This is a genomic window from Bacillus sp. z50 (assembly GCF_058313585.1).
This window is the reverse complement of the sequence record NZ_JBZFQL010000004.1, coordinates 229,887-287,557: the sequence shown is the minus strand read 5'-3', so window position 1 is coordinate 287,557 and position 57,671 is coordinate 229,887. Positions and strand designations below refer to the sequence as shown.

General features: G+C 35.9%; 60 protein-coding genes, 2 pseudogenes and 1 riboswitch (2 of these 63 cut by a window edge). Of the genes and pseudogenes, 45 read left to right on the top strand and 17 right to left on the bottom strand.

All coding sequences use genetic code 11. From position 1 onward, the window contains the following. Positions 1-200 carry the start of a transcriptional regulator YeiL gene (gene yeiL, locus AC4G3N_RS14090; RefSeq protein WP_066102134.1) on the bottom strand. Its footprint begins 463 nt before the window's first position, so 200 of the gene's 663 nt are visible here — the first part of the coding sequence; it begins with the start codon at positions 198-200; its stop codon lies off the left edge, out of view. A gap of 94 nt (positions 201-294) precedes the next feature. Here yeiL and AC4G3N_RS14085 point away from each other — a divergent pair, with 94 nt between their 5' ends. Together AC4G3N_RS14085 and AC4G3N_RS14080 are read left to right on the top strand one after the other, a co-directional pair. After that, complete coding sequence (locus AC4G3N_RS14085; protein ID WP_066102133.1) at positions 295-1,446, top strand: MFS transporter; 1,152 nt, start codon at positions 295-297, stop codon at positions 1,444-1,446. 59 nt (positions 1,447-1,505) lie between these two features. Next, positions 1,506-1,907, top strand: a complete 402-nt coding sequence (locus AC4G3N_RS14080) for a cytidine deaminase (RefSeq protein WP_066102130.1) — start codon at positions 1,506-1,508, stop codon at positions 1,905-1,907. A gap of 41 nt (positions 1,908-1,948) precedes the next feature. Here the strand turns inward: AC4G3N_RS14080 and AC4G3N_RS14075 are convergent, their stop codons facing one another. After that, the gene (locus AC4G3N_RS14075) at positions 1,949-2,170 is read right to left on the bottom strand and encodes a hypothetical protein (protein ID WP_066102127.1); all 222 of its coding nucleotides are present in this window, start codon (positions 2,168-2,170) and stop codon (positions 1,949-1,951) included. Positions 2,171-2,530: 360 nt separating this feature from the next. On the opposite strand from AC4G3N_RS14075, the gene AC4G3N_RS14070 reads away from it, so the two are divergent. Then, entirely contained in the window at positions 2,531-2,713 is a 183-nt protein-coding gene (locus tag AC4G3N_RS14070) for a hypothetical protein (RefSeq protein WP_066102125.1), read from the top strand. Positions 2,714-2,829: 116 nt separating this feature from the next. On the opposite strand, the gene AC4G3N_RS14065 is transcribed toward AC4G3N_RS14070, so the two are convergent. After that, positions 2,830-3,060, bottom strand: a complete 231-nt coding sequence (locus tag AC4G3N_RS14065; protein ID WP_066102123.1) for a hypothetical protein — start codon at positions 3,058-3,060, stop codon at positions 2,830-2,832. A 468-nt stretch (positions 3,061-3,528) separates the two neighbouring features. Between AC4G3N_RS14065 and AC4G3N_RS14060 the strand changes: the two genes are divergently transcribed. The 15 genes and pseudogenes from AC4G3N_RS14060 (at position 3,529) to AC4G3N_RS13990 (ending at position 18,460) form a co-directional block, all read left to right on the top strand. Then, a complete protein-coding gene (locus AC4G3N_RS14060; RefSeq protein WP_066102120.1) occupies positions 3,529-3,729 on the top strand; it encodes a cold-shock protein in 201 nt (66 codons plus the stop codon). A gap of 612 nt (positions 3,730-4,341) precedes the next feature. After that, the gene (locus AC4G3N_RS14055) at positions 4,342-4,938 is read left to right on the top strand and encodes a protein kinase domain-containing protein (protein WP_066102428.1); all 597 of its coding nucleotides are present in this window, start codon (positions 4,342-4,344) and stop codon (positions 4,936-4,938) included. 225 nt (positions 4,939-5,163) lie between these two features. Next, complete coding sequence (locus AC4G3N_RS14050; RefSeq protein WP_066102117.1) at positions 5,164-5,496, top strand: zinc ribbon domain-containing protein YjdM; 333 nt, start codon at positions 5,164-5,166, stop codon at positions 5,494-5,496. A gap of 272 nt (positions 5,497-5,768) precedes the next feature. Next, positions 5,769-7,142: pseudogene (locus tag AC4G3N_RS14045) on the top strand (alkaline phosphatase); the annotation flags it as partial. Next, entirely contained in the window at positions 7,119-7,385 is a 267-nt protein-coding gene (locus AC4G3N_RS14040; protein WP_257468990.1) for an Ig-like domain-containing protein, read from the top strand. The pseudogene AC4G3N_RS14045 and the gene AC4G3N_RS14040, both read left to right, overlap by 24 nt. A gap of 759 nt (positions 7,386-8,144) precedes the next feature. Then, positions 8,145-9,044, top strand: coding sequence for an EamA family transporter (locus AC4G3N_RS14035; protein ID WP_066102108.1), 900 nt, complete (start codon positions 8,145-8,147; stop codon positions 9,042-9,044). A 643-nt stretch (positions 9,045-9,687) separates the two neighbouring features. Then, positions 9,688-10,047, top strand: a complete 360-nt coding sequence (locus tag AC4G3N_RS14030; RefSeq protein ID WP_066102105.1) for an ArsR/SmtB family transcription factor — start codon at positions 9,688-9,690, stop codon at positions 10,045-10,047. A 1-nt stretch (position 10,048) separates the two neighbouring features. Further along, complete coding sequence (locus tag AC4G3N_RS14025; protein ID WP_491090363.1) at positions 10,049-12,175, top strand: heavy metal translocating P-type ATPase; 2,127 nt, start codon at positions 10,049-10,051, stop codon at positions 12,173-12,175. A gap of 104 nt (positions 12,176-12,279) precedes the next feature. Next, complete coding sequence (locus AC4G3N_RS14020) at positions 12,280-12,864, top strand: HAD-IIIA family hydrolase (protein WP_490559016.1); 585 nt, start codon at positions 12,280-12,282, stop codon at positions 12,862-12,864. Beyond that, positions 12,830-13,273, top strand: coding sequence for a GNAT family N-acetyltransferase (locus AC4G3N_RS14015; RefSeq protein WP_066102099.1), 444 nt, complete (start codon positions 12,830-12,832; stop codon positions 13,271-13,273). The genes AC4G3N_RS14020 and AC4G3N_RS14015 overlap by 35 nt, the downstream gene beginning before the upstream one ends. 39 nt (positions 13,274-13,312) lie before the next feature. Beyond that, entirely contained in the window at positions 13,313-13,786 is a 474-nt protein-coding gene (locus AC4G3N_RS14010) for a methylated-DNA--[protein]-cysteine S-methyltransferase (protein ID WP_066102096.1), read from the top strand. A gap of 123 nt (positions 13,787-13,909) precedes the next feature. Further along, a complete protein-coding gene (locus AC4G3N_RS14005) occupies positions 13,910-14,749 on the top strand; it encodes a MerR family transcriptional regulator (RefSeq protein WP_066102093.1) in 840 nt (279 codons plus the stop codon). A 73-nt stretch (positions 14,750-14,822) separates the two neighbouring features. Beyond that, on the top strand, positions 14,823-16,004 hold the full coding sequence (locus AC4G3N_RS14000) for an MFS transporter (RefSeq protein WP_491090360.1): 1,182 nt from the start codon (positions 14,823-14,825) through the stop codon (positions 16,002-16,004). Positions 16,005-16,348: 344 nt separating this feature from the next. Then, positions 16,349-16,684, top strand: a complete 336-nt coding sequence (locus AC4G3N_RS13995) for a GNAT family N-acetyltransferase (RefSeq protein ID WP_491090359.1) — start codon at positions 16,349-16,351, stop codon at positions 16,682-16,684. Positions 16,685-17,848: 1,164 nt separating this feature from the next. Next, complete coding sequence (locus tag AC4G3N_RS13990; RefSeq protein WP_066102076.1) at positions 17,849-18,460, top strand: DedA family protein; 612 nt, start codon at positions 17,849-17,851, stop codon at positions 18,458-18,460. A 49-nt stretch (positions 18,461-18,509) separates the two neighbouring features. On the opposite strand, the gene AC4G3N_RS13985 is transcribed toward AC4G3N_RS13990, so the two are convergent. Continuing rightward, positions 18,510-19,448 (bottom strand): alpha/beta hydrolase, encoded by a 939-nt coding sequence (locus AC4G3N_RS13985; RefSeq protein ID WP_491090358.1) that lies wholly within the window; start codon positions 19,446-19,448, stop codon positions 18,510-18,512. Between the two features lie 284 nt (positions 19,449-19,732). On the opposite strand from AC4G3N_RS13985, the gene AC4G3N_RS13980 reads away from it, so the two are divergent. Then, entirely contained in the window at positions 19,733-20,947 is a 1,215-nt protein-coding gene (locus AC4G3N_RS13980) for a BRCT domain-containing protein (RefSeq protein ID WP_491090357.1), read from the top strand. 34 nt (positions 20,948-20,981) lie between these two features. Here the strand turns inward: AC4G3N_RS13980 and AC4G3N_RS13975 are convergent, their stop codons facing one another. The 3 genes from AC4G3N_RS13975 to AC4G3N_RS13965 form a co-directional block, all read right to left on the bottom strand. Beyond that, positions 20,982-21,392, bottom strand: a complete 411-nt coding sequence (locus tag AC4G3N_RS13975) for a putative ABC transporter permease (RefSeq protein WP_066102067.1) — start codon at positions 21,390-21,392, stop codon at positions 20,982-20,984. A 40-nt stretch (positions 21,393-21,432) separates the two neighbouring features. Next, the gene (locus tag AC4G3N_RS13970; protein ID WP_066102064.1) at positions 21,433-21,561 is read right to left on the bottom strand and encodes a YpzI family protein; all 129 of its coding nucleotides are present in this window, start codon (positions 21,559-21,561) and stop codon (positions 21,433-21,435) included. 182 nt (positions 21,562-21,743) lie between these two features. Continuing rightward, on the bottom strand, positions 21,744-22,928 hold the full coding sequence (locus AC4G3N_RS13965; protein WP_066102060.1) for a NupC/NupG family nucleoside CNT transporter: 1,185 nt from the start codon (positions 22,926-22,928) through the stop codon (positions 21,744-21,746). A gap of 257 nt (positions 22,929-23,185) precedes the next feature. Here AC4G3N_RS13965 and AC4G3N_RS13960 point away from each other — a divergent pair, with 257 nt between their 5' ends. The 8 genes from AC4G3N_RS13960 to AC4G3N_RS13925 all read left to right on the top strand — a co-directional run bounded on the left by AC4G3N_RS13960 (position 23,186) and on the right by AC4G3N_RS13925 (position 28,550). Next, positions 23,186-23,974, top strand: a complete 789-nt coding sequence (locus tag AC4G3N_RS13960; protein ID WP_066102422.1) for an HAD family hydrolase — start codon at positions 23,186-23,188, stop codon at positions 23,972-23,974. Between the two features lie 178 nt (positions 23,975-24,152). Beyond that, positions 24,153-24,851, top strand: coding sequence for a Crp/Fnr family transcriptional regulator (locus AC4G3N_RS13955; RefSeq protein ID WP_066102056.1), 699 nt, complete (start codon positions 24,153-24,155; stop codon positions 24,849-24,851). Positions 24,852-25,175: 324 nt separating this feature from the next. Beyond that, entirely contained in the window at positions 25,176-25,361 is a 186-nt protein-coding gene (locus AC4G3N_RS13950) for a DUF1657 domain-containing protein (protein ID WP_225983653.1), read from the top strand. 32 nt (positions 25,362-25,393) lie between these two features. Then, on the top strand, positions 25,394-26,254 hold the full coding sequence (locus AC4G3N_RS13945) for a DUF421 domain-containing protein (RefSeq protein ID WP_139891580.1): 861 nt from the start codon (positions 25,394-25,396) through the stop codon (positions 26,252-26,254). An 80-nt stretch (positions 26,255-26,334) separates the two neighbouring features. Next, a complete protein-coding gene (locus AC4G3N_RS13940; RefSeq protein WP_491090356.1) occupies positions 26,335-26,712 on the top strand; it encodes a hypothetical protein in 378 nt (125 codons plus the stop codon). A gap of 92 nt (positions 26,713-26,804) precedes the next feature. Further along, positions 26,805-27,149 carry a GNAT family N-acetyltransferase gene (locus tag AC4G3N_RS13935; RefSeq protein ID WP_491090355.1) on the top strand — a complete coding sequence of 115 codons (345 nt, stop codon included), beginning with the start codon at positions 26,805-26,807 and terminating at the stop codon, positions 27,147-27,149. A 191-nt stretch (positions 27,150-27,340) separates the two neighbouring features. After that, complete coding sequence (locus tag AC4G3N_RS13930; RefSeq protein ID WP_491090354.1) at positions 27,341-27,820, top strand: TVP38/TMEM64 family protein; 480 nt, start codon at positions 27,341-27,343, stop codon at positions 27,818-27,820. Between the two features lie 517 nt (positions 27,821-28,337). Beyond that, positions 28,338-28,550, top strand: coding sequence for a DUF3006 domain-containing protein (locus AC4G3N_RS13925; RefSeq protein WP_066102047.1), 213 nt, complete (start codon positions 28,338-28,340; stop codon positions 28,548-28,550). A gap of 174 nt (positions 28,551-28,724) precedes the next feature. Here AC4G3N_RS13925 and AC4G3N_RS13920 read toward each other — a convergent pair whose 3' ends face one another. Beyond that, positions 28,725-30,002, bottom strand: a complete 1,278-nt coding sequence (locus AC4G3N_RS13920; protein WP_066102042.1) for an MDR family MFS transporter — start codon at positions 30,000-30,002, stop codon at positions 28,725-28,727. 240 nt (positions 30,003-30,242) lie between these two features. Further along, a complete protein-coding gene (locus AC4G3N_RS13915) occupies positions 30,243-31,502 on the bottom strand; it encodes an esterase/lipase family protein (RefSeq protein ID WP_491090353.1) in 1,260 nt (419 codons plus the stop codon). 247 nt (positions 31,503-31,749) lie between these two features. On the opposite strand from AC4G3N_RS13915, the gene AC4G3N_RS13910 reads away from it, so the two are divergent. From AC4G3N_RS13910 to AC4G3N_RS13880, 7 genes are all read left to right on the top strand, one after another. Beyond that, entirely contained in the window at positions 31,750-32,601 is an 852-nt protein-coding gene (locus AC4G3N_RS13910; protein WP_066102037.1) for a GRP family sugar transporter, read from the top strand. A gap of 23 nt (positions 32,602-32,624) precedes the next feature. Beyond that, positions 32,625-33,410, top strand: a complete 786-nt coding sequence (locus tag AC4G3N_RS13905) for a glucose 1-dehydrogenase (protein ID WP_139891519.1) — start codon at positions 32,625-32,627, stop codon at positions 33,408-33,410. A gap of 112 nt (positions 33,411-33,522) precedes the next feature. After that, complete coding sequence (gene hpaB, locus AC4G3N_RS13900; protein ID WP_491090352.1) at positions 33,523-34,965, top strand: 4-hydroxyphenylacetate 3-monooxygenase, oxygenase component; 1,443 nt, start codon at positions 33,523-33,525, stop codon at positions 34,963-34,965. Between the two features lie 219 nt (positions 34,966-35,184). Further along, positions 35,185-35,454 carry a hypothetical protein gene (locus tag AC4G3N_RS13895; protein ID WP_491090351.1) on the top strand — a complete coding sequence of 90 codons (270 nt, stop codon included), beginning with the start codon at positions 35,185-35,187 and terminating at the stop codon, positions 35,452-35,454. Between the two features lie 122 nt (positions 35,455-35,576). Then, the gene (locus tag AC4G3N_RS13890) at positions 35,577-36,107 is read left to right on the top strand and encodes a cysteine hydrolase family protein (protein WP_491090350.1); all 531 of its coding nucleotides are present in this window, start codon (positions 35,577-35,579) and stop codon (positions 36,105-36,107) included. Positions 36,108-36,330: 223 nt separating this feature from the next. Then, positions 36,331-36,651 carry a hypothetical protein gene (locus tag AC4G3N_RS13885; protein WP_066102026.1) on the top strand — a complete coding sequence of 107 codons (321 nt, stop codon included), beginning with the start codon at positions 36,331-36,333 and terminating at the stop codon, positions 36,649-36,651. A gap of 818 nt (positions 36,652-37,469) precedes the next feature. After that, positions 37,470-37,901, top strand: coding sequence for a WapI family immunity protein (locus AC4G3N_RS13880; RefSeq protein WP_490558993.1), 432 nt, complete (start codon positions 37,470-37,472; stop codon positions 37,899-37,901). A 347-nt stretch (positions 37,902-38,248) separates the two neighbouring features. Here AC4G3N_RS13880 and AC4G3N_RS13875 read toward each other — a convergent pair whose 3' ends face one another. Further along, complete coding sequence (locus AC4G3N_RS13875; RefSeq protein ID WP_491090349.1) at positions 38,249-39,415, bottom strand: pyridoxal phosphate-dependent aminotransferase; 1,167 nt, start codon at positions 39,413-39,415, stop codon at positions 38,249-38,251. A 495-nt stretch (positions 39,416-39,910) separates the two neighbouring features. After that, positions 39,911-40,017: riboswitch (SAM riboswitch) on the top strand. Between the two features lie 81 nt (positions 40,018-40,098). Here AC4G3N_RS13875 and AC4G3N_RS13870 point away from each other — a divergent pair. The 5 genes from AC4G3N_RS13870 (at position 40,099) to glpX (ending at position 45,195) form a co-directional block, all read left to right on the top strand. Further along, a complete protein-coding gene (locus tag AC4G3N_RS13870; RefSeq protein ID WP_139891514.1) occupies positions 40,099-41,112 on the top strand; it encodes a methionine ABC transporter ATP-binding protein in 1,014 nt (337 codons plus the stop codon). Next, a complete protein-coding gene (locus AC4G3N_RS13865; protein WP_066102014.1) occupies positions 41,102-41,773 on the top strand; it encodes a methionine ABC transporter permease in 672 nt (223 codons plus the stop codon). The genes AC4G3N_RS13870 and AC4G3N_RS13865 overlap by 11 nt, the downstream gene beginning before the upstream one ends. A 20-nt stretch (positions 41,774-41,793) precedes the next feature. Next, a complete protein-coding gene (locus AC4G3N_RS13860; RefSeq protein ID WP_077247973.1) occupies positions 41,794-42,618 on the top strand; it encodes a MetQ/NlpA family ABC transporter substrate-binding protein in 825 nt (274 codons plus the stop codon). Positions 42,619-42,821: 203 nt separating this feature from the next. Then, on the top strand, positions 42,822-43,925 hold the full coding sequence (locus AC4G3N_RS13855) for an iron-containing alcohol dehydrogenase family protein (RefSeq protein WP_140461124.1): 1,104 nt from the start codon (positions 42,822-42,824) through the stop codon (positions 43,923-43,925). Positions 43,926-44,220: 295 nt separating this feature from the next. Next, positions 44,221-45,195, top strand: coding sequence for a class II fructose-bisphosphatase (gene glpX / locus AC4G3N_RS13850; RefSeq protein WP_066102008.1), 975 nt, complete (start codon positions 44,221-44,223; stop codon positions 45,193-45,195). A 105-nt stretch (positions 45,196-45,300) separates the two neighbouring features. Here the strand turns inward: glpX and AC4G3N_RS13845 are convergent, their stop codons facing one another. From AC4G3N_RS13845 to AC4G3N_RS13830, 4 genes are all read right to left on the bottom strand, one after another. Next, positions 45,301-45,678: a GtrA family protein gene (locus AC4G3N_RS13845; protein ID WP_066102005.1), complete on the bottom strand. Its 378-nt coding sequence runs from the start codon at positions 45,676-45,678 to the stop codon at positions 45,301-45,303. 185 nt (positions 45,679-45,863) lie between these two features. After that, positions 45,864-46,466 (bottom strand): tetratricopeptide repeat protein, encoded by a 603-nt coding sequence (locus AC4G3N_RS13840; protein ID WP_491090348.1) that lies wholly within the window; start codon positions 46,464-46,466, stop codon positions 45,864-45,866. A 548-nt stretch (positions 46,467-47,014) separates the two neighbouring features. After that, positions 47,015-47,803: a TIGR00266 family protein gene (locus AC4G3N_RS13835; RefSeq protein ID WP_066101999.1), complete on the bottom strand. Its 789-nt coding sequence runs from the start codon at positions 47,801-47,803 to the stop codon at positions 47,015-47,017. A gap of 80 nt (positions 47,804-47,883) precedes the next feature. Continuing rightward, on the bottom strand, positions 47,884-50,031 hold the full coding sequence (locus AC4G3N_RS13830; RefSeq protein ID WP_491090347.1) for an MMPL family transporter: 2,148 nt from the start codon (positions 50,029-50,031) through the stop codon (positions 47,884-47,886). 232 nt (positions 50,032-50,263) lie between these two features. On the opposite strand from AC4G3N_RS13830, the gene AC4G3N_RS13825 reads away from it, so the two are divergent. The 4 genes from AC4G3N_RS13825 to AC4G3N_RS13810 all read left to right on the top strand — a co-directional run bounded on the left by AC4G3N_RS13825 (position 50,264) and on the right by AC4G3N_RS13810 (position 53,251). Beyond that, entirely contained in the window at positions 50,264-50,773 is a 510-nt protein-coding gene (locus AC4G3N_RS13825; protein ID WP_491090346.1) for a YusW family protein, read from the top strand. Between the two features lie 304 nt (positions 50,774-51,077). Next, positions 51,078-51,200 (top strand): hypothetical protein, encoded by a 123-nt coding sequence (locus AC4G3N_RS13820; RefSeq protein ID WP_258187980.1) that lies wholly within the window; start codon positions 51,078-51,080, stop codon positions 51,198-51,200. A gap of 18 nt (positions 51,201-51,218) precedes the next feature. Then, positions 51,219-52,157, top strand: coding sequence for a magnesium transporter CorA family protein (locus AC4G3N_RS13815; protein WP_066101990.1), 939 nt, complete (start codon positions 51,219-51,221; stop codon positions 52,155-52,157). Positions 52,158-52,357: 200 nt separating this feature from the next. Continuing rightward, positions 52,358-53,251, top strand: a complete 894-nt coding sequence (locus AC4G3N_RS13810) for a cation diffusion facilitator family transporter (RefSeq protein WP_262366020.1) — start codon at positions 52,358-52,360, stop codon at positions 53,249-53,251. Positions 53,252-53,389: 138 nt separating this feature from the next. Here the strand turns inward: AC4G3N_RS13810 and AC4G3N_RS13805 are convergent, their stop codons facing one another. Continuing rightward, positions 53,390-54,679, bottom strand: a complete 1,290-nt coding sequence (locus AC4G3N_RS13805) for an NCS2 family permease (RefSeq protein ID WP_491090345.1) — start codon at positions 54,677-54,679, stop codon at positions 53,390-53,392. 122 nt (positions 54,680-54,801) lie between these two features. Between AC4G3N_RS13805 and AC4G3N_RS13800 the strand changes: the two genes are divergently transcribed. After that, positions 54,802-55,719 carry a LysR family transcriptional regulator gene (locus tag AC4G3N_RS13800; RefSeq protein ID WP_066101984.1) on the top strand — a complete coding sequence of 306 codons (918 nt, stop codon included), beginning with the start codon at positions 54,802-54,804 and terminating at the stop codon, positions 55,717-55,719. A 117-nt stretch (positions 55,720-55,836) separates the two neighbouring features. Continuing rightward, a complete protein-coding gene (locus AC4G3N_RS13795) occupies positions 55,837-57,060 on the top strand; it encodes an aminopeptidase (protein WP_066101980.1) in 1,224 nt (407 codons plus the stop codon). Between the two features lie 161 nt (positions 57,061-57,221). On the opposite strand, the gene AC4G3N_RS13790 is transcribed toward AC4G3N_RS13795, so the two are convergent. Beyond that, positions 57,222-57,461 (bottom strand): hypothetical protein, encoded by a 240-nt coding sequence (locus tag AC4G3N_RS13790; protein WP_066101977.1) that lies wholly within the window; start codon positions 57,459-57,461, stop codon positions 57,222-57,224. Between the two features lie 80 nt (positions 57,462-57,541). After that, positions 57,542-57,671: pseudogene (locus AC4G3N_RS13785) on the bottom strand (hypothetical protein) (its annotated part continues 86 nt past the right edge of the window); the annotation flags it as partial.

Genomic DNA, 57,671 nt, shown 5'->3' with positions numbered 1-57,671 from the left:
TTTTCAAGCGTGATATATAGTTTCGCTTTCCCTTCAACAATAAGGTATAGATACTCTGGTATAGAACCTTCTTTGTAAATGAATTCACCACGCTCAAATTCATGGACTTGAATAAATGGTTTTATCGAGACACTGGAAAAGGGTTGGATACTGTTTAAATCAATATATTGGCTGCGCAATGGTTCAGATAAAATCTGCACTTTTTTCCTCCAAATTATTAAAAAAATATGAGATATCTCACATTATTGTAAGCGTGAAACATGCTATGATGCAATAAGTATGGAGGGAGAAAGAATGAACAATCCGCGTTGGTTTTCACAGAACTTTTTTTTATTTTTTATGACATGGGGTATATTTTTACCTTATTGGACAGGTTATCTTGTACAAGGAAAAGGATTGACAGTATCAGAAGCAAGCTTAATTATGGGATTTGGATTGGTGGTACGAGGGCTATCAGCGCTCTTTGTTTATCCAATCGCCTCCAGATACTGGAGTGCTCATAAAGTCGCTTTCCTTTTAATTATCTGCTCATTAGCAGTGACAATCCTATATATACCATCGACATCATTTACTTCCCTATTTGTTGTCACTCTTATTTTTAGTGCCTTTTATCCAACTTTACTTCCCGCAGTGGAAGGTACTGCTAGTATTTTAATGAGACAGGGGGATGGGGCATATGGAAAAGCTCGCTCATATGGCTCTCTTGGATTCATTGTCTCTGTGCTAGTAATTAGTATGGTTACTGGGTATTTTGGGGATAGTGGGATTTTATGGGCAATGATGTTCATGCTTGTTTTAATGCTTATCAAGTATATTTTACCTAGCCCGGATATACTAACTGAAAAACCGATCAAAAATGAAAGTAAAAATACAATGAAAATGAGCAGCTTATGGAAGATTAAAAGCTTCTCAATTGTTTTGCTAATCGTATTTTTACTTCAGGGTGCTCACGCATCTTATTATAATTATGGCTATATTTATTTACAGGATTTAGGTGTAAACACATACTATATCGGTATGATCATTAATATTGCTGTTATTTTTGAGATCATCTGTTTTGCGAAGGCTGATCATCTGTTTAGAAAATGGCAGCCATCTTCTTTACTATTGGTAGCTGCTGCTGGATCAACTCTGCGCTGGTTATTGGTAGCTGTATTCCCGAATGTTTGGGTTTTCATGTTATCGCAGAGTTTGCATGCACTATCCTTTGCTTTGGCACATTATGCATTTATCCTTTATATAACAAACTCGCTGCCAAAAGAGCAAAACTCCAATGCACAAGGTGTATACTCGGCTTTTGCTATGAGTTTTAGCACAGCGATATTGACACTGGCAGGAGGATTTTTATATGATATTTCTCCAGGACTCTCTTTTGCCGGAATGGCTATTTTTACATTGCCAGCAATTATAATCATTTTAGTGACAAGAAGAAAATATCGTTATTAATTTGGTACAATCGTATAAATGAGTGTCTTTTCAATTTATTGTAATTGGAGATGATCTAGATGGTAAATAAAGAAACATTATTGGAAAGTGCCCGTGCTGTAAAATCAAATGCTTATATGCCGTATTCTCAATTTCCTGTTGGGGCTGCCCTTTTACTTAAAGATGGAAGTATTATCAATGGTGTAAATGTTGAAAACGTATCTTTTGGTGCAACAAACTGTGCAGAAAGAACAGCCATTTTTACGGCAATTACAAAAGGTTATCAAAAAGGTGATTTTCAGGCGATAGCTATTTCAGGGGCCACAGAGGATTATTTACCGCCTTGCAGTATTTGCAGACAGGTTTTAGTTGAATTTTGTTCTCCTGACATGCCAGTTTATTTAACGAATGCAAAGAAAGAATGTAAAGAATTGACTTTAAAAGAATTAGTGCCATATGCTTTTACAGAATTAGATATGTAATGAATGCAATGACAAGAGAGAGCCACCTGGCTCTCTCTTATTTATTCAATGGAATCTGCAATTACTAGTGGGAGTGTAATATCCCATCCTGCTTGAGATGTATAAGTAAAGGAACCGTTTACTTCACCATAAATAGTGACAACGTCTTCATCAACAAAATCTGTATAACCGAGGTAAGCTACATAAATAATATCAGATACAGACCAGCCGTAAGAGGTTGGAGTAATAGAAAGACGAATTGCAGTCATTCCATCACTTTCCATTATTTGAACAATTTCACCTCTATATTTTACATATTCACCTTTGTAGATATTATTATATTGTTATAATTAATTAACCCGTTCTAGTAGACTATAAATACGGAAAAATATTCAGGGTGTCCTAAATGCAAAATAGAGGAAGAATGTATTAGAATCAAGGGGGAAATTAGTCCATTGTTCACCAATACCTTTGTAACCAACATTTTTTTTAAATATGGTACTTTGTATTTGACTTAAGAAGCATGAATTCGAAGTTTACAGCAGCTCTTAGTAAAGTATAATAAATTGTTGCAATAATTTTATGAAACAGAAGATGGACAGGAATTATTTATCGAATTTTAATTGATCGCCAGGAGTTATTTAATGAAGTTATTTAGATTAAACAGACCGTTTAAGGGATTTAAAAAAGAAACAGAGTTTTATTTGATTGCAGAATCTGAATTTATTGGTGTTAAGGAGTTTGTATTAAGAACGACGGATTTAAAAAAAGTGATATCTGTAAATGAAAGCGAATATCTAAAGAATTTTACTCAAGTAAAGAACTAAATCTTTGGTTGTTAATTTTACGAGATTTAGATCTACAGTGGAAAGGTCCTTTTTACTGGTCTTTATAGGATACCAATTTATAAAAAAAAGATAAAAGTCAGCCTGTCTGCTGACTTTTATATAGAAGCTGATTTTCTGTTGGATAGTTCATTTAATCTTTGTAAGACATAATCATTACCTTTATTTAATTCGGATATTAGTTCTTTTAATTTTCTCGCTCTTTTATATTCCTTGATTTTATAATAGTATTCAGAGGAATCTGTAGCCGAGTCAACCGCCTTTGCAGCCTTTAAGATTTCTATATTAATCATGCTTTTTAAGCTTGTATTTACGATAGTTTCCTTCATAATAGTCACCTCATAGTTTTCTTGATTTTATACTAGCATAATATTTTTTTGATTCTGTATATCTAACATACCTGTTAGATACTTATGGTCTTCTTGTTAACTTCCAATCAATTTGTTATTTTCTGAAAATACAGAAAGGATAATAAAGAAAATGGGGAATATATCAGCCTTGATTTATGGATATAATCTAGAACAGGAGCAGATGAAACTGTGAATAAATAAAGATAATTACCCATTCTCTAGTATGAGGAGTATTAAAGCAGGATTTTTTATATTTGTCTTGAAATAATTTTAAGTAGTTTCTATCATTTAGATTCTAAAATTTGCTAATTTTTATAAAGCATGTTATTCTTAAGAAGAATTATTTTTGTTCTAAGCAGATTGAGAAAAGATTTTGTTTTTCGTCTAAGGTAATTTGAGCAAGGATATTAATACATTGTGTGATATACACACTGGGAGGCAACAAACATGGAACAAGGTAAAGTTAAATGGTTTAATGCAGAAAAAGGTTTTGGATTTATCGAACGCGAAGGCGGAGAAGATGTATTTGTACATTTCTCAGCAATCCAAGGCGAAGGTTTCAAATCTTTAGACGAAGGTCAAAGTGTAACATTTGAAGTAGAACAAGGTCAACGTGGACCCCAAGCTACTAATGTTCAAAAAGCATAATAGCCAAAGCTATTAAGAAAGACTCTCCCTTGAGAGTCTTTCTTTGATTTAATAACGAAATAGGCATTCTGAAAGGCTCTATTCCATATGGAATAGGGCCTTTATTCAGCCATATGCTCAACAAGTAAAATGTACAAATGGAACTTAGTGTAGGATAGGATATACTAATCCCCTTTAGGTATTTTAGGAGTTCGTATATCTCTTTAATAGAAATATACGAATAATTGGATATGCTGTAAGGCTTTAAAACTTCTTGTTGTTAAAACAAAATGACATTATCAAAAAGTAATCTGGAATATTCTAATATACAGATTTTCAAATCTTTTCACCTATCTTATCAACTGTTTACCAGTGCTGAAGAAAAAATGGATATTGTTAATTTGGACATCTCTAAATGAATAGTTTTTTTTACCCAATAAATAATATAAAGCAGAAATTTTAATTACTTCAAAGGTATATAGTATAATGATACTAATTCTTAATATTAATAAAGGAAGTCCCCATTTCAAATAAGCCTAGATAGTTTTGGACTTATATGATATGGGGTTTTTATTTTAAAATGAGGTGTTTACTATATCCTATAAAGCTTTAGCAGATAGTGTAGAGATTGAAATGAATGGATCTAAACCAAGATTAATTAAATATAGCCAGAATCTAATACTAATAGGTACAGGCAGGAGTGCTTTTGTATTTAAAATTAAAGATAAGGATTTGGCTTTAAAAATATATTTTCCTCATAAAAAGAGAATAGCCCTTGAGGAAGCGACCATTTACCATAAATTGCAGCATATAGATTATTATCCGTCGTTATATGATGATGGTAATAATTATATTATCATTGATTTTATTGAGGGCTATACATTGTTTCAATGTCTACAAAAAGGTATTTTTGTACCTGAAGAGAAAGTTAAAGAGATAAGCAAAGCTTTAAAAATGGCGGAGGAAGTTGGATTAAATCCCGCTGATATACATCTTAAAAATATTATCATTACTTCTGATGGAGGAGTAAAAGTGATTGATGTTGCTCGTTTCATGCAACAGGAAAAAGATAACCAGTGGAAAGATTTGAAGAGAGCGTATTTTCAGATGTACTCAAAAAAATATTTCCCTAAAAAAGTTCCAACCTTCATCCTCAATTTGACGTCATTCATTTATAAAAGAAGATTTCTCCCAAAGCCAATACGGGTTTTATTTGATTCTACCGAGTAGATATTTTGTGCGTACAGTTGAAAGGGAGAGTCATGAAGCAAAAATGTTAAATAGAAACCTTATTTTAACTCAACCTAAATATATTGTGGCTATTTACCAATAAAACACTACTTTTAAAAGGCTCGTTGTCATGGTTATAATCTACTTTATGGATAAACATGAAAATATGTAAAATGCGAATACTATTAGTGTATAGATAGTATTAATTGCTCGGAGGTTAATAATATGACAACATTGCCAAATTGCCCTAAATGTAATTCTGAATACACATATGAAGATGGTCCGCTTTTAGTTTGTCCGGAATGCGGGCATGAGTGGACGTTAGAATCTGAAAGTGAAGATGTGAAAGTGTATAAAGATGCTAACGGGAATATTTTAAATGATGGTGACACTGTTACTGTTATCAAAGATTTAAAAGTAAAAGGAAGCTCCTCGGTTTTGAAACAAGGTACTAAGGTGAAGAATATTCGTCTCGTGGATGCTGATCATGACATTGATTGTAAAATCGATGGCTTCGGACCAATGAAATTAAAATCAGAATTTGTTAAGAAAATCTAAATAATCTTTTTAAAAAGGCGTTCAACAAAATATTTGTTGAACGCCTTTTTGCTGTGATTAATGTTGAAAAGTGAGAAAATAGTAGGTCTTTTAACACGTTATGTCATGTAAATGTAATATTTATAAAGATACTTATGAATTTAGTAGCAAAAAATGTAAATAAAAATATACAGATAACAAATTTTAACATAATCTTATATATTCTGTAACTTTATTCCAATAATTAACATGTATACTTTATGATAGTTAAACTATTTTAGGGAGTGGATGAATTGAAAGCGGTTAACAAAAAGGTTTTATCTGTATTTATAGCGCTATGTTTGCTTATTGGTTTAAGTACCGGTTTTCTATCTCTTGAAAAAAAAGAACATGCCGAAGCGGCAGGAAAGAAAAAAACAGAAGTTAAAAATATCATTTTTATGGTGGGGGATGGAATGGGAGTCCCATTTTTAGCTGCTCACAGATATATGAAAGATAATCCAAACACAAAAATAATCGAAAACACAACATTTGATTCATATTTGGTAGGCATGCAAACTACGTATGCTGATGATGAGGAACAAAACATTACTGACTCTGCTTCAGCAGCAACAGCTATGTCTTCAGGTGTTAAAACATACAATGCAGCAATCGCTGTAGATGTTCATCAAAATGAAGTTAAAACGGTCCTGGAAGAAGCTAAAGCGCTTGGGAAATCAACCGGACTTGTAGCTACATCCGAATTAACACATGCAACACCAGCATCTTTTGGAGCCCATGATATTTCCAGGCATAATATGAATCAGATTGCCGATGATTATTTTGATGAAATGATTAATGGAAAACATAAAGTGGATGTTATGTTAGGTGGCGGACTAAAGAATTTTGTACGCACTGATCGTGATCTAACAGAAGAATTCCAAAATAAAGGATATAGTTACGTTACAAATAAAAACGAAATGAGTTCGGATAAAAATAAACAGATTCTAGGGTTGTTTGCGGATGGTGGCCTTCCAAAAATGATCGATCGTACTAAAGAAATCCCATCATTAAAAGAAATGACAAATGTTGCAATAAATAAATTAAATAAAAATAAAGATGGATTTTTCTTATTGGTAGAAGGGTCGCAAATTGACTGGGCTGCGCATGATAACGATATTGTAGGTACAATGAGCGAAATGGAGGATTTTGAACAAGCATTTAAAGCTGTAATAGAATTTGCTAAAAAAGATAAGGAAACTTTGGTTGTCCTTACTTCAGACCATTCAACTGGTGGATATACTATGGGAGCAAACGGAGAATATAATTGGTTTCCTGAACCGGTCCAAAGCGCAAAAAGAACCCCAGACTTCATGGCAGCAGAAATAGCAGCCGGTAAATCTGTTGAAGAAACACTAAATAAGCATAGTGGCTTAGAACTAACGAGTGAAGAGCTAGATACGGTAGTGATAGCTGCTGAACCGATTGACGGTGTAAAAGACGTTACAAAAATTGATAATGCGATTGAGAACATTTATAATGCACGTTCAAATTCAGGTTGGACAACAAGCGGACACACTGGGGACGATGTGGCAGTCTTTGCATATGGACCTAAAAAAGATAGATTTAGTGGTTTAATAGATAACACAGACCAAGCAAAATTTATTTTTGATATTCTAGAAGAAAACAGTCCATACCTACCGCTGACAATCGAAGATGTATCCAGTAAGTCTACCAAAATAAAAGGAATGACTGCACCTGGAGCTACCATTTCTGTTAAAGTAGGAAAAGAGACAATTGGTTCTGGAAAAGCTAATGAAAATGGAGAATTTATAATTAATATCAAGAATCAAAAGGCTGGTAAAGAATTAACAGTATTAGCGAAGAATAAAGATAAAAGCAGCAAGGTTGTTAAATTACTCGTAAAATAATTACAAAAAAGACATTGCGATTTTGTGCAATGTCTTTCTTGTTTTTAGGAATGTTTTTATATTAGCGTTTAATTAGTTGGTTAAAAGAAAAATTATTAAAAGGAGAATTCTCAAAAGAAGATTAGAGTTTATATTTTACATTCAAAGAAATAGTCATTATAATCTAAATGGAATGCTAAAAGCTGCAGAGCAAGTGTGTGGCAGGTGGATTTTTGAATGTTTTGTTTTCGCCACCCATCCCTTTATAAGGGGTGGGTGTTTTTTATTTTGGCCAGCTTCAGCTCCTAGGTCCTCGAGACATAAGTGTAGCTGCTGCAGGAGAGAGAAAAACGCTCTCCTTACGCACCTCCTCTTATGCTTGTCGGAGGGCTACAGGATGTAGGTCACGAAGACGTTGCCACAGGACGTGGCGTATTTAGTCTTTGTTCCTTGAGTTTCAGCTTTTTTATGCAATCCAGCTTCAGGGCCTAGGAGCTCGGGACATAGCAAAGCCACTACGGGGATGAAACTCCCTCTGTGCCTTTGTCTTATACTCCTCGCGGGCCTACAGGATGTAGGTCATGAAGACGTTGCCACAGGACGTGGCGTTCTTAGTCTTCGTTCCTTGAGTTTTAGCTTTATATGCAATCTAGCTTCAACGGCTAGAAACTCAGGACATAAGCATAGCCTCTACGGGGGATGAACCTCCCCTTCGAGTCTCTTTCTTATGCTCCTCGTTTCTGAGCGAGCCGTTTCAGCTTTTTATTTTAGGAGGTTTTTATGGGGATTTGGAGATATGCTTTACTTGTTTTTTTAGGCGGTTGTTCGTATGGGGTGGTTTCTACTTTTGTGAAACTTGCCTATGGGGAAGGGTTCACTCAGGGTGAAATTACAGGTAGTCAGTATTTGTTGGGTGCTGTTATGCTGTGGATTGTAGCATTATTTGTACCTAAGGTTAAGTTGTCAGGTAAGCAAATAATAATTTTATTAATCAGCGGCTTCCCAATGGGACTGACGGGAATCTTTTATAATAAATCGCTGACCTATGTAGATGCATCGTTTGCCATCATTTTGCTTTTGCAATTTACATGGATTAGTTTTGTATTACAATATATTTTCGATAAAAAGGCTCCTGGTAAGAAAAATATTATTGCCACTGTGATCATTTTATTAGGATCCATTCTTGCATCAGGTATCTTGGCAAGTAATGGCGAAGTTTCATTAGTGGGTATAGTTTGGGGACTCCTATCTGCGACATCATTTGCCTCTTTCATTGTAGTAAGTGGACGCAGCAATATCGAAATTCATCCTATTTATAAGAGTGCATTTATGACAACGGGGGCAGCGTTACTCATTTTAATCGTATTCCCGCCAGTATTCCTTCTAAATGGTACATTGATGGATGGCTTATTTATATATAGTATAGTTGCAGGTTTATGTGCTTCCTTAATTCCTCCTATATTCTTTAATATAGGTATGCCTAAGATAGGAAGTGGGCTCGGGACTATCTTAAGTGCTTCAGAATTGCCTATGGCTGTATTAATGTCTGCTCTTGTGCTTAATGAAGTAGTAACTGGAGCACAATGGATAGGCGTAATTATTATTTTATGCGGAATTGCTTATCCGAATATGAGGATGCGGTGGAACCGTGAAATTCAAAATGAACCGATTGAATTGTAATATTAATTTTTTGTACAATAAAGATTTACTTAGTTCAATTTAGAGGCTGCCGACAATGTCGACAGTCTTTTTTTTTGTAGATATTGCTTAGCACGAAAACTTCCGGGACTTTAAAGCAGGAGAACTTCCTCGGTGTCGTCAATTAAAATATGGTTTCATCCTGATTGCTTAATTTAATAAAAAAAGGGAAAAAAATAATAATTAGTATAGCAATTGTTCCGCTTAAATAACCCAACCCCAATATAAAACCTCTATCTTTAAAAGATACATATTGCTTGTTTTTGCAGCTTGGACAATCCTTTCCTTCCTTAGTAAAGCCGAGTGACCAAATGTCTTTAACTTTCCACTTGAAATTACAGTGTGTACACCTTGCCAACAATCCATCAACCCCATCTCTATTCTTTGTTGGATTACAGGGAATTTCTGTATTTCATTTTACCATCAAATCAAAATTATTGGGAAAGTAGGAAGGTTAGAAAATAACCGTATAAGATTATACCTGCGAGAAAGTAAAGGAAATAGACTTTTGCTTAAATAATAAAATAACCCAAACCTTTTTCAATATTCAAACATATATTTGAATGATAAGTAGAAGGGATATATAATATAATCAAACGAAGGTTTGAATGAAGAGGGTGAAATAATGAGTAAAAAGGATACATGTGATGTATACGGGTTTGATCAAACTAAGGTTGATCGCATAAGGACAGATATACAAAGAGAAAATTTGTCCAGCGTTGCTCAATTATTCAAAGCGCTAGCTGATGAGAATAGAGCGAAAATAACGTATGCTTTATGCCAGGATGAAGAGCTATGTGTTTGTGATATAGCGAATATTATTGGTTCATCAGTTGCGACTGCTTCTCACCATCTAAGGACTCTTTATAAACAAGACATTGTTAAATATCGAAAAGAGGGCAAATTAGCTCTATATTCATTGGATGATGAACATATTAAACAAATCATCATGATTGCCTTAACGCACAAGAAAGAGGTGAAATGAAATGAATGAACATGTAAAAACAGATCAAAAAACATACCGTATTGAAGGGTTGAGTTGTGCTAATTGTGCCAATATATTTGAGAACAATGTAAAAAATCTAGATGGAGTCAAAGAAGCTAAGGTGAATTTCGGAGCATCCAAGATTTATGTGCAAGGCTCAGCTACAATTGAAGATATAGAAAAAGCGGGTGCTTTTGAGCATTTAAAAATACGAGATGAAAAAGAGAAAAAAATCGAAAAGACTCCGTTTTGGAAACAGAAAGAAACCTACAAAGTTTATATCTCAGCTATATTAATAGTGATTAGCTGGTTTTTAGGCCAGATATATGGTGAAGATCAGATAATTCCTACAATTGGATATGGAGCAGCGATTTTAATAGGTGGTTATACCCTTTTTATAAACGGCCTGAAAAATTTAGGGAAATTAACCTTTGACATGAATACCTTGATGACCATTGCCATTATTGGTGCAGCGTTGATTGGGGAGTGGAGTGAAGGAGCTACTGTAGTTGTCCTTTTTGCCATTAGTGAAGCATTGGAGCGTTATTCAATGGATAAAGCGCGACAATCGATTGAATCTTTAATGGATATTGCTCCGAAAGAAGCCTTGATTAGGCGTGGGCATCATGAAATTATGGTGGATGTCGAAAATATTGTGATCGGTGACGTCATGATTGTAAAGCCGGGACAAAAAATAGCAATGGACGGTAAAGTGATAAAAGGAACGTCAACTTTAAATCAGGCAGCCATTACGGGTGAAAGTGTTCCGGTTTTTAAAGCCATCGATGATGATGTGTATGCGGGTACATTAAATGAAGAGGGATTGCTCGAAGTAGAGGTTACAAAACGAGTAGAAGATACAACATTATCTAAAATCATTCATTTAGTAGAAGAGGCTCAAGCGGAAAAAGCTCCTTCACAAGCTTTTGTAGATAAATTTGCTAAGTATTACACCCCTGCAATCATCGTGATTGCGTTCTTAATTGCCATTGTACCTCCATTATTTTTCGGTGCGGAGTGGAGTGCTTGGATTTATCAAGGGTTGGCTGCTTTAGTGGTAGGCTGTCCATGTGCTTTGGTTGTATCTACACCGGTTGCTATTGTAACAGCCATAGGGAATGCTGCTAAAAATGGTGTTTTGATTAAAGGTGGTATTCATCTTGAAGAAGCTGGACATTTAAATGCAATAGCCTTCGATAAAACAGGTACCCTTACAAAAGGTATCCCTACTGTAACAGATTATATCGCCTTTGCTGAAAATAAAAATGAGTTATTCATGATTGCTGCTGCAATAGAAAATGGTTCACAGCATCCATTGGCCTCAGCGGTAACAAAAAAAGCTGAAGAAATGGGTCTGAGTTATAAAGATATAATCGTGGATGAATTTCAATCCATTACAGGTAAGGGAATAAAGGCTAGCGTTAATAAAGAAACGTATTATGTAGGAAGCTTGCACTTATTTGAAGATTTGTTAATGGATCAGATTAAAACAGAGCAAAGGAATCAGATTCAGTCACTTCAAACCCAAGGTAAAACGATGATGATTCTTGGTACGGAAAAAGAAATATTAGCTATCATTGCAGTGGCTGATGAAGTGAGGGAATCCTCTAAAGAGGTTATTAAGAAGCTTCATCAAATTGGAATACAAAAAACGATTATGCTCACAGGAGATAATGAAGGAACAGCAGCAGCAATTGGTCATGAAGTTGGTGTTTCAGATATAAAGGCTGACTTACTACCAGAGGATAAATTAAACTATATTAAAAATCTCCGTAAAAGTAATTTGCGTGTAGCTATGATTGGAGATGGAATTAATGATGCTCCTGCTCTGGCTGCAGCTAATATTGGAGTTGCTATGGGCGGTGCTGGAACAGACACAGCCTTGGAAACAGCTGATATAGCTTTAATGTCTGATGATTTAAGTAAATTGCCATATACAATTAAGTTAAGTCGTAAGGCGCTGACCATCATCAAACAAAACATCACCTTCTCATTGGCAATTAAAGCGATCGCCCTATTGTTAGTCATTCCAGGCTGGTTAACATTATGGATTGCTATCTTTGCTGATATGGGTGCGACGTTAATCGTAACATTAAATAGTTTAAGATTGTTGAGGGTGAAAGAATAGAGATGATGCAGGAAGCAATTTGCTTCCTGTTTTTTTATATAAAAGGATTTTGTAATTGATATAGAGAAATTGTAAGAAGAAGGGGATTATATATTATGAATCAGATAAATAAAATTGAAGCAGTTTTTATTGATCGAGACGGAACAATAGGTGGAGATGATACGATTCATTATCCGGGTAAATTTGAGTGTTTTCCCTTTACGCATTCTTGTATCGAGCAGTTAAAAAGAAATAATATAAAAGTTTTCTCATTTACAAATCAGCCAGGGGTTTCTAGAGGAATGGCAACCGAGCAAGATTTTATCGATGAGTTAAAAGGCTTTGGTTTCGATAATGTTTTAATATGTCCTCATTCTCCGGAAGATGGATGTAAGTGCAGAAAGCCAGGGATAGGAATGTTATTGAAGGCTGCTTCTAAACATCTATTAAACTTAGAAAATTGCATTGTGATTGGGGATAGATGGAGTGATATGGCAGCAGCTAAACAGGCAAATTGTTTAAAAATACTTGTAAAAACGGGATCAGGACATGCAACATTATTGAAACATCAGAAAAAAATTAAGAGAATGACAATAGAGTATATTGCTGAAGATTTAAAGGATGCTGTGCAATGGATTTTCCAATCACTAATTAATCAAGAGGAGGATAAAATAGTTGGAAATTTATCAGGCCACTCTAAAGAATCGTGAAGGGGTTAGCCAATTATTTAATTCGTATCGAGAATTTTATCATCAACCAAGTGATTTTGATGGTGCAATGACTTTTATTAGTGAGCGCTTAGAAAAGAGGGATTCAATTATTTTTGTGGCTGTGAATCATAAAAGGTATGTGGGATTTATACAGCTTTACCCGTCGTTCTCCTCTATTGCCATGAAACGAACTTGGATACTTAATGATTTGTATGTTATACAAGAAGCAAGACGAGAGGGAATTGGACAGCTGTTAATGGATGCAGCTATTAACTTATGCACGGAAACGGGGGCAAAATCATTATCCCTTCAAACAGCACCTGACAATGAACAAGCGCGAAGACTGTATAAAAATAATGGTTTTACTTTAGATAATGAGTATGACTCATTTATTAGGTATTTTAGATAATAATGAACAGAATGATTAATGTAAAGGAGGATATTTTAGGTGGGGAATAAATATGCCTATTATTATACGACGCTAATAGGTAAAGTAGGAATCGCAGAAGATGGGATCGGGATTACAGATGTGTTTTTAGGTGAAAAGCCAATAAAAGCTGAGATTAAGGAAACACAGTTAATTAAAGAAACTGTTATGCAACTGGAGGAATATTTTAAAGGGGAACGGCAACAATTTTCTGTAAAACTGAATCCTCATGGTACTCCATTTCAACAGAGTGTATGGAAGGAATTATTGCAGATTCCTTATGGAGAGACAAGAAGCTATAAACAGGTGGCAGAGAGGATAGGGAATCCTAGTGCCTCTCGAGCAGTAGGAATGGCGAATAATAAGAATCCGATTTTTATTATCGTTCCCTGCCACCGTGTAATCGGTGCTACTGGAAAATTGGTCGGTTATGGGGGTGGACTTGATATAAAAGAGAAGCTTTTGGGACTGGAGTTTGAACGGATTACAAATTAAAGGTGATTCGAGCAGATCGCATTGATTCGTTTAGAATCAGTTTTATTTTGGCTTATAAACGGTCTTTGATAGTCTATAATGAAGTATATCTAATTGCATGAAAGAGACAATAAGGAGTCAGAAATGGAGAAACAATATTTTTTGATTGGTGAAGTGTCAAAGCTTACAAATACATCCGTTCAAACACTACGGTTTTACGATAAGATTGGCTTATTTAAACCTTCCTATACCGATCCTGATAACCAATACCGATATTATAGCAATACGCAGCTGTTTTATTTGGATATCATTAAATCACTGAAGCATGTCGGAGTCCCGTTGAGTGAGATAAAATCTGTATTACAGTTATCAGCGGGGGAGATGGCTGAATTTTTAGATGCGCAGGAAAGTAAAATTGAGCAGCAGCTGCGTCGGCTGGAGGATGTTAAGGCCATTCTGCGTTATAAGAAGAAGCAAATACTAAATCAACCCTCTCCTGAACAATTAGAAAAAGTGTATATAAAAAAATATGATAAACAGCGTATTCTTACTTATAATCAGGCACCTTCATCTGCCACTATTATTCCAGTAAAAGAATACGGCCATTTAATGAAAGTATTAGAAGACCATGGGACGGTATTTGATAGTGTCTATTGTGCGACGTATCCATTGAAAAAATATGATTCTATGCTAGATTGGCAATATACATCTATCTTTACACCAGTTCTCACGGACGAGGAAATCACGGTCTCAAATAAATATATGGAGATTGGTGAATTACCTGCCGGTGAATACGTATGTATTGCCTTCCATTCAGCAGAAGGAGTATATGAATCCTCTTATGAGACGCTTTATTCTTATATTATAAACAGAAAAATACCAACTGAAAAAATCGTCTATGAGTTGTATATGCCTTTTACCGATACGGCAGTCAATGAAGATGATTTTATCGTTGAATTGAAAGTACGAATAAAATCTACTTGACCCTATAGTAACTATAGGGTTTATTTTTATTAGTAGGAATTATAAACTAGTATACAAGAAAAGGAGTAAAACGATGTCAGGCAGCAAGAATCAGAATAAAGTACTTATCCTTTTATTAAGTAATATGTTTATTGCATTTTTAGGGATTGGCCTTGTAATACCAGTTATGCCTACACTTATGCGAGAACTTAACCTCGATGGCATGATTATGGGCTACCTCGTTTCAGCGTTTGCGGTCGCACAGCTCATTTTCTCACCATTTGCAGGGAAATGGGTGGATTTATACGGACGTAAGCGTATGATTATAATCGGTATGTTTTTATTTGGCATATCAGAGTTGATATTCGGTTTGGGAGAACAGGTATGGGTACTGTTCCTGTCCAGAATTTTAGGTGGAGTTAGTGCGGCATTTATTATGCCTGCAGTAACAGCATTTATCGCAGATATTACCACAATGAAGGAACGTCCAAGAGCATTGGGGTATTTATCAGCAGCAATTAATACAGGCTTTATCATTGGACCGGGAATTGGTGGTTTCTTAGCGGATATAGGTACGCGAGTGCCTTTTTATTTCGCCGCTGGACTAGGGATTTTCGCGGGAATCTTCTCCATTTTAATGTTGAAGGAACCTGAGCGCACAGTAGAAACGAATTCTTCAAAAGAAGTACCTGGCAAGAAAGGATATCATAAGCTATTTACGATTATTTACCTTATTCCGTTCCTAATTATCTTATCATCTTCACTTGGTCTATCTACCTTTGAATCTATGTATAGCTTATTCGTTGATCAAAAATATGGCTTCACTGCTAAAGATATAGCGATGCTCATTACGGTTAGTGCCATATTAGGAGTCATCGCACAAGTATTTTTATTCGAGAGAATTACAAGAGTAATCGGGGAAATATGGCTGGTTAAGCTATGTTTACTGGTAGGAGCTGTTTTTGCGTTCCTTTTAACAAGAGCATCCGCTTATTGGAGCGTGTTGGCGGTAACGTTTTTGGTATTCCTTGCTTTTGACTTAATCAGACCGGCAATAACGACTTATCTATCTCGTATAGCCGGAAAAGATCAGGGATTTGTCAGTGGTATGAACTCAGCATTCACGAGTGTTGGGAATAGTATCGGACCGGCAATTGGCGGGATTTTATTTGTTATTGATCTGATCTACCCATATATTTTTGCGGCTATATTATTGGGAATTAGCTTGCTGATTTCCTTTGTATGGCGTGAAAGGACAACGGAAGTCCAGTCATAGATTGATTGTATTAGAGGCAAACCAGCTGTGTTTTTTTGCGCGGCTGGTTTTATTTTTAAAGTACTTATGGGCAATATCACTGTATTGATTTTCTTAAAACTCATTTTTCTATCTCCTTCAGCATATAATCGTGTAGTGAAGGAGGTCCGTCCAATAATCGGACAAGCATTTTTGAGGTATTATAAAGAGACATAGATAGTAATCGACGTTTCAGTTCAATCGTAAGATTAAGATATAAACTTTTTCAAACGTGATTCACAGAGAGTTTGTCCCTGAATAAAAGCTATACCCTGTCTATTAACCTGTAACCAGATTTATTAAATTCGCAAAGGAGTAAGCGATAGATGAAACTAAAAATTCGATTAGCCAAGGATTCAGAAACCATGGAGATTATCGAACTATTAAAAGGGGCTGCGTCATGGCTCAAATCTGAGGAAATTGATCAATGGTCTTATTTATTGTCCGGAGGAGAGGATCTCGATATAGAGCGTGCTATTCTCAACAATGAGACCTATGTAGCAAAGTATGAAAATAATCTGATAGGGACCTTTACTTTATCATCTGTTCAAAGTGAATGGGATCTCGATTTATGGGGGAATCAAGAGGATAGTTCCATATATTTACATCGCCTTGCTGTAAATAATGAATATAGAGGGCAGGGACTGGGGTGTGATAAATAATTCGGTGGATTGAAGAGATATTTTCCGGTCGATATATGTATTTAAGACTAGATTGTGTGTCCAATAACCCCAGACTTAACCAGTTTTATCAGGATTGTAGATTCAAATTGGCTGGATCCACCGAAGAATTTAATAAATATGAAAAATGTATTTAAAAAGGTAAATCAAGAGGAAGCAGTAAAAAGGATTGATAATAAAAGATATTTAGATTTAAAAAAGTTTAAGTATCAAATGTTTGAAGAAATGGTTACGGAATATAGAAATGTTAAGTAATGAGTGAACGTATTAATAAGACATTTTTCTGGAAACTAGCCAACTAAAAAAGGACACCCAAATAGGTATCCTTTGAAAAGTTATTACTACCACGGAAATATGAGATAACACAAACATGCAATTATAGCTAAAACTAAGTTATAGAATATGTATTTATATTTTTTTTGTAGTACAGATATAATTGTTGAAATAATAGCAACTACCACTGCCATAGGAATAGTGAATAAAAATACGCCAAGAAAAAAAGTATCGATATAAACTAGAACAGTAAGTATGGCAGTGATGCTTGTCCATAGGATTGGATTTTTAAGCATAATTTAATCCTCCTCGTATAACTTGGTAATTATTATTTCAATATAATATAATATCGAAAACATTACTTCAATAGATTTTTGAAACCAATTTAAAGCTATTTCGTTATATACTACATACAATAATCTATACATAAACAGATATAGAAAAAGAAGGGCACCAATAAATAATAGGATTGAAAACATAATTATTATGCCCCCTTAACAGCAGAATCACTTCTCTTCGATATTCCATAGATGATACCGACAAGTCAGGAAAGAAAGGGAGTCAAATACGTATCGTGATTTACTCATAGGTTGCATAAATTTCCTTGGATTTATATCTGCTGAGTTGACATCCTATAATGATAATAATGATAGACACCAGCAGTAATTTGGAAATATACATCTATATGTTTTTCTTCCTAGCCTATATTATAGGAGAGGCTAAGGGCATTTATTTTACTTTCTCCTAGCTTTATGTTGATATTGTATAATGAAGATTACTATGATTGTCCAAAGAAGGAATATTATGATAGTGCTTTAAAGGTATTTCTGATTGGTCATAACACATAACTGATACATAGAAAGGATGGTCCAATTGGAGTCTTGGATAATGGACTTGATGAATCAATTTGGTTATTGGGGAGTGTTTCTCCTAATTGCTTTAGAAAATGTATTTCCTCCTATTCCGTCTGAAGTGATTTTAACGTTTGGAGGATATATGACACATGAAACTCAGTTAACGGTAGTTGGTGTCATATTGGTATCTACAATAGGTTCGGTTTCCGGTGCAATCATTTTATATTTCATTGGCCGATTGCTTGATGTCAGTCGTTTGGAAAAAATAATTGATCGGTATGGGAAGATCCTTCGTCTTACAAAAGAAGACATTTATAAGGCTGATGCCTGGTTTGATAAGTATGGTATTTGGACAGTCTTATTCTGCCGTCTAATTCCCTTAATTCGGAGCCTAATTTCTATTCCTGCAGGGATGTCCAATATGAATTTTCCATTATTCATTTTGTTTACAACAATAGGGACAGTTGTCTGGAATACCATCCTGGTCAACCTGGGAGCAAGTGTGGGAGAAAATTGGCATGAGATTGTAAACTATATGGACACTTTCTCAAATGTAATCTATGTCATACTCATTGTGCTATTTATCCTGTGTATTGTTTGGTATATTCGAAAAAGAAAAGAACGGAAGTAAACTTGAAAAGCCCTTATTCTCCAGATGAAATGGAGGACAAGGGCTTTTATTATTTGTTTGGCATATAGTTTGTTAAAAATGAACTAACTTTTTCTTCATACAATGCTGGATTTATATCATAGGCATTGCCATGCTCTGCTTTCGGTACTGAATAGAGGTCTTTTTCTGATGGAGTAGCCTCATAAAGCTCATGTACCATTTCAACTGGAACAAAGGTATCAGCTTCACCATGGATATAGAGGATGGGTAAATTTGTCTTCTTGACCTGCTCGATAGCTGAAGCTTCTCCAAAAGAGTACCCTGCCCGGATTTTTGTTAACAAACTAGTAGTTTGGATAATTGGGAAGCTTGGAAGATGATACATTCTTTTCAATTGATAGGATAGAACATCTTTGGCAGACGTATATCCGCAATCGGCAATAATTGCTTTTACTTGATTTGTCAGCTCTTCGCCGCTTGTCATTAAGACAGTAGATGCCCCCATCGAAACACCATGCAGGGCGATGTTTGAATCTTCTCCTTTACGATCGATTATATAATCAATCCATTGAAGATAATCCTTGCGCTCTGGCCAACCAAAACCAATATAATCCCCTTCGCTAGCACCATGTCCACGCGCATCCGGCATAAGCACATTATAATTTAAAGTTTCATGATAATATTTTGCGTATGCAGCCATATTCTTAGCCTTGCCTGCGTATCCATGCGCAATAATAACGGTTTGAATGGTTGGTTCATTAGCTTCCAAATAATAGCCTTTTAATTTCAGACCATCCATAGAAGTGATTGATACAGTCTCAAAGTTTGATTTGCTCATCCATGAAAGTGCCTGTTCCAGTAGAGAGTTGTCGGTTGAGACATCTAAATCTGGATTATCATCTAGAAAATCCTTATCAGAACGATAAACGGCTACTTTATAAAAGTAGAAGCTGGCTGCAGTCAGAATGGCTAGTATGAGTATGGTGATAATCGCAATCCACTTTTTCATAGTCCACATCCTTCTTCTAAGTTGTCATAACAACTATCATACATCGAAAGATGACTTTTTGGTATAAGGTTTCTTTATCTATAATTACCTCAATTATCTATAATGCAGTAAGGATTATGTACCAGTGCGCGACTGAATAAGTGGAAGACCTGTTTGAAGGAAAAAATTGAACGTTATCACAGATAGTAGATGTTAAATTTTCCATAAATAAAATGTTCAAACAACCTGTTAAAATATAGATATACAATTTACAAGTCAAATAGGATTTTATAAAGGAACTGACAATGACTCATACAGATAAATACCAACTACGACTTAAAGAATACTTAAAGCAAGCTGGCAATCCTTTGCTTATCAAATTACTCATCAATGGTTTAACAGTAGAAATGACATATCAAAATGGACTTCTTAATAAGGTAATCATGGTTGAAAACCATTTTGAAGTGGATGTAACTCAAGTGGTTCGAATCAGTGTAGATGTCCCTGACAAGATTTTGTTTAAGGGATTATTAAAGGTGAGGGCACATGTCATTCACACCTTCTCGGATTTTGAAAAGTTGAATCGAAATGGCCTGTATTTACATCATAAAGATTTAACGAAAAAAATACTCCAGCAGCAGATGGATTATGAGCAAAGAAAGCTAAGGGTCATTGTTTCAAATATTGTTGATATATTCGGCTTGGATAATGACAGTGGTTATAATGAGATTGAACAGGTAGAGTTTCTAAAGAATCAAGGATTTCACGTGGTCTATTATGAGCAAATTGAAAATAGTATTGAAGGAATTCATTTATTTTACGAGACTTTTATGGAGTATCACCGTCAAGAGATAGGCTATTCCGTATCAGGTCTGCAAATACTTTCTGCTGATTCACATGACTGCAACGAAGGGTTCATATTACCTTTTTCATCTGATGAAGCAATTTTAACAGTTGATGATATTTGTCCTGAGGTAATTCCATCTGGAAGGATTGAGCCTATTGTCAGAATAAAAGCGATTGATCTAGCAGGAGAACGTTATTATTCCCTTCGGATGCATGGATTCTCTTTAATCAAGTTAATGGATATTCGAATTGGCGACCAGGTTTTGATGTCGGATGTACAAACTATTATAGGGGTGGAAATAGAAAAACGGACAGGTACAGAAACTTGCTTTGTCCTACCTGAATTTTGCCCTAATTGTGGGGATAAAGTAAAGAATGATGGTGAGCAACTATATTGTACAAATAGCGATTGCAGGAATAAACCGGTATTCAATCGAGAGCAGCATGGAATAAAAGGTAAGACTGTGGTTATAACTGGTACACTTTCAATAAGAAGATATGATTTCAGGAAATTAATTGAACAAGCTGGTGGAGTACTGGCGGGAGCGGTTACGAACCAAACAGATTACTTATTAATGGGGTCAAAAGGGGTAGGGACAGTCAAATATAGAAAGGCAAAATCTCTTAAAGTGCCTATTATAACGGAAGAACAATTTAGATTGATGATTGAATAGGTGAGGGACCAATGAAGCTCATTGGTCTCCTTTATTAATTTATGCGAAGGTTTGAGTGATTTTTCTGGAATAACCAAGAGTGTAAACGCGGATATAGGATAATTCCAGCTATTGATAAAGGCAACCATAATAGAGCATAGGGTACACAAATTTGTCCATAAAGATTAAAAGGAAGGGCACTATAATCCCATATAGATAGCTTTAGCCATATATTTAAAATAAGACCGGCGCATAGCTCTAGGAAGGTCACTAAAAGAGTACCTGCCAAAGCTTTCAGATACAGCGGGATCTTAATTAGAGTCAGGAACCCAAACAGAGTAAAGCAAATACCACCAAGCACCCCCATTGTCCAATGAGTATGTCCCCTCCATATTAGCTCTACTAACAAATAAAGAGCGCCGCCAATAATCCCGAGGTGTAAGGTTTTCATGAGAGTAAAAAACATTTGGACGCCTCCTGAGAAGAAGTTTATATAAGCTACAAGATTATTGGTCTTTTCGTGCTTCATCAGCTGTGTCCAAACGCGTAGAACCATTATTATGTAGTGCTTGATCACGGTCAGATTCAACGCGCTTGCTGTTTCTCAGCTTCTTTTCTTGTCGGTCTTTACCCATATTACTCACTCCTTTTCGTGGATTAAGCTTAGGGTAACCTTTCTTTGGTTTTTCATTACTATTTTTAAAGGGAAAATATACAAGTACAAGTTAGGAGAAATCGTAGGAATAGGGATCGCTAATTTTTATAAAAAAAGATAGGATTCTTGGGTTATCTCCAAGAATCCTATCCGAGGTAATTATTAAATAAATAATCCTACAATTGTAGCAGACAAGATAGATGCCATTGTAGCTACGATGAATAGTTTGAAACCAAATGCGCTTACTTCTTTTGCTTTTGCACCATTGATCGCTTGGATAGATCCGCTAATGATACCAATAGAAGAGAAGTTAGCAAATGAAATTAAGAATGTGGAAATAACAGCAACTGCTTTCTCAGACATGTCAGCCATTAAAGGTTGGAATTGTAAAATCGCAGCAAATTCGTTTGCTAACAATTTTGTACCCATTACAGATCCAGCTGTGATCATTTCGCTTGCTGGAATACCCATAATGAAAGCGATTGGAGATAAGAGATATCCTACAATTGTAGTTAAATCAACTCCAACAATTCCGCCAACAATACCATTTAAAAGTCCTAGGATTGCTAAATATGCAACTAGCATTACAGCAACAATTACGACTACTTTTCCACCGTCTAATGCTCCGGCACCAATGGCTTCAAATACATTTTTTGTTTGAACCATATCGTTAATATCGATTTCAGTATCTTCCTTCGTTGCTTTAACTGGTGTCATGATGGAAGTAATGATTAATGCACTGAACATATTAAGGAAAATAGCGATTAATACAAATTTCGCAGGCAGCATTGTCATATAGGATGCAATCAACGCTGCAGATACGCTTGCCATTGCTGATGTTGAAACAATAAATAGTCTGTTTGAATTTAGCTTACCAATTTGACTTTTAATTGCAAGAATTGCTTCTGATTGACCGAAAAATATAGAGTTAACAGCATTGAAGCTTTCTACTTGAGGTAAACCAGTGATTTTTGAAATAAGTCCGCCAATATATTTGATAATATAAGGAAGAATTTTGTAATGTGTAAGTACAGATAATAATGCAGATGTAAAAATAACAGGCATTAAGACATTTACAAAGAATGGAGAACCTCCTTCAGGAATCCATCCACCAATTACGAATTCGATACCTTCCTGGGAGTAACTTAATAATTTATTGAACGCTCCAGCCACTGCATCAACTACCTTTAAACCGACAGTTGTACCTAGTAATAAGAAAGTTAGAACTAACTGGAAGCCAATCATGATGGCAACAGCTTTAAAATTGATATTCTTTTTATCATTGGAAAATAAATAGGAAATTCCTATTAGCAATGCGATTCCGAGAATACCGAGAATAATGCTCATTAAAAAAACCTCTCAATCTTTTTATTTATATACAATCATTTTGCTCAATGGCAATAAAAATAACCATCAGCCTTGAAGAATTATACTTATATAACAAACTGACTTACAAGGACATATGTCCCAATAATGACTTTAAAATAAATATAAAAATTTTCTAAAAAGTGAGACCGATGATGGAAAATGCTTTGAATCATGTAAAAGAGGTAGAAGTCATTTATAATAAATTTATAAATAGCATCGAGGAGAGAGGGCATTACATGATTAAATTAATAGCAACAGATATGGACGGCACATTTTTAGATGATCATAACCAATTCCCTGAGGATTTTTATGAAGTTTTTTATAAATTAAAAAAGAAAGGGATTATTTTTGGAGCAGCCAGTGGGCGTCAATATTATAATCTTGTAGAGAGATTTCATGATATAAAAGAACAAATGCTATTTATTGCTGAGAATGGAACATATGTTGTATATAAAGGGGAAGAGTTATATTCTCATACACTAAACCTTGAAGAGGCAAGAAAATTTATAAAAATAGCAAGAACCATTGAGGGAGTACATATCGTCCTTTGTGGGAAAAAAGCAGCCTATATTGAAAGGTCGGAACCAGAGGCACTTGCAGAAGTAAATAAATATTATGCCCGATGTGATTTGGTTGAAGATTTAATGCTTGTAGAAGATGAGATTTTAAAGGTAAGCCTTCTTGATTTCAAGGGGGCTGAGCAAAACAGTGCAACCTTCTTTACTTCATTTAAAAAGGATTATCAAGTGACGATCGGTGGCTATTTTTGGATGGATATTATGAATGCGGGTGCCAATAAAGGCATCGCCATAAAGCGAGTACAAGAGCTTTTAAATATACACCATAATGAAACAATGGTATTCGGTGATTATTTAAATGACCTTGAAATGATGCAAAGTGCTTATTATAGCTTTGCGATGGGAAATGCCCATGATCAAATAAAGGACATAGCCAGATTTGAAACAAAAACAAATAATCAGTCAGGCGTGATCGAAACGATTAAAGAACATATACTGATTGCATAATAATTTGATAGATTTAAAGTAGAGTGACTTTGGTAGAAAAGGTCACTCTTATTTTGGTTGGAAATGATTATATATTTACCATCTCAAATATAAAAGCTATACTTCTACTCGTAATTCGTGATGGAATAGGGAAGATTACTGACAAACGAAGGTTAAATAATTGAAGGTGAAACATCTGATGCAAAAAGCTGAAAGAGAGAAGTTCATTTTAAAGTATCTAAAAAAATATGATATGTGCGAGATTTTTTCTGGCATTGATTTAAATGATATTGATGTTGTGCAAATAAAAAAAGGACAGTTGATTTGTTCTAAAGGCGATGAAATCAATGATATGTATTTTCTCGTTGAAGGAAAAGTTAAAATATATACCATAACCCCTGATGATAAACGCTTAATATTGCGGTTCCAAAAATCATTAGGAATTATTGGCGATATTGAATATATACAAGGTACGCTTGTACTTCATACGATTGAAGCTAGTACTGATTGTCTAGTGTTAAAAATACCGTTTCATACCATTAGACATACTGTAGGTAATGACGCAAGGTTTCTGTCATTTTTACTAGACGTGGTTACACGTAGATTTCGTGCTAAAACTGATGCAGCAACATTAAATCTTTTATATCCTGTTGAAGTGAGATTAGCTAGTTTTTTATTATCAACAACTACAGATGGTGAGCGTCCGGTTTATCATGAAGAAGCTGTAGGTTCAAGTTTAAAGGATATTGCGGATATGGTTGGAACAAGCTACCGACATTTAAACCGTATAATAAAAACCCTTTGCAATGAGGATATAATCAGTAGATCGAATGGTAAATTATTTGTTAAGGATCTCAATAGGCTAAAGGAAATAGCAAAAAATAATATTTATGAATAATAAGTGAAGAGTATATTCAAATGAAATATACTCTTTTTTATTTTTGAAAAGCATACATAAACATAAACAGGGAAACCTTGAAGCTTTAGCGTTAAGTAAAGATCGTGTGTATAATACCGAACATTTTTCCAGGAAGCAATAGCAAAAAACGCCGTAATACTAACCGATTTAATGGAAGAGGAAGATTTAATAGGCCACAAATGAATACTCATATATTCGAACGGCTAATAAAGCCGGCCCTTCTGCATCAAGGACAGTATAGAAGAAATATTAGAGCACATACTAAAATAAAATGGGTAATTACCTTATGTAGTGGAGGTAGGAATGATGACTGTTAAAGCAACAGTAAGGATATGCCTGGCAAATCTTGAAGGAATTGAAGCTAGTCTATCAATTTTAGCGTTAAATACAGAACAAAAAGAGACTGCTGCGGATTTGCATCAGGCAATGTTGCTTGTTGGAGAGATTGTTACAGATATTAAAAAAAGAGTCGAAATATTAACAAGCTAAACTCTTTATCATTCGGAGGATGTGTATTGGAAATGCCAGAATGGTTAGATGTCATAGTAAGATCCGTTCTTTTTTTACTAATTTTATTCTTCATCACCAAAATACTCGGGAAAAAGCAAATAGCCCAGTTATCCATGTTTGAATATGTCACAGGAATAACAATAGGAAATATTGGAGCTGAAGTTGTGACAGGCCTGGATCAAAAAATCCATCTGGGAATCATTGCGATTGTTGCAACAGCAGCTGTTCCTTATGTATCAGGCCGGATCACTCTAAAAAGCAAGAAGTTGCGTGACTTTGTTGATGGCAATGGTACTGTTTTAATGCAGGATGGTAAGGTTTTGGAAGGTAATTTAAAGAAAGAGAAAGTTACTACTGATGAATTACTAGAGATGTGTCGTAAGAATGGTGTTTTTGATATTTCAGAAGTAGATTATGCTGTATTAGAGGCAAACGGAGTATTGAATGTCCTATTGAAAAAAGAAAATAGACCATTAACAGCAAAAGACTTGAATATGAAGGTTCCAAAGGAAAGAGAGCCACAAACGGTTATAATGGATGGAGTAATCTTATCTGAACCACTTATACGGATTGGCAAAAATCAGTCATGGCTGAACAATGAATTAGCTAAAATGAATGTGACATTGGATAATGTATTCATCGGACAAGTAAATACATATGGTGAACTAACAGTCGATTTGTTCGACGATAAGATTCGTGTTCCATCTCCTCAGGAAAGACCCCTATTATATGCCACGATGAAAAAATGCCAGGCAGATTTAGAATTATTAGCACTATCATCAGATGACAATGAAGCAAAACAGATGTATCTAAAAAATAGTAAAAAAATGCAGAAAGCAATTAAAAAGGTCGCCTATATATTAAAGCATTAAGGACAAGGGACATCCAAAACGGAAGTCCCTTGTTTTATTTTTGATATATTTTACAATAAATGTGAAGGGGGAGGGTATTGATGCAAGTAGTAACTAACGAATTAGCAAAGTGGGTTGAAGAAGTTGAAACTGACGCATTCTATTCGAGATTATCAAGAATAGAAAAAATTCCGGATAATCCTATGGGTATAGAAATACGGAAGTTCGGTAATGCGATAGCTTTTGTGGCTCAAAATATCCCAGGTCCAGCATTTAACAAAATAAAAGGAATAATGGATAAAGATATTCCTTTATTGAATGAATTGATCCAATTATACAACGATAAAGGGGTTCCAGCGAGATTTGAAATTACCCCTGCACATGCAACATCCATTCTTTATTCGGCCCTTGCAAACCTTGGCTATTTACACACCGATTTTTTAACCAATCTGTATGCTGATCCACAAAAAAGCTATTAATAGATGGAGATGAAAATTCATCAGTTTCAATACGCGAGTTTAAATCAAACGAATTTGATTTATTTGCAGAGCTGTATATAGACGCTTTCGATATGCCGTTATTTTTAAAAGAAAATATCGCCCGCAATAATGAAATACTGTATGGTATGCCTGGATGGAAATTTTATTTAGCTAATTATAAAGATAAACCTGCGGGCATAGGTGTACTATTTATGGGAGAGAGGGGGGCATACTTAGCTGCAGCAGGAACTATACCGCAGTATAGAAATAAAGGAGTTCAGGGAGCTTTAATACAACGACGGATTATAGAGGCAAAACGAAATAATTGTAAGGTAATAGTTGGTCAGGCGAGCTTCGGCGGTATCAGTCAAAATAATATGGGAAGAGCAGGGTTGAAAATAGCCTATACAAAGTCAGTATGGACTCATCAATCATAAGCTATATTGGAGGCACAAATTTGAGCCTTCTTTTTTTATTACCCGGGAAATGTTATTATAATATTTTTTGAAGAATATGGATTGAATGTATGAATAAATAGTCTATAAGTTTAAATTTTAGGGTATAGGGTAATATGCTGTCTTTCCAGTGCAAACTGGAAAGAAAAAGGCAAAAGAGAAGATGGTGAGAGATGAAGAAAAACATTTATAATCATTTAAATGGCAGAAAAATCTTTATTACTCTTTTACTCCTATTTGCTATTTTCTTTTTTGTTCAAATACAGGAAAGTACCCTTTATAAGGCCATTATAAATGGTAATTACGAATATATAAAAACAGCTGTATTGGATTCCATTCTATATGTCTACGTTTTCATGCTGTTTATCATGATTATCCAGAACTCATTTACAATTATTCCCCTGATTCTCGTGATTACTATCAACATTACTGTATTTGGATTTTTTAAAGGCTTTATTTGGAGCTGGCTTACAAGTGTTCTGGCGGCAATGATCATTTTTATCTTCATTAGGTATCTATTCACTGATCGTTTTTCGTCGAAAATTTCTCCTGAACAATTACAAAAAATTGAAGATAAAGGTGTTTCTTATATATTGGTTGCTAGAGTTACTCCTTTTATACCAACCAGCATCATTAATAAATTGCAGGATTAAGTTCAATTACATTGCAAAAGTTTATATTAGGTACGGCCGTTGGAAACTTTATTTATTTTTTTATCTTGGCCCTTATTCCAGCAGGTTTATATTCTAGTGGAATCAATGAATACGTGATAGTGGCAATAATCATTTTACTCATGTCTGCATCCTACTTGTTCTCCAAGATAAGAAATAAAAGGAAAAATGATTATACTAAATTAATGCGTAATAAATGTTAAAAAGAGGGAAGATGATATACTATCCCTCTTTCTTATTACCTTTTTTTCGTTAATCATTATTAGTGTAAAAGGATTTGTTATTTAATCATAATTAATTGTTTTATGCAATGGCTCTAACTGATATTGTCTATTTTTCGTTGAACCAATTGAGGGGATATTTGGGTGGATACGGAAAAGTCGCAACAAATCCAGCCAATTACTACTCGCCGAGGGAAAAGAGAGAGTCCTTTTTTAAAGACAAATGAGGACATATAACATGCAAATATCTTTTACAAAGCAATAAGGAGGAACAAACGATGATATTAATTGTTAATCGAATAGAAGGTAATTTGGCAGTCTGTGAGAAAACTGATAAAAGTATGGTGGATGTTGAGTTGAGCAAATTGCCTGTTGATGTAAGGGAAGGAGATATCCTTATTGAAAAGGATGGTAACTATAAGCTTGATTTAACGCAGACTGAAAGAAGGAAAAAACGTGTACAAGATCTTTTGGAAGACTTATTTGAATAAATACCTATTTCACTATCTTACGCCGAAAAAAGCTCAAAGCATTTTGCTTTGAGCTTTATTTCCGTGTACAACTACATATTTACTCTGCTAAAGAGGATTCCCTAAACTCAATATAAAACAGATGAGGAATGGGGTTAATTCTCCATTTACCTTAAAACCAGCTTACTTCATCGATTAATCGGTTATGCTCATTGGAGTCTTAATCTCTGCCTCAGTTTCAGGATGTATCCTTCTGTCGAGAGCAGGAACGATCTTGATAAAAATAACAATCCCAGCTACACCGATACCAGTAATAAAAATGGATGTAGCTAAATTGGATAGATACGCACTTAATGTAATCGTTAGAGAACAAATTAAATTGGCCACATTATAGGTTAATCCGTTTACAGCTAAATAAGAGCTCCTCGCATGTTCAGGGGGCAAATTAGCCATATAATTTTGCTGGACGGGCACACGCAATACTTCAGCAACAGTTGCGATGAACATTGCTCCGAATAAGAACCAGATATTATTAGAGTAAGAAATCACAGCATAGCCGGCTACAAAGACAATGCAGCTGGTGATTAATACATTTCGGTCGTTCAAATTAGAAACAAGCTTTGTCGCAAACAGGGCTAAAATTACAACCAAAATCGTATTTTCTGTACGTAAGAACCCGACCATCTCAATCCCGCCAAATTCGATTCCTAATAGATTCTGAATGGATAGATCCTCTGACAGTCTAATACTCATATAGCTTGTTAATTGGAATTCCATTGATAGAACAAAGATTCCTGCTAATACGTATAAGACAAAGAGTTTATCTTTAAAAACAGAATGATAATTTGAAAATAATTGTTTGACATGTTGGGGTGGTGTTTTTTTCTCTGTTTTATTTGGTATGTAGCTTTCTTCAATAAAAAATGTAATTAAGGTCCATGCAATCAATGAAGTAATTGAAAGAGCGAGGAGTAATTCAAAGAAGTATTCTCTAAACATAAATCCGCCAATGGCACCGCCAAAAGCGATGGATAGATTATTTGCCCAATACATAATGGTATACATCGATTTTCGTTCCTCAGGACGGCTGACATCAATCAGCATTGCCTGATTTGCAGGCCCTGCTAAGCCCCAGCATATACTGTTAACAGTCATCATAAAGAATGTAATCAGCGGTTCTGTAAACCATGGTGAATTGCAAATCATCATGGTAACGAATGCTAAAAATCGAAGCGATTCAGCAAATACGATTAATTTTTTTCTGCCGAAGCTATCTGAAAAATATCCTCCAAAGAAATTAATCGCTATGCCGACAAACACATTAATCAGCAATAAAAGTCCCGCCATTTTTACCCCGAAATGTGATGATAAATAAATCGCCATGAATGGAAATATCATACCTCCAATGGCGGAACTTAAAAATGACTCTATAATACGTATTTTAATTGTACGGTGAAACTGTTTAAAACCCATGGTTGACCCTCCCCTTTTCCCATTATGTAATTTTATAACATTCTGATAATATTTCAATATAAATTAAGAAAACATGGAATATTGTTTCTATTTCTTATTCTATTTTTTAAAATGGAAGATTACATCCGTAATTTTACGGATAGAATCTACAACTTTCGATGGAGCATAAAAAGCCAAATTCACAAATAAGTGAACTTGGCATAAGCATTTTTTTACTTCCTTTTTTCAAGCAAAGTGCAGTTATTCATCCAATGAGTGTACATTTTCAGCTATATCTTTATAAAGCGGATAAACGTTAAAGGCTGGCGTTTTGCTGCTAAGGCTGAGAATACCGATAAAATCAATATGATCCCAATTGCTCATGATAGGGTAGTAGTTCCATTTCCCTTTTTCTGCTACCCCATTATAGGCTTTTGCTGGTTGTCCAAATGGCGAAAAAGACGAAACCGTACTGACTAATCCATCGTTTGGCCACCAGCTTTTATCTATAATGGGTCCATCTTGTGGATTAGTTCTACTAAATTTCCCTAAGAAACTGGTAGGTTGATGGAGAAACAGATGTGTGTAAGCAGATGGTATATGCTGACCTGTCAAAATACTCTTTTTGGAGGTTTGACCGGTGTAGGAGAAATAATAAACATCTGATTTTGTCTCTACCTTTTGATTAAGTACAGCAGCCCCTGGTGTACTTAAATCATATGCACTTATATCAGTACTCTCCCAAATCTTACTGTTAATGACTTTGGAGAGATACGATTTAAAAGACTCCCCGGGTTCTCTGCGAATTCCCCAATGGTCCAATTTAAAATCATATACTAAGTTTTCTTGGCTGATCCCTGTAACACTGGCGACATTAATGATTAGATCTTTAACAAAAGATATTATTCTATTTTCATCATCTGCATATGTTGTACCGTTATGTGGGGTAGCAATGCTGCTCACACTGTGCACCCACGATTTATTGCCTTCAAAAAGAGAGGACATACTTTCATTCGGGTGGACCTGATGATAGTCACGTTCTTCTGCACTGCCGTCTTCTAGAAGATCAACTAAACTGCGTGTTGTTAATCCTCCCATGCTGTGGCCTACAAGGTGAACCGGATGATCAGCATCCCACTCAGGGTAGACCCCTTCATAGGTGCGCCCATAACGTGAATGTCCATGCTGTTTGGCATGGGACGCTCCGTAATCTACCGTGCCGCCTTTAATATAATAATAGAGTTCTACTGAACGATCATAGTTGCTGGCTACTGGACTGACACTTGCTACAAATGTTTGATGGCCCATGCTTTCTAAGTACTCCGGAACATCCTTTAGTCCGCCCCAATAATTGTAACCTAAAAATTCGCCTTCTCCCCATCCACCTAAACCATGGACCAACACGATAGGATAATCATTGCCTTGGTTTTCAGCGGCACTCGCCTTTGTCTGTGGCAAAAAAGCAAAAAAGCTAATGATTAATCCTGTGACCAAAATAAGATTTGTTACTTTCGATTTCAAACCAATTCCTCCTTAAAATAAAAAGTAGTCCATGACAAAGCGACGGGGTTCGAGTTCTTGCGAAGGAGTATTTTGATAATTCTGTCAATTATTACTATATGTTAGCGCTTACATAATAAGCAAGTGAAAAATTATGAATTAAATATAAATAGGAAATTCAGCCTAACGTTTCCGGATAGGTAAATAAGGGTATTTTACAGCCATATAAAAGTAAAAAGATTCTATAAGGGTAGAAAGTGGGATATGTATGTCGGGAATATTACTAGCATTATTAGCTGCTGTATGCTGGGGCAGCTTGGTATTAATTAGCGTAAAACTTGGTGGAAATGCTTATAGCCAAACATTGGGAATCACATTGGGTGCATTTCTCTTTGCTGTAATTATGTTGTTTTTTTCTGAACCTGTATTTAATCCTACAGTTTGGATTGTAGGGTTGATTTCAGGAGGACTGTGGGCAATTGGGCAAACAGGGCAGTTTATTAGCGTCAAGTATATAGGTGTATCGAAAACAGTACCCATTTCAACGGGCATGCAATTAATCGGAACTTCTTTATTTGGTTTGATTGTTTTTAATGAATGGAGCACGAAGGCTCAAATTATTATGGGGATACTGGCTCTTTGCTGTTTGATTGCAGGCGTGATTCTTAATTCAGTCGGAAATGATAGCGATGAAGAAGGAAGTCAGTTAAAAAAAGGCTTAATCACTCTGACATTATCGTCATTAGGGTATATAGGCTATGTTGTTATTATCAGATGGTATGAAATTGATGGCTGGTCAGCTATTCTTCCGCAGGCTACCGGAATGCTAATTGTTGGTCTTGTAATAGGCTTTTGGAAGCATGCGTTTGATAAATATACAGTGAGAAATATGCTTTCTGGGCTTGTTTGGGCAACGGGTAATATTGCACTTCTTCTGTCAGTTCCAAAAATCGGAGTAGCCACAAGTTATTCTCTTTCTCAAACAGGTATTGTGATTTCCACGCTTGGGGGGATTTTCTTATTGGGTGAGAAAAAGGATAAGAAAAGGTTGATAATGGTCATCGCAGGCTGTCTCCTTGTTATTGCCGGAGGCGTTATATTGGGATATACCAAGAAATAAATAGTCGAGAGGAGAAACGTACTATGTATAAAGATTTAGAAGGTAAAGTTGTTGTTATAACTGGAGCAAGTAAAGGGCTTGGAAAGGCCATGGCCCTTCGTTTTGGGGAAGAGAAAGCAAAAGTAGTTATTAATTATCGTTCAACTGAAAAAGATCTAGATGAGATTGTTCGAATCATTAAAGCCTGTGGTGGGGACGCCATCACTGTTCAGGCGGATATTTCGAAAGAAGAGGACGTTAAAAGGTTAATAAATGAGGCAGTTGAGACATTTGGTACACTTGATGTCATGGTTAATAATGCTGGAGTTGAAAATGAAATGCCTTCACACGAATTAAGCCTTGAAGATTGGAATAAGGTTATTTCCACGAATTTAACAGGATGTTTTTTAGGAAGCAGAGAAGCCATTAAGTATATGGTTGAACATAAGATAAAAGGTTCCGTCATTAATATGTCATCTGTACATGAGCAAATTCCATGGCCCCATTTTGTCCACTATGCGGCAAGTAAAGGTGGGGTTAAACTAATGAGTGAAACGCTTGCCTTGGAGTATGCTCCGAAAGGAATTCGCGTAAATAATATATGTCCGGGCGCAATCAATACACCTATCAATGAAGAAAAATTCAATGATCCTGAAGCGAAGAAGCAAGTTCTTGATCTTATTCCAATGGGATATATCGGTAAGCCTGAAGAGGTTGCGGCGTGTGCAGTTTGGCTTGCTTCGAAGGAATCAAGCTATGTGACAGGATTAAGCTTATTTGTAGATGGTGGAATGACACAATATCCAGGTTTCCAGGCAGGCAGAGGATAAACATTCGGTAAAAAAGATCATGCCCTTTGGATAATTAACAGACAATCGTACATACATTATTAGGATGGTATGTACATAGTCTATTGTATCTGAAATATAAGGGTGGAGTTTTATGCCGATAAGATCTGGTTTGGAATACATCGAGAGAATAGATAATCTTCATTCAACGATATGGATCGATGGACAAAAAGTAAATGGTAAAATTTCTGAACATCAAGCTTTTAAAGGAGTCATGAAAAGTCAGGCTGCCTTATATGATTTGCAATTAAAGGAATCCAACCGAGATATCATGACATTTCGTTCACCTGTTACTGGCAATCTGGTTGGGACCTCTTTTTTGGAACCAAAAACAAAAGAGGATTTAGAAAAAAGAAGACTGATGACACAAGTATGGGCTAAATCAAGCGGAGGGTTTTTGGGCAGATCACCAGACTACATGAATACTGTGATGATGTCCTTTGCGTCTGCCGCGGCCATTTTTTCTGAGCAGGATGAACGCTTCACTAAAAACATGCTGACGATATTTGAGAATGCCCGCGAGCAAGATTTATCTTTCACCCATACATTTATTAATCCACAGGTTAATCGCTCATCCTATTATGTTGAAAATTTCACCCAGACAATATCAGCACAGACGACAGAAATAAAGGATGATGGGATTGTTATAAATGGAGCCAGGCTTTTAGCCACACAGGGAGGAATTACGGATGAAATACTAGTGTTCCCTGCCAATGCCGCTGGGCATAATAAAGATTTGGCTTATGGCTTTTCCATTCCAAGCAACACGCCTGGATTGAGATTTATATGCAGAGAACCATTTAGCTACCGTGATTCGGCATTTGATCATCCGCTTGGTTCCCGTTTTGATGAAGTGGATTCCATTGTCGTGTTTGATCAGGTATTGGTTCCCTGGGATAGAGTGCTCTTTTATGAGAATCCTCTTATAGCTCAAAAAATTTATCAGGAAAGCAGCTTCCATTTACTAGCTGCACATCAGGTTACATGCAGAAGAATCATCAAGCTGGAGATGGTATTGGGAATTGCCCAAAAGCTAATTGATTCCATACAGGTGGGGGAGTATCAGCATATACATGAAAAAATAAGTGAAATATATGTCGGATTGGAATCATTAAAGGCTTTGTTGCTTGCATCTGAAGTAAATGCCAAGGCGGATAAGTGGGGAACAATGGTACCGGATGCAAATCCGTTACAGGCATCCATTTTATTGTTTGCTCGTTTGAATCCAAGATGTACGGAAATTCTTCAATTAATCGGAGCGAGTGGGCTTATGGCCATTCCAACAGAAGCTGATTTTTCATCAGAAATCGGTGCGGATCTTGATTTGTATATGCAGGGAGCCATCGTTGGAGCAGAAGAAAAAGTGAAGATTTTTCGGTTGGCATGGGATATATCCATGAGTGCTTTCGGAACGCGACAATCCCTGTATGAACGATTCTTTTTTGGCGACGCAGTCAGATTGGCTTCAGGGCTCTATATGAGTTACCCAAAAGAAAACTATGTTAAATTAATTGATCAATTTTTAGATGAATACTAAGAGGGAGGACAGTTATCGAAAAAACGATAGCTGTCTTTATTTTTGGCTGTTATCGTATAGATTGTTGTTCCTGTATATAAAGGAGTAAATATCCATTTAGTGGTACCATTAGATAAAGAAAGCTACTACAACAAAAGGAATAGATTTGTAGAGTGAGGGAGATTGGTAGGTGTACGAATCTCGATAATAATAGAGAAATATTTATTTAGAGGTGGCGCAATGTTTTTTAGAAAAAAGAGATTTTTTGTTTGTTCGGTATGTGGTTATGATCGTTTACCAGGGCCTTTATATGAAAAGGGTATTCCTGATGTAAGCCTTATTTGTGCTTGTTGTGGATTTCAGCCAGGGTACGACGATGAAGTTTTAGGATATACATTTGAAAGTTATCGAGAAGAGTGGATAGAAAAGGGGGCTAAATGGTTTTGGGAGAAAGAGAAACCAAAGCAATGGGAGCTCAAGAAACAGCTGGAAAATATTGATATAAAATAGAGCTTAAGGTCGAGTTTGTAAATTTGCATTCTTTATTCTTTATAGAACCGGTGAAGATTAACGGATGAAGGAAATGGAAAACACAAGTAGAATCTATTCAAAGAAACATAAGGGGGAGAATAATGAAAAAAGCACTATTGGTTATAGACGTTCAGAATGGAATGTTTCAAGAAGGGAACGTTGTGTATAAAGGAGATGTCCTGCTAAAAAAATTAAAAGGACTGATTGATCAGGCACGCTCTTCTAAGACACCGATTTTCTATATACAGCATAATGCATCTGCTGGACACCTATTAGAATATAGAACAAAAGGTTGGGAGATTCATCCTGAAATTAATCCAAATAATCAAGATATCATTATTCAAAAAACTACCCCTGATTCATTTTTTAATACTACTTTAGATGATGAACTGAAAAGACAAGGGATTGAACATTTAATACTTGCCGGAATTCAAACAGAAGCCTGTGTTGATACAACTTGCAGAAGAGCTTTTAGTATGGGATATAAAGTCACTTTAGCTTCAGATACACACAGCACTTGGGATTCAGAAGACCTTACTGCCCAACAAATTATAAACCATCATAACGGTGTATTACGCTGGTTTGCTGATGTTTACTCAAGTCAAGACATTACATTTAATAGTGCATTGTAAACTTTCAAGTCTACATTAATCCATACATGGAATAGATTGATGATTAACTTGTAGAAAAAAGACTGATTTTTAATAACATTTAGTAATTAGTTGAATGACTTGCAATTCGATTAGGAACTAAATTAGTTATTATCTTAATATTATAGTAGGTATTGTAAATTATCTGTTTTTAATTAATAATTAGAGTATAATTTGTAACGACTTTTTATCGGAAGGGAACCAAATGAAAGTGAGCATTAAAGAGGAATATGAGAAGCTAGATGTTTCCATGGGACAGATAAAGTATGCAAAGAGAATACAAAAATTGTTATGCGAAAGATTGGATATGGAATTGCCAAGCGAGTATGAGCTATCTGAAATTGTGGTGGAACAGGCTTTGTTTACTTATATAGATATATTAGAAAAATATTATCGCTTGGATGGAAAACCGTGGGAAGAGTTTTATGCAATATATCATGGAGTAACTAATGTTCCTAGACAATTAGAGGACTTTAAAGAACAGAAAAAAGGGACTTTGCAACTTTTAAGAAAAAGGGAGAGCTAATCCTCAGCTGAAGTAAAACTTTGAGGAAAAAGAAGCACTTAGCTAATGCTAACTCTCTTTGTGAAAGAATAAACTGAAACTATCGGGAGTACCCGCTCCAATATCAGAGCTGTGATGTAGTGACCCCAATAAGTTAGAAATCTGACTTTTGGGGTGTAATACTGATCAGCTCTTTTTTTGCTATGCAGCTAGGGGCAGTATATTTCAATGGAGTATGGATATTTATGTTAAAGTGAACATGTAGGGAGGAGAGATAGTTGGTTTATTTCGCAAAGACTCAAAGAGTAGCATTATGGTATATAATGCTATTAATGATATTGACAATTTCAATAAATGACTTTTTCGATTGGTTATTATACTTCCAAATGATATTTTCTTTAGTTATTCTTGTTTTATTATGTATCAGATATAAATTTGTGATAAATAATGACTATTTGACGTATCAAATATTGTTTTTTAAATGGCCTTTATATAAAACAAGTATATTTCCCCATCAAATAAAACAGATTAAATTTAAACGAGTCAATTGGTATACCAAAGGTGCTTTTATGCAAGTTAAAAAAGGACTTACCATCCGAATTGTAAATTTCAATCCCAACGACGTTTTCAAAGAATTAGTTGATTTTGCTAACAAACATGGTATTCCATATTCTAAAACGAAAGATTATATAATTATAGAAAAATAGTCTTATTCCCTAACGAGGGTATTACTTTCATATCAAGGGCTGGTTGATCAGCTCTTTTTTGCTATTCGGTTAAAGGAACAGATTAGTACAAGATGACCAAAGCTAATAAGTTATAAAATATGAGGTGGTAAAATGAAATTCCATCTATTGGGAGAAAAAGCTAAAGTAGAAATAGATATCATAGCTCGTGAATATCCGAATAGCTTTGATTATTGGGATGGAAACTGGGTTATTTCAAACGTGAAAGTTGAAATCCCTGGATATTATGTTGATTTTATTGCTAGTTTAAGAACTGATGACATTAGGGATTTTTTAAATGATTTGAAGTTAATGAATAAGGATTTATCGGGTAAAGCTATATTGAAAAATTTAGATAGCTTTATTTATTTTGAATGTGAAATGGATAAGTTGGGGCATATAGAATGGTCTGGAGAGACTTGTTATCCGACAGGAAGTGGTGCTGTATTATCCTTTGAATTTGTATCAAATCAATCATATTTAGATGATTTGATTAAAGAATTAGAGAATATAATCTCTCTATATCCAGTTATAAGTAAACCGTAGCTATTGTATTAACAGGTCAATAGCAGAAAATCAAGGCTGTCATGTTGACGGTCTTTTTTTATGCTCCCCATTAGGTAAGACAGTTTGAAAAATCTGGCTTACCTAATGGGGAGTTTTTCTGTGCTCAAAAAAAAAGAACGCTGTATTGATCACATGGGGCGATTCATTTTGGGGCACAGTAAAATAGAATAGTATTATTAAAAAAACGAATTTTAAAAGAGGCGTTAATAGCATCTGTAACAACGTTATCAATAGAGATTGAGCGGCAGAACCCCTTAGAATTCAGGGTTCTGCTTTTATTATATTCATTGTTTACTAGACAGGGAGCAGTTCAATACCGCAGTTGTTTAAGTGAATATTCCTAGCTTTCCAATACGTTCAATAGCTTCTATTAGCCGTTTTTCGTCTACTAATAAGCCGACACGAATGTAGCCTTCTCCGTATTCACCAAAGCCTTTTCCTGCTGCAACGGCTACATCTGCTTTTTCAAGCAAATAATCAGCAAAGCTCTCGCTCTTGAAACCGGCAGGGACAGGAAGCCAAGCAAAGAATGAACCAGTTGGGGCTTCGACTTTCCAGCCGATTTTATTGCAAGCGCCAATGAGGGAATTTCGTCGTCGTTCATAGCGTTCGATAAGCTCTTCTACGCAGGATTGCTCCCCTGTCAAGGCTGCGATTGCCGCTTTTTGTACAGCAGGGAAGAGGCTGACGTAAAGATGATCTTGAATGAGATTGAGTGCTTCGATGATAGCTGGGTTTCCGATAGCAAAGCCAACACGCCAGCCTGCCATATTGTAAGTTTTCGAGAGTGTGTACATTTCAATGCCGACTTCTTTTGCACCCTCCGTTTCAAGAAAACTGATAGGTTTTTGTCCATCAAAGCCAATAGCTCCATAGGCAAAATCATGAAGTACGGTAATGTTATTTTCTTTTGCAAATGATACTGTTTTTTCAAAAAAAGCATGATCTGCGGTAGCTCCGGTAGGATTATTTGGGTAGTTTAAATACATTAGCTTTGCATGGGTCCTTTGTTCTAAAGGGATGCTTTCATAATCCGGCAAAAATTGATTATCTTTTGTTAGTGGAAAAGTTTCATAGTTTACGTTTGCTAATACAGCTCCAGATAAATAGTCGGGATAGCCTGGGTCTGGCAAGAGCATTAGCTCTCCATCGTTGAGCAAGCACATTGGTAGCTCAACTAGTCCGGCCTTCGTTCCAAAAAGGATGGCAACTTCAGTTTTAGGGTCAACCTCGACGCCATATTGCTTGTGATAAAATTGTGCTGCCGCTTCTTTCAACTCTTCCAAACCCCGAAATGGAGAATATTTATGAGTTTGTGCATCTTCAGCCGCCACTTGCAGGGCTTTGACGATATGCGCAGGAGTAGGTTGATCAGGATTTCCTTGTCCGAGATTAATAATGTCTCTGCCTTCAGCTATAGCGCTGTTAACTTTTAGGACAAGTGTTGCAAAAAATTGGACTGGCAGTTTTTTTAAGCGTTCTGAATATGTCATATAATTCACCTTTACGAAGAGAATATAGTTTTGAATATTTAAATAATAGATAAAATTCTATAACCTTTATTTAGAAATGTCTATAGTGAGCTGAAAGAATTTGAATATAGCGGTAGTAAATGGTTATTAGATTTGCTGAGTCATAGATTATAGGGGAACGTTTGATGAAGTGGGTGTGGTAGCTTTTTCAGAAATGATTGTTTTTCGGAAAATGTGAAATGTGGAGACTATACATTAAATGAGCTTGTTTGGCAGATGAAAATAGTGAGCGATGAAAGTGTTATTCAGTCGGCTTGCGAAAATGTAGAGTTTTACATTATCGTCAGTTCAGCCCTACGAAGAAGAATGGGGAGTTTTTTAATCCGATGTATGTGGATTGGAATATTTTATTGAAATTGCAATGATGAAAGCGGTTCAACAGTTTACGTCAAAAAGGTTTTTGTTGACAGACTATTCTGAAGTCTGTAATATCATAAACAAATCAAATAAAGCTATAGCTTATCGAGAGCGACCGAGGGACTAGGCCCTATGACGTCCGGCAACCCCCTTAATAGGGAAGGTGCCAATTCCTGCAGAATGTATTACATTCTGAAAGATAAGTCGAGATAGATGTATTTCGATGCCCCTTTCAGATGAGAGGGGCATTTTTGTTTCAAAAAATGTGTAGAGATAGAGGTTGGCATATGATAAAAATTCAGAATGTTAATAAGATTTACAAAACTAAAAGCGGTATAGTAAATGGAGTTGACAACGTTTCCTTAACAATTAAAAAAGGCGAGATATTCGGGATTGTCGGGTACTCAGGAGCAGGTAAAAGCTCGCTGCTACGCTGTATTAATTTGTTGGAGCGTCCAACATCGGGAAATATCACAGTTGATGGAATTGATCTGGCTAAGTTGAGAAGCAAGCAATTGCGTCATGCACGCTTAAAAATCGGGATGATTTTTCAGCACTTTTATCTTATTAGCCAGAAAACAGTTTTTGAAAATATAGCTTTTTCTTTAAAGGCAGCAAAAGTGCCGCAGACTCAAATACAAGACCGAGTAGAAGAACTGTTGAAAATGGTCGGATTAGCTGAAAAGCGTGAAGTGTATCCTTCGCAGCTAAGTGGGGGACAGAAGCAGCGTGTAGCGATTGCAAGGGCGTTGGCGAATAACCCGACAGTACTCCTTTGTGATGAGGCGACCTCAGCACTAGATCCGACGACAACGAAATCAATATTGAATTTGTTGAAAAAAATCAATAAGGAGCTCAATATTACGATTGTGTTGATTACACATGAGATGAATGTAGTAAAGGAAATTTGTAATCGAATGGCGATTATGCAGGATGGCAAGGTCATTGAGGAAGGCTCGGTGTATGATATTTTTGCTAAACCCCATGCCGATCTTACGAAGGAATTCATTAACAGTGTTGTTTCGTTCGATATACCTGACGCTATTTACCAAAGTTGCAAGGGTCCGATTGTCAAGGTGACGTTTAGGGGAACGGTTGCCGGTGAGGGAGTCATATCGGATACGCTTCAGCAATTTAATGTAAAAGGCAATTTTCTTCATGGCTCAATTGAATATATTCAGGAATTGCCTTTAGGTATTTTTATCATGGAGCTTCGCGGACAGAAGGAAGAGATTAATAAAGCGATATCTTATATAGAAAGTCGAGAGGCAGAAGTGGAGGTGTTCCAACATGGGCTTTGATTTCAACCACTTTATAGAGCTTATTCCTGAAATTAACACAGCATTTTTGCAGACGATTTACATGATTTCCATTTCTTTAGCTGTCGCAATCGTGATTGGTTTACCAGTTGGAATTCTATTATATGTGACAGAAAAGGGTTTATTTTGGGAAAACAAAACGGTTCAGAGGATATTAGGATTTGTCGTCAATTTGGTCCGATCAATACCATTTATTATTTTATTGGTTGCTCTTATGCCATTGACCGAATTTGTTGTAAAGACAACGATTGGACCAACAGCTGCTAGCGTATCGCTGTCAGTCGCAGCTATTCCGTTTTTTGCGAGAATCGTTGAAACGTCTTTACGAGAAATTGATAAAGGTGTTATTGAAGCCGCGATAGCAGCTGGTGCGACACCGTGGATGATTATTAAGGAAGTACTATTGCTCGAAGCGAGATCAGGTATCATTTCGGGTATTACACTTACATTAATTAGCTTGATTGGGTTTTCTGCTATGGCAGGAACGGTCGGTGGTGGCGGTATTGGTGATTTAGCGATTCGCTATGGGTATTATCGCTATGATAATACCATTATGATTGCAACTGTTATTATTTTAATCGTATTGGTTCAGGTTATCCAACTTGCCGGTGATTTCATCGCAAAAGTTATAGATAAAAGATAATAGAAAAGGGGAATTATTTCATGAAAAAGGGGTTAACAGCATTTATTTTATTCTTAGTGGTAGGTACATTGGCAGCTTGCAGCGGCAATGAAAGCATTGAGGATGCAAGCTCAGAGTCAAAGGATATTAAAATTGGAGCTACTTCTGGTCCTTATAGTGATATGGCAACGAAAGCAATCAAGCCAGGCTTGGAAGAATTGGGATACAAAGTAGAAGTGGTGGAGTTCAGTGATTATATTCAACCGAATAAAGCGTTAGATGGTGGAGATATTGATGCGAACCTTTTTCAGCATACTATTTACTTGGAAAACTTTGAAAAAGAGAACAGCATGGATTTGACAGGGTTAATTAAAGTACCGACTGCGCCGATGGGTATTTATTCAAACACGTATAAATCTTTGGATGAAGTGAAGGACGGAGCGACGATTACAATTCCGAATGATCCGGTAAATGCAGCTCGCGCATTCAATACACTTCAAGATGAAGGATTAATTGTAGTAGATGAAAATGCAGAACCCCTTAAAGTTTCTGAAAAGGACATAATCGAAAACAAGAAAAACTTAAAATTCCAGCCGCTAGAGTCAGGACAGCTACCTCGATCTATTGACAGTGCAGATTTATCAGCAGTACCAGGAAACTTCGCATTAGCTGCAGATATGGACTTATTAAGTGCATTAGCGCTTGAGAATATGCTTGATCCGTATCGAAATTTAGTGGCAGTAAAGGCTAATAATGATGATTCACAGCTAGCTAAGGATATTTTATCAGTGGTAGAATCTGATGAATTCGAAAAAATAATCGATGAAGAATTTGTCGGCTTCGGCAAGCCTGAATGGATGAAATAATAAGAAAAAATGTCCCAGTTCTCTCTTTGTTTTATGTATAAATACTAAGGCTGTATATCCCTTAGATTAAACAACTAATTCGTAAACAATACAAAACCATAGAAGGAGCATGGCGGGTGTAAGGTTAGACATACAGAATATATAAAGATAACACTTCCCACTTTATTAATGTTTTTAACAGCAAATAGAAATGAGTGATGAAAATGACTGTTTTTTCAGTTCATGGTGCTCCAAGTGAATATATTTTGAAAGATAACGCTTTAGATTTATTGGAAGCTAAGCTGCTGGAACGCAATCTCCGCAGAGTTCTTGTGGTTCGTGGGAAAAAGTCCTGGGAGGCAGTAAAGCCGTATTGGCCGCAAATGGCAGAGGTAGAATTGGAAGAATATACGTACGGAGGCGAGTGCTCATTTGCCGAAATCGAGGCGGTTACTAAGCTGGTCAAGCATCATTCATTGGATGCGGTAATAGGTGTCGGAGGCGGAAAGATACTCGATCTTGTTAAGGCGGTTTGCGATGCGACTGAAAGGCAGTCCATTCTCATTCCGACATTGGCATCTAATTGTTCGCCATGGACGCCTTTAAGCGTTATATATGATGATTCCGGAGCTTTCATTCGTTATGATATATATCCGGTTTGTACCAGTCTGGTGCTAGTGGAGCCGCAAATTTTAGTTGATGCTCCAATAGAAATGTTAATTGCCGGTATTGGAGATACTCTTGCGAAATGGTACGAAGCGGATGTACAGATGGCTGTAATTGATAATAAGACTGTTCCACTGCAAATTGCTCATTTTGCTGCAAGAGAATGTAAGGATTTATTGCTAAAATTCGCCCGTGGAGCTGTTGAAGCTGCAAAGGCTGGGGAAGTAAATGATGATTTCGTCAAAGTAGTGGAAACGATTATTATGTTTGGTGGCATGGTTGGGGGCTATGGTGATTATTACGGTCGAATTGCTGGCGCTCATTCGATTCACAATGGTTTAACGGTACTTGAAGAAACTCATCACGCCTTGCATGGTGATAAGGTGGCATATGGCATTTTAGTTCAGCTAGTGCTGGAAGACAAATGGACAGAAATTGAAGAGCTTCGACTGTTTTATGAGGAGTTGGGCCTTCCATTATCCTTAACAGATTTAGGTGTGGAAGATATAACGGAAGCGCTGATTGCTGAGGTTGCTGAAAAAGCAACAGTTACGGGTGAGTCGATTCATGTAATGTCAATTGGATTGGTTACAGCTGAGAGGGTAGTGGAAGCAATTCAGAAGTTGGAGCAATTTGTTTGTGAGAGTGAGAAATCTTGCTAAAGTTGTTTACATAAACGGTCATCATCCACTCTAGGAATTAGAAGGTGTTTTAGGATTAGTTGATTGTGCAGGTTTCTTAGTAGACAGTTAAAAAGCTGTCTACTTTTTTTATTAGTCGTTAGCAATAATGTTTATGAAAACAGCCTTATCTTTACATGTAAATAAAGTTGTTTTTTCCTAATTAAAATGCTTATCTGGCTGCATAGTTTATTACCAAAATTATAAACTTGTTTATTTGTATAAATGAACCCTAAAATGGATAGGGAAATTTACTATTAAACGAAGGAAGTTGATTATGGAATTCACCAAGTATGCGAGTAAGAAACACACCGTACAGCAAATTGCAGAAGATCTGCTACATGTTACTCAACAGGCAGCTATTGCTTCATATCCCTGGATAGGAAAGGGAAATAAGATTGAAGCAGATGGTGCAGGGACAAGGGCTATGAGGCATCATTTAAATACAATCGATATGTGTGGAAGAGTCGTAATTGGTGAAGGAGAAATGGATGAAGCGCCAATGCTTTATATCAATGAAATGCTGGGAAATGGGAACGGTCCGGCAATTGATATAGCTGTTGATCCGGTGGAAGGTACTACGTTAATGTCTAAAGGGAAAAATCATTCAATGGCTGTGTTGGCTGCTGCGAAAAGTGGAAGCATGCTTCATGCTCCTGATATGTATATGAAAAAGATCGCAGTTGGGCCAAATGCAAAAGGATGTATTAATATAAATGCCTCCTTAAAAGAGAATATGCAATCAGTTGCGAAGGCCCTTGGAAAAGATGTAAGAGAATTGACCATTATGATTCAGGACCGCGACAGGCATAGTACTTTAATGGCACAGGTTCTCGAACTGGGAGCGAAGTTGAAGTTATTCTCTGATGTTGATATAACGGGCGCTATAGCAACTGGAATCGATGGAATGGATATTGATATGCTTGTCGGTACAGGCGGAGCTCCAGAGGGTGTCATCACTGCAACTGCACTAAAATGTCTGGGAGGAGATTTTCAGGGGCAGCTAGTTCCTATGAATCAGGAAGAATATAACCGATGTGTACAAATGGGTATTGAAAATCCAACTAAAATTTTCGAGCTGGATGAAATTATTCGTACAGATGATTGTTTATTTTCTGCAACGGCAATCACCGACGGTATGTTTTTGAATGGAGTCAGGAAGTTACCAAGCGGGAAAATGAGTACCCACTCCTTGTTACTGGTAGGCGCAAATACAAGAAATACAAAATTTATCCATACACACCACCATTAATGCTTTCTAAAAATAAAATCCTATAAAAGCAGTGATGATATGCTTTTATAGGATTTTTTTATTTCAAGGTTGATCAATACTTTCAAATCTTAATCCCGAATTAAATTAATCCTTTGCAAGAATCATTTTTGAGAGTAAAAAGGTAAAAGGAATCGCAATAATAGTAGCGATTATAGGTGCTATATTATCATGTATGGAAAGCAACTGGACTAAAATATAAATGGCAAGCGTGGACACTAAGATATTAACGACATAGGTTAATGGGAATTGAAGGAATTTTTTTAAAGTTGGTTTCGTTCGATAGGTAAAATAGGAATTCAGATAAAAGGAGCCAATCATACTGATAAAAAAACCAAGTAAATGGGCAGTCATATAGTTCATCTGAAACACTTCTTTAAAAAGTAAATACAAAATATAATAGTTGATTGTATTTACAATGCCAACCATATTAAATTTCCAAAATTCCTTTTCAAATAAAATCATCGAGTACAACCAGCTTTCTTCGCTTTTTTTCTAGGTTCTCTTATTATACTCAATTTAACAGTCAGCTAAAATATTCCATAAAAATGGATAAGGGTTATTAGCGATAGATGCGAAGTAAATGACTGATTACTATATGGATATAAAAAGAAGTAAGACCGGAAATGGTCATTCGCGGTCTTACTTAGTTACTGGTTAAATAGATGAAACTCTTTCCACCAATCCATTCCAATATCCCGATAAAAATTTAATTTTGTTAAGTTATAGGAGTTAGGTTGATTCAGTAAATATTTTTGAAACTCATCAGCTTGCTTTTTTTGTTCCTCCGTAACAGAACGATGGTTATCGAGTAATACGTGACCTAGTTGATGCAATAAATGGGAGTGGACATTTTTTATCGCATCTTTAGGTGTGTACTTAGCGGCATAGTGCAGGGACTTAAGATAATGGCTTGCTGATTTTTCAAAATCATTAAGTAAGTAATTCATCTTCCCGATTGATTCATGAACACGCATTTTATCCATGTCTGTTTTAGCCAGTGATAAGGCTGCTTCATATGTATCTCTAGCTTTTTGCAGGTTATTCACTTTTATATATTGATCAGCCAAAAGGATTGTAGCAGGAAACACCATTTTACTGACCCTCTTTGGCATTTTACCCGAGATGGATGGCAGGGCGGTTTCTAAAAGCTGAATAATTGTATCCGTTTCTGTGTTCTCATCAGCATGAAGTGCTTTATATAAAAGTTCTTCCGTTGGGTTGGTATGGTGAAACTTATTCAAGATACTCATATAGCATCACCTTTCAGAAAATTTATTATATTAATATAATTATAACATGTTATTCCTGTTTTCATCTTTCCTAATTTAATTAAAAATGCGAACTTCATTGTGCTGGAATGTAAGAAACACGATTTTAAAATAGTTATACTTAGAGCCATATGAATCGTTTCACAGCCAAACCGACAAGCAGGATAAGTTAGACACGATTCAATCTATTAACAAGGATACTGAAAAAAGAAAGGATACTGATAAAGAGTAAGGAATTAATGGAGATTACTCTACCAATTGCTATAGAACGGGTTTGCTCAAGAATAATGACAGGTAAAATTACGGAAGTTATAACACCTCCTATGTGGGAGAGGAGGTGTCCCGAAAATAAGGACTTAAAAACGTGATTGTAAAGGGATTGAAGTGCGTATTTTTTGGAAGCAATTTATGGATTAGAGACTATGAAAATATTCCCTTTACTTTAAATTACCATATAATTCAAATGAATAGGGGATAAAACAAAAAAAGCCCAATAGACTTTTCTATTGGGCTACTAATTTGCTATTCTTCTATTTTCCACCAAACATATCGAAAAGACCTTTGGCTACACTGCCTTCATCGCTTGACCCGCCTCTAGACGGCATAGCGGAAAACACTCTGCTTGCAAGGCGGCTGAAGGGGAGTGATTGAACCCAGACTGTTCCAGGACCCTGCAATGTAGCAAAAAACAGACCCTCTCCGCCAAATAACGCGGTTTTAATACCTTTGGCAAATTCAATATCGTAATCGACATTTCTGGTCATTGCAACGATACAGCCGGTATCTACTCGTATTTTTTCTCCTGGAGCTAATACTTTTTGATGTAATGTCCCTCCGGCATGCACGAAAGCCATCCCATCACCCTCGAGTTTTTGCATGATAAATCCCTCACCGCCAAAAAAGCCAGCCCCAATTTTTTTCTGGAATTCTATACCTACTGATACACCCTTCGCAGCTGCTAAAAAGGAGTCCTTCTGGCAGATTACCTTTCCATCCAATTCACTTAAATCCAAAGGAACGATCTTTCCCGGATATGGAGAAGCAAAAGATACATGCTTTTTTTGAGTTCCTTCATTTGTAAAGGTGGTCATAAATAAACTTTCTCCAGTCAGGACTCTTTTTCCGGCACTGAATAATTTGCCCATCATTCCAGATTGGGAAGAAGAACCGTCACCGAAAATGGTTTCCATTTGAATCTGCTCATCCATCATCATTAAGCTTCCGGCCTCGGCCACGACTGTTTCTTTCGGATCTAATTCCACTTCTACAAATTGCATATCGTCTCCGTATATCTTGTAATCAATTTCATGGTTGTTCATTGCCAAACACCTCCAAATTGATAAATCTCTTCAGTTAAAGTGTAATCCAAAACAATTGAGGATGCGAGTTTGGTATACAATCAATTATTGCTTTTTTTCGCCCTTTTTTGTCCAGGGAACCACCAATTCCATTTGCCCAGCAATTTCATTAGAGAAGGAACAAGGACCATACGGACAAGGGTGGCATCTATAAAAATAGCTAAGGCCACGCCAACCCCGATTTGCTTTACCGGTACAATATCTGTAAAAGCAAAGGCACCTGTAACAGCAATCATTATGGCGGCTGCCGAGGTGATAATTTTGCTTGTTGTAGTTAAGCCTTCAAGGGTAGCTTTATCGTTATCTCCAGTTTCGAGATAAATCTCTTGGATACGGGAGATTAAGAAAACTTCATAATCCATACTTAATCCAAAAACAATTGCAAAGGTTAAGATAGGTATCATTAGTGCAATTGGGTTAGGATCAACTCCTAAATTCCCGTGCTGGAAAATCCATACAATGATACCAAAGGCAGCTCCAAGGGAAAGGATATTCATCAGAATAGCTTTCACCGGAATGAGTACAGACCGGAATGCAACTAATAAAATCAAATAAGTAGCCCCGATGATCAGTAATAAACCTTTTGGGACCTGCTCCAGGATTTCATCAAAAATTTCTTGTGTGAATTTTGCCTGACCGCCAATAGTGTGAGTCAGCTCTGGATGTATGTCTTGATTCTCAGCCTCTCGAACCCAATCTTTTGCTTTCGCGGTTTTGTATGCTGCATCGAGTTTAACCGTTATGTGGGTTGTATCTTCGTTCACTAGCTTTTCGAGGACAGGAGCCATTTTTTCTCTAGCCGCATCAGATTGTAAGGTTTGATATAACTCTTCAGCGGAGTTTGTGTTTGTATACGTAAATATTGAATCAACTTGATCGACAAGCTCATCTTCCTTAAGCTCATTTATAAATGCTTCTATGTTCTCAAGGGATTCCTTTGATAATATGTCCTCTTGATTTTTTGTTTCTAAAACAATCGGTACGTTTGACTGATTGCTTGGAAGGAAAGAGTCTTCAAATTTTTCATATGCAATTCTTGTTTGACTGTCAGCCGGCAAAGAATCAGCATTAGGTATTTCTAAATCAATATTGCGAATAGGGGTGGCTGCAATCATTAAAATGAGTAAAGCGGCTAAGGCCATAATTATAGGGCGTTTCATTACGAAGTTTGCGAAACTTCTCCATTTACTGTCCGAGTTTTCTTTAGTTTTTAGAATCATAGCTTTGTTAATGTTTTTACCGATAATTCCTAATAAGGCCGGCAGGAAGGTAAGGGCAGAAATGACAGAAATGAAAACAGCGACTATACCGCCGACAGCTATACTTCGGAATATATCAATATTAATGAAAAACATCCCTGCAAGACCAAGAACAACACAGGTTCCAGAAAAAGTAATGGCTTTCCCGGCAGTTTTGTTTGTAATGCTCACGGCTTTACTGACTTCATGATGCTGCAGTTCTTCTCTGAATCGATGGATGTAGAGAAGGGCAAAATCTATGCTGACTGCTAACCCAATCATGGGAACAACATTTAAAACAAATACGGAAAGATTAATACTCTGACCAATAAAATAAATAATCCCCATAGAGGATACAACAGCTACGATCCCGGTCATCAGAGGAATGGAAGCAGCAACCAATCCTCCAAAAGCTAATAACAATACAATCATGGCGATTGGAATCCCAATCATTTCGGCATTTTTTAAATCAGTTTGAGATGCTTTGCTCATATCTTCTTCAATGACATGGCTACCAGTCAGAGAAGTGGATATATCCTGGCCAGCAATCTCTTGGTTTAAAGCTTTAATATAATCTGCAGGTTCTTGTGTGTCTTCGTCAAAAGAGATAGAGGCATAGGCAATCTCCTTTTTATATTGTGAATCATTTTCTAAGGGGGATTCTACTGAGCTAAACCCGTCGATTTTTTTCACATCATTCAATACTGAGTTTATCCTTTGTTTAAAATCCTTTTCCTCTAAATTATCCTTATTTTCAAATAAAATGATATAAGGTGAGGCTGATTGGCCGAACCGATCCTCTAATAGCTCATTTGTTTTATCATAGGAGGACTCTTCCATCTCAAAGCCGCTGCCTTGCAGAATACCAGGCATTTTTAGAGCGAAGAATCCCATTACCAATGTGAAAATAATCCAAATCACTAAGATTATTTTACGATATGTATACATCATTCAATAAACCTCCTCTTTTAGCTCTATGTGCCACAATTCTCTATACCCATGTATACAAGATATATCCTCCCGCTATATAACATTTTAAACTTTAAAAGCAGTTTATCATAGGTTTTACCCGGTAAGTATAATGAAATAATTATCAATATAAATATGAAAAGATAGTGTATTTAGAATCTAAGTGGGGAAATACTAAAACAACAGTTACATAACAAACTTAGGAGGAGACATTATGAAGAAATTATCATTAATCATGTGTATGTGCGTTTTAACAGTATTTGCAGCAGGGTGCAATAATAATGATGATGCAAAAAAAGATAATCAAGCAAATGACAATCAAACAACAGAAAATAACAATGCGAATGATACAGCGAAAGACAATAACAACGCAAACAATCAAGCAACAGACAATAATACTGATTCAGCTTATTCTTTTAGAGATTTTGATCTTGAAGTGAAATACGAAAATAATAAGGATTATGAGGTTAGCTACGAAAATGATAACGATGGAGTAGAAGCTTCGATTGAAGATGATCGAAATAATGAGCGAGTAAATGGTAATGATGCAGTTGACCGCTTAAATCCTATATTTAAAAAATTAGATATTGATTCTAATACATCACAGGATGATGTTATATCCAAAGTTATTTCAGCATTTGAATTAGATGATAATTATCAGGCGATTGATATAGATATTTCATTTAATGACGGAACAGAAAAAGAATATAGAAATAATAAGTAATTGATATACGCAATCAGAGCATCCCTTAAGATTAAAAGGGGATGCTTTGTTTTTATGTAGAATAATTAAGTGAAAAAGTTACTTTTATTAAATTCGTTGGGCTGTAAGATAATGATTTTTAATAATGGTTGGGATAAGGCAGAGTGTTTTTTAGAGAACGAAAGGGAGAAGGATGTTCTAAAAAAGGAAGTATGACAGCCAGACTAAGTATTCTTTTTATGAATAGTTAATTTCCCATTGCACAGCTTTGAATGTTAGGTATAAGATGTAAGAGGCAAAACTATCTTCAAAGGAGTTGAAATTATTGAGTAACTACGATTCGAGTGACCCAGACACGAGCTTGCCTGAGGAAACCAACAGTGCTTTTTATAAAAGGTGGGGAAAGATAATTGTCATTCCATTAAAAAGAGTTGTTGCTTCCTCATAATGAGAGGAGGTTAAATCAATGTTAGAATATTATATCTCAGATACAGATAGTAAATTACAGAAAATTGATGAACTGAAAAAAGGGTGCTGGGTCAATATGGTTGCGCCAAGTGAAGCTGAAATCAAGTTAATTTCGGATCGTTTGGATATACCGGAAGATTTCATTAAAGACCCATTGGATGATGAAGAACGGTCTCGGCTTGAAAGAGAAGATAATCATATATTAATCATTGTAGACTTTCCATACATTACGTATGATGATGGGGGATTCCCGCTTTATGAAACTCTCCCAATTGGTCTGATTGTAACGGACGAATGCTTTATTACAATCTCACTCATTGAAAATCCCATTATTACTGATTTTGTGAGTAAGAAAATGAAGGGATTTTTTACGTATAAAAAGACAAGATTTGCTCTTCAAATCCTGTTTAATATCTCTAGCTATTACTTAAGATATTTAAAACAAATCAATCGTAAAACAGATGACATCGAAAAAGAATTACACCAATCTATGAAAAATGAAGAGCTCTATGCATTCCTTTCATTAGAAAAGAGTTTGGTGTATTTTACGACATCGCTAAAATCCAATAAAATCGTATTGCAAAAACTTTTGCGGTTGAATCATTTGAAAATGTATGAAGAGGATAAGGATCTTTTAGAAGATGTTATTATTGAAAACACCCAGGCGATTGAGATGGCTGAGACGTATCATTCCATTTTAACGAGTATGATGAACACATTTGCTTCAGTTATTTCTAATAACCTGAATATCGTAATGAAATTCTTAACTTCCATTACGATTATTTTATCATTCCCGACCATTGTAGCAAGCATATATGGTATGAACGTTAATTTACCTTTTCAAAATAACCCGTATGCGTTTATAGGTGTTATTTGTGTTGCCCTATTGTTATCATCCATTACAACTATAATATTTTGGAAAAAGAGATACTTTTGAAGATAGCAAAAGCTATCTCTTTTTTTTGGGTAAGCTAAATATGTTGAGTCTCTTTCGTGAAAAAGATAAAATATTGTTTTGTGTTCATAATTGATTTGTTTGGTAACATGTTCTGTACAGTTCGATAAAAAAGTGATATAACATTTCTCTGCACTAATGTATGGACTATTTTATATAGGTATAAAAGTATGGGGTGAATTATTTTGGAACTTAGAGAGTCAATGGCAAAAAGGGTAGCCTGGATTAGTATTTGGAGCAATATAATTCTTACAGTTGGAAAAATCGTAATCGGAATAATCGCAAGCAGTGATGCCTTATTCGCGGATGGGATACACTCAGCAGCAGATGTTTTTGCAGCGGTTATCGTATTATTGGTACTTAAAGTTTCAAATAAACCTGCGGATCTAGAGCATCCATACGGACACGGCAAAGCTGAAGTAATTGTTTCCGGGGTAATTGGAATCTTGTTATTATTAGTATCCCTTTATATTGTGTATGAAGGTGTAGCAGGATTTTTCCATCCTATTGAGACCCCAAGTATGATTGCCTTCTGGATTGCTTTATTTTCTTATGTAGCGAAAGAATGCTTATTCCGTTATTCCATGAATGTCGGTAAACGGGTAAACAGTAAAGCGATTGAAGCGGTAGCATATGATCACCAGGCAGATATAGTGGCATCATTGGCTGCAGCAATAGGTATACTTTTATCTTATCTTGGGGATAAATTAGGAATCACCTTTCTCTTATATGGGGATAAAGTGGCAAGTATATTTGTAGCCTATTTGATTTTCAAAATTGCAAGGGAAATGCTGACAGAAGCCTTCCATATTCTAATCGAACGCAATGTACAGCCGGAAATGATGGAGCAATTTGAGGCTGTTATCCTTAGTTTTGATGAAGTCAGACGTATTGACCGAATAAGGGCAAGAGAACACGGTCACTACATAATAATGGATATTCGTATCTCAATTGATCAAGATAAAACAATTAAAGAAGGTCATGACCTATCAAGAGAGATTAAGAACTCTCTAAAGGAGAAATTTGACCATATTGAAGAAGTGCTCATTCATTTAAATCCATACTTTCCAGAATAAACGAAGGCCAATTTACATGTTAATTGTAAATTGGCCTTTTTTCGTTCTGTCCAACCGGATATTTTAGTTATCCAACGTTCAAAATTTAATTAACATTAAAAAACCGGACAGCCATCTCACACCTGTCCGGTTTTTTTGTTATATCGAAGTATATTGAAAGACAAAATTGAGCGTAAATAAAAGAGCGATAATATAAAGTGGTACTGAAACATCGCGCTTTTTCCCTATAAATAGCTTAATTAATGGATAAGCTATGAAACCAATAGCCATTCCGTTGGCAATGCTGAATGTCAATGGTATTAAAACAATTACCAATAAAGCAGGGAAGCTTTCAGTTAAGTCATTTAAATCGATTTCTGCGATATTTTGAATCATTAATGCCCCAATTAAAATCAAAATAGGGGATATAGCTGCATTTGGAATGATTTTAATTATAGGTAATAAAAACAATGAAGCTAAAAAAAACAAACCTGTAGTCACTGCAGTTAAACCGGTACGTCCGCCTGCTGTAATTCCAGCAGCTGTTTCGACAGTGGCAACAGTTGGGCTAGATCCAAATATACCGCATGTCAGGACAGATATAGCATTCGCTTTAAGTGCTTTATTATTTTTTTCTGGTTGCTTAATTGATGCGGTATGCGCATGAATTAAACCAATATTTTCAAAGGTTACAACCATGGCTATTGAAAAAGAAGTTAACAGAAAACCGATTGAGAAGATATTGGTAAATGACATGGCTCCAAAAACTTCTCCATACGAGTTAAATGATGGTTGAGTCCATTCAAACCCATCAAGGTTTACCACTCCAAGAAAGATGGCCAGGATGGTGATGATAGCGACACTGATTAGGAGATTTCCAGGAATATTACGAGTAAATAGAATAAAGGTAATTATAAGACCAAGAATGGTTAACAAGGTTTCCGCATTTGTTAAGTCACCAAGAGCAACAATAGTTTCAGGTGAGGAAACGATAATTCCGCTTTGCTCAAACCCTATAAACATTAATAAAATTCCAATCCCAACTGTAATTCCTGCTTTTAAGGAATGCGGGATTGCTTCAGTAATTTTTTTAGCTAACGGTGTGAACGCAATAAGCATGAAAAGCACACCTGAAAGAAAAACAATTCCAAGTGCTTCCTGCCAGCTATAGTTACCATTGATAACAATTGTATATGTGAACATTGCGTTAATTCCCATGCCCGGGACGACGATGATGGGAGTATTACTCCAAAGTCCCATAATCATGCAACCGAATACACAGGTAAGTATAGTTCCGATCATAGCTGCGTCATATGGTATTCCGGCTTCTGATAGGATTTTGGAATTGACAATTACGATATAAACAATGGTGATAAAAGAAATAAAGCCAGCGAGGATTTCACGTTTTATGGTAGTACCGTGCGCATCCAATTTAAATAATTTTTCCATGATGTGTCGTTCTCCTTTTTAAAAAGCTACCTTCCCATGCTATCATTGTGTGTAATATATGAAAAATATTTATTTTGTATGATAAGTATATATTTTTGATATAACGGAAATGAGGACAGGATATGGATATAAAACAGTTACGCTATTTTGTAGCCATTGCAGAAGAAAAACAAATTACTAGAGCGGCAAAACGATTGCATATGGCTCAGCCGCCGCTCAGTCAACAATTAAAGAGAATGGAAGATGAATTAGAAGTTGTCCTTTTTAATAGGAAAGGAAACACTCTTGAATTAACTCAGGCAGGAGCCTCTCTCTATCAAAAAGCAGTGGATATCATTAGAGTATTTGAAGAAATGATAACTGAAACGAAAGAAATGGTGGAAGGATTAAGTGGTAATCTCCGCATTGGAGTAAATACATTTTCTGATTATCAATTAGCAGGTTATCTAAATGACTTTCATCAAAAATATCCTAATGTTTATTACACCGTTTATCAAGGGAATTCAGTGGAATTGACGAAAATGATTAAGGAGGGGCTGCTTGACATTGGATATGTCATCTTTCCAATTGAGTCTCATGAGGTGAATATACTGCCCATTAAAACAGAGCCATTTGTTTATTTAACAAATGAAAAAATAGAGAGCTCTGAAACAATCGTTTCTTTAAAAAGCATTAGTAAAAAACCATTAATTCTACCAAGCAATGAAGGATTAGGAATCTACAAAATGATTGTCAGTGAATTCTCAAGGCTGCACATAAAACCGTTAGTGAAAAGCGAATGCTCAGACATCAAGCTATTACTTCAATTGGTAAAGCAGGGATTTGGGGTCACTGTTGTACCGGAATCAGTTGTAAAGACATATGATACACACCAATTATACAGTTATCAGCTTCAAGAAAAAGATTTAACATCTACGGTGGGTGTTATTTGGTCCAAAGAAAGATATCTGGCAAAGACAGTGGAAAATTTCCTGAGTATGATTAAACAAAGAACAGCGGGAAGTCCAGTTACTGAATCAAGTGATAATAACCAGTATTGATAAAGGTATTCTCTTTTTTTATAATTTTCAAAAAAACCAATTCGTTCAACTGTGTATTCCAACAAGGAGTGGTAAAATAGTAACGAATGGGAATGATGTTTTAAAGGAGCTGAAAGAATGAATTTTGAACAAAAATTAAACAAATATGCAGAATTGGTTGTTAAAGTGGGAGTCAATATTCAAGAAGGGCAAATTTTGGTAATCTCATCCTCAATTGAATCAGCATCGTTTACACGCCAAGTTGTTAAAAAAGCTTATGAAGCCGGTGCAAAGCATGTATACGTGGATTGGGCTGATGAAGAGGTTAGCAGAATCAAATATGAATTGGCTCCAGATGAAGCCTTTAATGAATTTCCGCAATGGATAGTGGCTCAACGAGAGGAGTTGGTAGAAAAAGGTGGTGCTTTCCTATCAATTGTTTCTCAGAGTCCTGACCTATTAAAAGGAATCGATCCGAATCGAATTGCTAGCTTTCAAAAAGCGGCAGGCACTGCATTAAATAAATTTAGACAAGCTACACAATCTGATAAAGTGAGCTGGTGTGTAACAGCTGCTGCAGGGAAGGCCTGGGCTGACAAGATTTTCCCTGATTCCGAAAACAGTGTGGAATTACTTTGGGATGCGATTTTTAAAGCAGTCCGAGTAGATAGTGAGGATCCAGTTGCTGCTTGGAAGGAACACGATGAAACCCTGCGTACAAAAGCAGACTATTTAAATTCAAAAAAATATAAAGTTCTTCATTATAAAGCGCCAGGAACAGATTTATCCATTGAGCTGTCTGATAAACATATATGGTGCGGAGCCGGTAGTGTGAATTCAAAAGGTATATCGTTTATGGCTAATATGCCAACAGAGGAAGTCTTTACGGTTCCTTATAAAGAAGGCGTGAATGGAACTGTTACAAGCACGAAGCCTTTAAGCTATGGCGGAAATGTCATTAACAATTTCACGTTAACATTTGAAAAAGGAAAAGTTGTAGATGTAAAGGCAGAAACAGGTGAGAATGTTCTTAAGAATCTTCTTGACTCTGATGAAGGATCTCGCTATCTTGGTGAAGTTGCCCTAGTACCTCATCAGTCACCAATCTCTGATACAAATATTTTATTCTATAATACTCTCTTTGATGAAAATGCATCCAATCACTTGGCTATTGGCTCAGGCTATGCTTTTTGTCTTGAAGGAGGCAAAGAGATGAATGAAGATCAATTAGCGAATGATGGTGTCAATATAAGTATTAATCATGTTGATTTTATGATTGGTTCTGCTGAAATGGACATTGATGGAGAATTGGCGGATGGAACAAAAGAACCTATTTTCCGAAAAGGGAATTGGGCGTTCTAAACAAAGCTGGAGATAGAGCCGGAACATAAAAGTTCCGGTTTATTTGTATTAGTTCTTTTCTAATAGTATATTGCTGATATCTCAATAAAAAAAGACAGCTTTTGTGCTGTCATTACTTTGTTTGAAGCCCCTAGCTAGCATACTAAAAAATATATTAAATTTTATTTAAGATTTTTTTCAATTCGGTCAAGACGTTGTTTAGTCTCCTGTATATCTGTTTCTATCAGCTTTAGTTTTTGCTCAACTATTTTACTGTTAGTTAGATAACGCTTAAAAATCTTAACAATATATATAATAGCGATAATAATTAAAATCATTACCGCCAATAGAAAAAAAGGTAAAACATTCGTAAAGATATCTACAAAATTCGATGTTTCCACCTCTGGCTTTACTGTTTCCACTATAGTGTCACTCCTTTACATAGTATTTTTCTATAAGTCCATTAATTCTACATTAAACATTGTTATGGATTAACCTCACTTCAACCTGAGTTACTCTTTCTATGATCCCAAAGGGTTAAAATTTCTTTCTCAATTTCCTGCATAATATCATATGCACCTTTAGATTTGTTAGAACATATTACGGCTGTGATTGACATCTTAGGATAAAAT

What these genes read in the sequence shown, in the direction of transcription:
- AC4G3N_RS14085 (WP_066102133.1), top strand. Translation starts at nt 295, where the DNA reads ATGAACAATCCGCGTTGGTTTTCACAGAACTTTTTTTTATTTTTTATG.
- AC4G3N_RS14080 (WP_066102130.1), top strand. Translation starts at nt 1,506, where the DNA reads ATGGTAAATAAAGAAACATTATTGGAAAGTGCCCGTGCTGTAAAATCA.
- AC4G3N_RS14075 (WP_066102127.1), bottom strand. Translation starts at nt 2,170, where the DNA reads ATGGAAAGTGATGGAATGACTGCAATTCGTCTTTCTATTACTCCAACC.
- AC4G3N_RS14070 (WP_066102125.1), top strand. Translation starts at nt 2,531, where the DNA reads ATGAAGTTATTTAGATTAAACAGACCGTTTAAGGGATTTAAAAAAGAA.
- AC4G3N_RS14065 (WP_066102123.1), bottom strand. Translation starts at nt 3,060, where the DNA reads ATGAAGGAAACTATCGTAAATACAAGCTTAAAAAGCATGATTAATATA.
- AC4G3N_RS14060 (WP_066102120.1), top strand. Translation starts at nt 3,529, where the DNA reads ATGGAACAAGGTAAAGTTAAATGGTTTAATGCAGAAAAAGGTTTTGGA.
- AC4G3N_RS14055 (WP_066102428.1), top strand. Translation starts at nt 4,342, where the DNA reads ATGAATGGATCTAAACCAAGATTAATTAAATATAGCCAGAATCTAATA.
- AC4G3N_RS14050 (WP_066102117.1), top strand. Translation starts at nt 5,164, where the DNA reads ATGACAACATTGCCAAATTGCCCTAAATGTAATTCTGAATACACATAT.
- AC4G3N_RS14035 (WP_066102108.1), top strand. Translation starts at nt 8,145, where the DNA reads ATGGGGATTTGGAGATATGCTTTACTTGTTTTTTTAGGCGGTTGTTCG.
- AC4G3N_RS14030 (WP_066102105.1), top strand. Translation starts at nt 9,688, where the DNA reads ATGAGTAAAAAGGATACATGTGATGTATACGGGTTTGATCAAACTAAG.
- AC4G3N_RS14025 (WP_491090363.1), top strand. Translation starts at nt 10,049, where the DNA reads ATGAATGAACATGTAAAAACAGATCAAAAAACATACCGTATTGAAGGG.
- AC4G3N_RS14005 (WP_066102093.1), top strand. Translation starts at nt 13,910, where the DNA reads ATGGAGAAACAATATTTTTTGATTGGTGAAGTGTCAAAGCTTACAAAT.
- AC4G3N_RS14000 (WP_491090360.1), top strand. Translation starts at nt 14,823, where the DNA reads ATGTCAGGCAGCAAGAATCAGAATAAAGTACTTATCCTTTTATTAAGT.
- AC4G3N_RS13995 (WP_491090359.1), top strand. Translation starts at nt 16,349, where the DNA reads ATGAAACTAAAAATTCGATTAGCCAAGGATTCAGAAACCATGGAGATT.
- AC4G3N_RS13985 (WP_491090358.1), bottom strand. Translation starts at nt 19,448, where the DNA reads ATGAAAAAGTGGATTGCGATTATCACCATACTCATACTAGCCATTCTG.
- AC4G3N_RS13980 (WP_491090357.1), top strand. Translation starts at nt 19,733, where the DNA reads ATGACTCATACAGATAAATACCAACTACGACTTAAAGAATACTTAAAG.
- AC4G3N_RS13975 (WP_066102067.1), bottom strand. Translation starts at nt 21,392, where the DNA reads ATGTTTTTTACTCTCATGAAAACCTTACACCTCGGGATTATTGGCGGC.
- AC4G3N_RS13970 (WP_066102064.1), bottom strand. Translation starts at nt 21,561, where the DNA reads ATGGGTAAAGACCGACAAGAAAAGAAGCTGAGAAACAGCAAGCGCGTT.
- AC4G3N_RS13965 (WP_066102060.1), bottom strand. Translation starts at nt 22,928, where the DNA reads ATGAGCATTATTCTCGGTATTCTCGGAATCGCATTGCTAATAGGAATT.
- AC4G3N_RS13960 (WP_066102422.1), top strand. Translation starts at nt 23,186, where the DNA reads ATGATTAAATTAATAGCAACAGATATGGACGGCACATTTTTAGATGAT.
- AC4G3N_RS13955 (WP_066102056.1), top strand. Translation starts at nt 24,153, where the DNA reads ATGCAAAAAGCTGAAAGAGAGAAGTTCATTTTAAAGTATCTAAAAAAA.
- AC4G3N_RS13950 (WP_225983653.1), top strand. Translation starts at nt 25,176, where the DNA reads ATGATGACTGTTAAAGCAACAGTAAGGATATGCCTGGCAAATCTTGAA.
- AC4G3N_RS13945 (WP_139891580.1), top strand. Translation starts at nt 25,394, where the DNA reads ATGCCAGAATGGTTAGATGTCATAGTAAGATCCGTTCTTTTTTTACTA.
- AC4G3N_RS13940 (WP_491090356.1), top strand. Translation starts at nt 26,335, where the DNA reads ATGCAAGTAGTAACTAACGAATTAGCAAAGTGGGTTGAAGAAGTTGAA.
- AC4G3N_RS13935 (WP_491090355.1), top strand. Translation starts at nt 26,805, where the DNA reads ATGCCGTTATTTTTAAAAGAAAATATCGCCCGCAATAATGAAATACTG.
- AC4G3N_RS13930 (WP_491090354.1), top strand. Translation starts at nt 27,341, where the DNA reads ATGAAGAAAAACATTTATAATCATTTAAATGGCAGAAAAATCTTTATT.
- AC4G3N_RS13925 (WP_066102047.1), top strand. Translation starts at nt 28,338, where the DNA reads ATGATATTAATTGTTAATCGAATAGAAGGTAATTTGGCAGTCTGTGAG.
- AC4G3N_RS13920 (WP_066102042.1), bottom strand. Translation starts at nt 30,002, where the DNA reads ATGGGTTTTAAACAGTTTCACCGTACAATTAAAATACGTATTATAGAG.
- AC4G3N_RS13910 (WP_066102037.1), top strand. Translation starts at nt 31,750, where the DNA reads ATGTCGGGAATATTACTAGCATTATTAGCTGCTGTATGCTGGGGCAGC.
- AC4G3N_RS13905 (WP_139891519.1), top strand. Translation starts at nt 32,625, where the DNA reads ATGTATAAAGATTTAGAAGGTAAAGTTGTTGTTATAACTGGAGCAAGT.
- hpaB (WP_491090352.1), top strand. Translation starts at nt 33,523, where the DNA reads ATGCCGATAAGATCTGGTTTGGAATACATCGAGAGAATAGATAATCTT.
- AC4G3N_RS13895 (WP_491090351.1), top strand. Translation starts at nt 35,185, where the DNA reads ATGTTTTTTAGAAAAAAGAGATTTTTTGTTTGTTCGGTATGTGGTTAT.
- AC4G3N_RS13890 (WP_491090350.1), top strand. Translation starts at nt 35,577, where the DNA reads ATGAAAAAAGCACTATTGGTTATAGACGTTCAGAATGGAATGTTTCAA.
- AC4G3N_RS13885 (WP_066102026.1), top strand. Translation starts at nt 36,331, where the DNA reads ATGAAAGTGAGCATTAAAGAGGAATATGAGAAGCTAGATGTTTCCATG.
- AC4G3N_RS13880 (WP_490558993.1), top strand. Translation starts at nt 37,470, where the DNA reads ATGAAATTCCATCTATTGGGAGAAAAAGCTAAAGTAGAAATAGATATC.
- AC4G3N_RS13875 (WP_491090349.1), bottom strand. Translation starts at nt 39,415, where the DNA reads ATGACATATTCAGAACGCTTAAAAAAACTGCCAGTCCAATTTTTTGCA.
- AC4G3N_RS13870 (WP_139891514.1), top strand. Translation starts at nt 40,099, where the DNA reads ATGATAAAAATTCAGAATGTTAATAAGATTTACAAAACTAAAAGCGGT.
- AC4G3N_RS13865 (WP_066102014.1), top strand. Translation starts at nt 41,102, where the DNA reads ATGGGCTTTGATTTCAACCACTTTATAGAGCTTATTCCTGAAATTAAC.
- AC4G3N_RS13860 (WP_077247973.1), top strand. Translation starts at nt 41,794, where the DNA reads ATGAAAAAGGGGTTAACAGCATTTATTTTATTCTTAGTGGTAGGTACA.
- AC4G3N_RS13855 (WP_140461124.1), top strand. Translation starts at nt 42,822, where the DNA reads ATGACTGTTTTTTCAGTTCATGGTGCTCCAAGTGAATATATTTTGAAA.
- glpX (WP_066102008.1), top strand. Translation starts at nt 44,221, where the DNA reads ATGGAATTCACCAAGTATGCGAGTAAGAAACACACCGTACAGCAAATT.
- AC4G3N_RS13845 (WP_066102005.1), bottom strand. Translation starts at nt 45,678, where the DNA reads ATGATTTTATTTGAAAAGGAATTTTGGAAATTTAATATGGTTGGCATT.
- AC4G3N_RS13840 (WP_491090348.1), bottom strand. Translation starts at nt 46,466, where the DNA reads ATGAGTATCTTGAATAAGTTTCACCATACCAACCCAACGGAAGAACTT.
- AC4G3N_RS13835 (WP_066101999.1), bottom strand. Translation starts at nt 47,803, where the DNA reads ATGAACAACCATGAAATTGATTACAAGATATACGGAGACGATATGCAA.
- AC4G3N_RS13830 (WP_491090347.1), bottom strand. Translation starts at nt 50,031, where the DNA reads ATGATGTATACATATCGTAAAATAATCTTAGTGATTTGGATTATTTTC.
- AC4G3N_RS13825 (WP_491090346.1), top strand. Translation starts at nt 50,264, where the DNA reads ATGAAGAAATTATCATTAATCATGTGTATGTGCGTTTTAACAGTATTT.
- AC4G3N_RS13815 (WP_066101990.1), top strand. Translation starts at nt 51,219, where the DNA reads ATGTTAGAATATTATATCTCAGATACAGATAGTAAATTACAGAAAATT.
- AC4G3N_RS13805 (WP_491090345.1), bottom strand. Translation starts at nt 54,679, where the DNA reads ATGGAAAAATTATTTAAATTGGATGCGCACGGTACTACCATAAAACGT.
- AC4G3N_RS13800 (WP_066101984.1), top strand. Translation starts at nt 54,802, where the DNA reads ATGGATATAAAACAGTTACGCTATTTTGTAGCCATTGCAGAAGAAAAA.
- AC4G3N_RS13795 (WP_066101980.1), top strand. Translation starts at nt 55,837, where the DNA reads ATGAATTTTGAACAAAAATTAAACAAATATGCAGAATTGGTTGTTAAA.